Origin of the sequence: Marivirga arenosa (assembly GCF_030503895.2) — a bacterium.
Lineage (GTDB): Bacteria > Bacteroidota > Bacteroidia > Cytophagales > Cyclobacteriaceae > Marivirga > Marivirga arenosa.
Genome location: NZ_CP129970.2, coordinates 2,270,343 through 2,328,013, shown reverse-complemented (window position 1 = coordinate 2,328,013; position 57,671 = coordinate 2,270,343). Strand labels below are relative to the sequence as shown.

The 57,671-nt window shown below is 33.2% G+C and carries 50 protein-coding genes (1 of these 50 only partly in view); 13 read left to right on the top strand and 37 right to left on the bottom strand.

What is annotated here, in order from left to right; all coding sequences use genetic code 11:
* Positions 1-101: 101 nt before the first annotated feature.
* Positions 102-1,238: a serine hydrolase gene (locus QYS48_RS10225; protein WP_308355826.1), complete on the top strand. Its 1,137-nt coding sequence runs from the start codon at positions 102-104 to the stop codon at positions 1,236-1,238.
* The gene (locus tag QYS48_RS10220) at positions 1,235-1,840 is read left to right on the top strand and encodes a hypothetical protein (RefSeq protein ID WP_308355825.1); all 606 of its coding nucleotides are present in this window, start codon (positions 1,235-1,237) and stop codon (positions 1,838-1,840) included. Before QYS48_RS10225 ends, QYS48_RS10220 begins: the two co-directional genes overlap by 4 nt.
* A 7-nt stretch (positions 1,841-1,847) precedes the next feature.
* On the opposite strand, the gene QYS48_RS10215 is transcribed toward QYS48_RS10220, so the two are convergent.
* From QYS48_RS10215 to QYS48_RS10185, 7 genes are all read right to left on the bottom strand, one after another.
* Positions 1,848-2,855, bottom strand: coding sequence for a glycosyltransferase family 2 protein (locus tag QYS48_RS10215; RefSeq protein ID WP_308355824.1), 1,008 nt, complete (start codon positions 2,853-2,855; stop codon positions 1,848-1,850).
* Entirely contained in the window at positions 2,848-3,186 is a 339-nt protein-coding gene (locus tag QYS48_RS10210; protein WP_308355823.1) for a YbaB/EbfC family nucleoid-associated protein, read from the bottom strand. The genes QYS48_RS10215 and QYS48_RS10210 overlap by 8 nt, the downstream gene beginning before the upstream one ends.
* 2 nt (positions 3,187-3,188) lie before the next feature.
* Positions 3,189-5,114 (bottom strand): gliding motility-associated C-terminal domain-containing protein, encoded by a 1,926-nt coding sequence (locus QYS48_RS10205; RefSeq protein ID WP_308355822.1) that lies wholly within the window; start codon positions 5,112-5,114, stop codon positions 3,189-3,191.
* Positions 5,111-6,601 (bottom strand): histidine ammonia-lyase, encoded by a 1,491-nt coding sequence (gene hutH, locus QYS48_RS10200; protein ID WP_308355821.1) that lies wholly within the window; start codon positions 6,599-6,601, stop codon positions 5,111-5,113. The genes QYS48_RS10205 and hutH overlap by 4 nt, the downstream gene beginning before the upstream one ends.
* 4 nt (positions 6,602-6,605) lie before the next feature.
* Positions 6,606-7,982 (bottom strand): histidine--tRNA ligase, encoded by a 1,377-nt coding sequence (gene hisS, locus QYS48_RS10195; RefSeq protein WP_308355820.1) that lies wholly within the window; start codon positions 7,980-7,982, stop codon positions 6,606-6,608.
* A 155-nt stretch (positions 7,983-8,137) separates the two neighbouring features.
* Entirely contained in the window at positions 8,138-8,755 is a 618-nt protein-coding gene (locus tag QYS48_RS10190) for a rhomboid family intramembrane serine protease (protein ID WP_308355819.1), read from the bottom strand.
* Positions 8,755-9,735 carry a polyprenyl synthetase family protein gene (locus QYS48_RS10185; protein WP_308355818.1) on the bottom strand — a complete coding sequence of 327 codons (981 nt, stop codon included), beginning with the start codon at positions 9,733-9,735 and terminating at the stop codon, positions 8,755-8,757. Before QYS48_RS10185 ends, QYS48_RS10190 begins: the two co-directional genes overlap by 1 nt.
* Positions 9,736-10,092: 357 nt before the next feature.
* Here QYS48_RS10185 and QYS48_RS10180 point away from each other — a divergent pair, with 357 nt between their 5' ends.
* Entirely contained in the window at positions 10,093-10,728 is a 636-nt protein-coding gene (locus QYS48_RS10180) for a peroxiredoxin (RefSeq protein ID WP_308355817.1), read from the top strand.
* 79 nt (positions 10,729-10,807) lie between these two features.
* On the opposite strand, the gene QYS48_RS10175 is transcribed toward QYS48_RS10180, so the two are convergent.
* The 3 genes from QYS48_RS10175 to QYS48_RS10165 form a co-directional block, all read right to left on the bottom strand.
* Positions 10,808-11,350: a hypothetical protein gene (locus tag QYS48_RS10175; RefSeq protein ID WP_308355816.1), complete on the bottom strand. Its 543-nt coding sequence runs from the start codon at positions 11,348-11,350 to the stop codon at positions 10,808-10,810.
* 162 nt (positions 11,351-11,512) lie between these two features.
* Positions 11,513-13,222 carry a M3 family oligoendopeptidase gene (locus tag QYS48_RS10170; protein WP_308355815.1) on the bottom strand — a complete coding sequence of 570 codons (1,710 nt, stop codon included), beginning with the start codon at positions 13,220-13,222 and terminating at the stop codon, positions 11,513-11,515.
* A 72-nt stretch (positions 13,223-13,294) separates the two neighbouring features.
* The gene (locus tag QYS48_RS10165; protein WP_308355814.1) at positions 13,295-14,401 is read right to left on the bottom strand and encodes a ferredoxin--NADP reductase; all 1,107 of its coding nucleotides are present in this window, start codon (positions 14,399-14,401) and stop codon (positions 13,295-13,297) included.
* A gap of 165 nt (positions 14,402-14,566) precedes the next feature.
* On the opposite strand from QYS48_RS10165, the gene QYS48_RS10160 reads away from it, so the two are divergent.
* Positions 14,567-15,058 (top strand): hypothetical protein, encoded by a 492-nt coding sequence (locus QYS48_RS10160; RefSeq protein WP_308355813.1) that lies wholly within the window; start codon positions 14,567-14,569, stop codon positions 15,056-15,058.
* A 109-nt stretch (positions 15,059-15,167) separates the two neighbouring features.
* Here QYS48_RS10160 and trxA read toward each other — a convergent pair whose 3' ends face one another.
* The 18 genes from trxA to cmk form a co-directional block, all read right to left on the bottom strand.
* The gene (gene trxA, locus QYS48_RS10155) at positions 15,168-15,491 is read right to left on the bottom strand and encodes a thioredoxin (protein WP_308355812.1); all 324 of its coding nucleotides are present in this window, start codon (positions 15,489-15,491) and stop codon (positions 15,168-15,170) included.
* Positions 15,492-15,614: 123 nt separating this feature from the next.
* The gene (locus QYS48_RS10150) at positions 15,615-16,142 is read right to left on the bottom strand and encodes a DUF3347 domain-containing protein (protein WP_308355811.1); all 528 of its coding nucleotides are present in this window, start codon (positions 16,140-16,142) and stop codon (positions 15,615-15,617) included.
* 42 nt (positions 16,143-16,184) lie between these two features.
* Complete coding sequence (locus tag QYS48_RS10145) at positions 16,185-16,883, bottom strand: hypothetical protein (RefSeq protein ID WP_308355810.1); 699 nt, start codon at positions 16,881-16,883, stop codon at positions 16,185-16,187.
* 18 nt (positions 16,884-16,901) lie between these two features.
* Entirely contained in the window at positions 16,902-18,125 is a 1,224-nt protein-coding gene (locus QYS48_RS10140; protein WP_308355809.1) for a permease, read from the bottom strand.
* 53 nt (positions 18,126-18,178) lie between these two features.
* The gene (locus QYS48_RS10135; protein WP_308355808.1) at positions 18,179-19,888 is read right to left on the bottom strand and encodes an efflux RND transporter periplasmic adaptor subunit; all 1,710 of its coding nucleotides are present in this window, start codon (positions 19,886-19,888) and stop codon (positions 18,179-18,181) included.
* 31 nt (positions 19,889-19,919) lie between these two features.
* Positions 19,920-21,185, bottom strand: a complete 1,266-nt coding sequence (locus QYS48_RS10130; protein WP_308355807.1) for a TolC family protein — start codon at positions 21,183-21,185, stop codon at positions 19,920-19,922.
* A gap of 35 nt (positions 21,186-21,220) precedes the next feature.
* On the bottom strand, positions 21,221-25,141 hold the full coding sequence (locus QYS48_RS10125) for an efflux RND transporter permease subunit (RefSeq protein ID WP_308355806.1): 3,921 nt from the start codon (positions 25,139-25,141) through the stop codon (positions 21,221-21,223).
* Between the two features lie 79 nt (positions 25,142-25,220).
* Entirely contained in the window at positions 25,221-25,652 is a 432-nt protein-coding gene (locus QYS48_RS10120) for a hypothetical protein (RefSeq protein WP_308355805.1), read from the bottom strand.
* 255 nt (positions 25,653-25,907) lie between these two features.
* Positions 25,908-28,727 (bottom strand): PD-(D/E)XK nuclease family protein, encoded by a 2,820-nt coding sequence (locus QYS48_RS10115; RefSeq protein WP_308355804.1) that lies wholly within the window; start codon positions 28,725-28,727, stop codon positions 25,908-25,910.
* Positions 28,728-28,771: 44 nt separating this feature from the next.
* Entirely contained in the window at positions 28,772-32,020 is a 3,249-nt protein-coding gene (locus tag QYS48_RS10110; protein ID WP_308355803.1) for a UvrD-helicase domain-containing protein, read from the bottom strand.
* 345 nt (positions 32,021-32,365) lie between these two features.
* Positions 32,366-32,932, bottom strand: coding sequence for a DUF502 domain-containing protein (locus QYS48_RS10105; RefSeq protein ID WP_302123028.1), 567 nt, complete (start codon positions 32,930-32,932; stop codon positions 32,366-32,368).
* A 76-nt stretch (positions 32,933-33,008) separates the two neighbouring features.
* Complete coding sequence (nqrE, locus tag QYS48_RS10100; RefSeq protein ID WP_302102013.1) at positions 33,009-33,620, bottom strand: NADH:ubiquinone reductase (Na(+)-transporting) subunit E; 612 nt, start codon at positions 33,618-33,620, stop codon at positions 33,009-33,011.
* Between the two features lie 19 nt (positions 33,621-33,639).
* The gene (locus tag QYS48_RS10095) at positions 33,640-34,326 is read right to left on the bottom strand and encodes an NADH:ubiquinone reductase (Na(+)-transporting) subunit D (protein ID WP_308355802.1); all 687 of its coding nucleotides are present in this window, start codon (positions 34,324-34,326) and stop codon (positions 33,640-33,642) included.
* A gap of 17 nt (positions 34,327-34,343) precedes the next feature.
* Positions 34,344-35,090 carry an NADH:ubiquinone reductase (Na(+)-transporting) subunit C gene (gene nqrC, locus QYS48_RS10090; protein WP_308355801.1) on the bottom strand — a complete coding sequence of 249 codons (747 nt, stop codon included), beginning with the start codon at positions 35,088-35,090 and terminating at the stop codon, positions 34,344-34,346.
* The gene (locus tag QYS48_RS10085; protein ID WP_308355800.1) at positions 35,077-36,270 is read right to left on the bottom strand and encodes an NADH:ubiquinone reductase (Na(+)-transporting) subunit B; all 1,194 of its coding nucleotides are present in this window, start codon (positions 36,268-36,270) and stop codon (positions 35,077-35,079) included. Before QYS48_RS10085 ends, nqrC begins: the two co-directional genes overlap by 14 nt.
* Before the next feature lie 53 nt (positions 36,271-36,323).
* The gene (locus QYS48_RS10080) at positions 36,324-37,688 is read right to left on the bottom strand and encodes a Na(+)-translocating NADH-quinone reductase subunit A (RefSeq protein WP_308355799.1); all 1,365 of its coding nucleotides are present in this window, start codon (positions 37,686-37,688) and stop codon (positions 36,324-36,326) included.
* A 119-nt stretch (positions 37,689-37,807) separates the two neighbouring features.
* A complete protein-coding gene (locus tag QYS48_RS10075) occupies positions 37,808-38,728 on the bottom strand; it encodes a 4-hydroxy-3-methylbut-2-enyl diphosphate reductase (RefSeq protein ID WP_308355798.1) in 921 nt (306 codons plus the stop codon).
* The gene (gene cmk, locus QYS48_RS10070; RefSeq protein WP_308355797.1) at positions 38,718-39,407 is read right to left on the bottom strand and encodes a (d)CMP kinase; all 690 of its coding nucleotides are present in this window, start codon (positions 39,405-39,407) and stop codon (positions 38,718-38,720) included. The genes QYS48_RS10075 and cmk overlap by 11 nt, the downstream gene beginning before the upstream one ends.
* Before the next feature lie 314 nt (positions 39,408-39,721).
* On the opposite strand from cmk, the gene QYS48_RS10065 reads away from it, so the two are divergent.
* Both QYS48_RS10065 and QYS48_RS10060 read left to right on the top strand, forming a co-directional pair.
* Positions 39,722-40,204 (top strand): DUF4199 domain-containing protein, encoded by a 483-nt coding sequence (locus QYS48_RS10065; protein ID WP_302102015.1) that lies wholly within the window; start codon positions 39,722-39,724, stop codon positions 40,202-40,204.
* 75 nt (positions 40,205-40,279) lie between these two features.
* Complete coding sequence (locus QYS48_RS10060) at positions 40,280-40,558, top strand: hypothetical protein (protein ID WP_302102017.1); 279 nt, start codon at positions 40,280-40,282, stop codon at positions 40,556-40,558.
* On the opposite strand, the gene QYS48_RS10055 is transcribed toward QYS48_RS10060, so the two are convergent.
* A complete protein-coding gene (locus QYS48_RS10055) occupies positions 40,546-42,975 on the bottom strand; it encodes a BamA/TamA family outer membrane protein (protein ID WP_308355796.1) in 2,430 nt (809 codons plus the stop codon). The genes QYS48_RS10060 and QYS48_RS10055 overlap by 13 nt on opposite strands.
* A gap of 19 nt (positions 42,976-42,994) precedes the next feature.
* Between QYS48_RS10055 and QYS48_RS10050 the strand changes: the two genes are divergently transcribed.
* Positions 42,995-43,735, top strand: coding sequence for an RNA methyltransferase (locus tag QYS48_RS10050; protein ID WP_308355795.1), 741 nt, complete (start codon positions 42,995-42,997; stop codon positions 43,733-43,735).
* On the opposite strand, the gene QYS48_RS10045 is transcribed toward QYS48_RS10050, so the two are convergent.
* On the bottom strand, positions 43,729-44,346 hold the full coding sequence (locus QYS48_RS10045; protein ID WP_308355794.1) for a CatA-like O-acetyltransferase: 618 nt from the start codon (positions 44,344-44,346) through the stop codon (positions 43,729-43,731). The genes QYS48_RS10050 and QYS48_RS10045 overlap by 7 nt on opposite strands.
* A gap of 121 nt (positions 44,347-44,467) precedes the next feature.
* On the opposite strand from QYS48_RS10045, the gene QYS48_RS10040 reads away from it, so the two are divergent.
* From QYS48_RS10040 to QYS48_RS10030, 3 genes are read left to right on the top strand one after another with little or no spacing between them, the layout of a single operon-like run.
* Positions 44,468-46,837: a TonB-dependent receptor gene (locus QYS48_RS10040; RefSeq protein WP_308355793.1), complete on the top strand. Its 2,370-nt coding sequence runs from the start codon at positions 44,468-44,470 to the stop codon at positions 46,835-46,837.
* Entirely contained in the window at positions 46,827-47,762 is a 936-nt protein-coding gene (locus QYS48_RS10035; protein WP_308355792.1) for a DUF4249 domain-containing protein, read from the top strand. Before QYS48_RS10040 ends, QYS48_RS10035 begins: the two co-directional genes overlap by 11 nt.
* Positions 47,734-47,979 (top strand): DUF2905 domain-containing protein, encoded by a 246-nt coding sequence (locus QYS48_RS10030; RefSeq protein ID WP_308355791.1) that lies wholly within the window; start codon positions 47,734-47,736, stop codon positions 47,977-47,979. The genes QYS48_RS10035 and QYS48_RS10030 overlap by 29 nt, the downstream gene beginning before the upstream one ends.
* A gap of 56 nt (positions 47,980-48,035) precedes the next feature.
* Here the strand turns inward: QYS48_RS10030 and QYS48_RS10025 are convergent, their stop codons facing one another.
* Together QYS48_RS10025 and hemB are read right to left on the bottom strand one after the other, a co-directional pair.
* Entirely contained in the window at positions 48,036-49,754 is a 1,719-nt protein-coding gene (locus tag QYS48_RS10025) for an amidohydrolase (RefSeq protein WP_308355790.1), read from the bottom strand.
* Positions 49,755-49,848: 94 nt separating this feature from the next.
* A complete protein-coding gene (gene hemB, locus QYS48_RS10020; RefSeq protein ID WP_308355789.1) occupies positions 49,849-50,823 on the bottom strand; it encodes a porphobilinogen synthase in 975 nt (324 codons plus the stop codon).
* A 122-nt stretch (positions 50,824-50,945) separates the two neighbouring features.
* Here hemB and QYS48_RS10015 point away from each other — a divergent pair, with 122 nt between their 5' ends.
* Positions 50,946-51,770: a 5'-nucleotidase, lipoprotein e(P4) family gene (locus QYS48_RS10015; RefSeq protein WP_308355788.1), complete on the top strand. Its 825-nt coding sequence runs from the start codon at positions 50,946-50,948 to the stop codon at positions 51,768-51,770.
* 87 nt (positions 51,771-51,857) lie between these two features.
* Positions 51,858-53,678 carry an ATP-binding protein gene (locus QYS48_RS10010; RefSeq protein ID WP_308355787.1) on the top strand — a complete coding sequence of 607 codons (1,821 nt, stop codon included), beginning with the start codon at positions 51,858-51,860 and terminating at the stop codon, positions 53,676-53,678.
* Between the two features lie 7 nt (positions 53,679-53,685).
* Here QYS48_RS10010 and QYS48_RS10005 read toward each other — a convergent pair whose 3' ends face one another.
* The 5 genes from QYS48_RS10005 to QYS48_RS09985 form a co-directional block, all read right to left on the bottom strand.
* The gene (locus QYS48_RS10005) at positions 53,686-55,131 is read right to left on the bottom strand and encodes a GAF domain-containing protein (RefSeq protein WP_308355785.1); all 1,446 of its coding nucleotides are present in this window, start codon (positions 55,129-55,131) and stop codon (positions 53,686-53,688) included.
* Entirely contained in the window at positions 55,128-55,781 is a 654-nt protein-coding gene (locus QYS48_RS10000) for a redoxin domain-containing protein (protein WP_308355784.1), read from the bottom strand. Before QYS48_RS10000 ends, QYS48_RS10005 begins: the two co-directional genes overlap by 4 nt.
* Before the next feature lie 151 nt (positions 55,782-55,932).
* Positions 55,933-56,253: a ribosome-associated translation inhibitor RaiA gene (raiA, locus tag QYS48_RS09995; RefSeq protein WP_308355783.1), complete on the bottom strand. Its 321-nt coding sequence runs from the start codon at positions 56,251-56,253 to the stop codon at positions 55,933-55,935.
* Positions 56,253-56,603, bottom strand: coding sequence for a HepT-like ribonuclease domain-containing protein (locus tag QYS48_RS09990; RefSeq protein WP_308355782.1), 351 nt, complete (start codon positions 56,601-56,603; stop codon positions 56,253-56,255). Before QYS48_RS09990 ends, raiA begins: the two co-directional genes overlap by 1 nt.
* Before the next feature lie 92 nt (positions 56,604-56,695).
* The gene (locus tag QYS48_RS09985; RefSeq protein WP_308358431.1) at positions 56,696-57,196 is read right to left on the bottom strand and encodes a transcriptional repressor; all 501 of its coding nucleotides are present in this window, start codon (positions 57,194-57,196) and stop codon (positions 56,696-56,698) included.
* 251 nt (positions 57,197-57,447) lie between these two features.
* Between QYS48_RS09985 and QYS48_RS09980 the strand changes: the two genes are divergently transcribed.
* Positions 57,448-57,671, top strand: partial view of a heavy metal translocating P-type ATPase metal-binding domain-containing protein gene (locus QYS48_RS09980; RefSeq protein ID WP_308355781.1) — the 5' portion only. Its footprint extends 2,200 nt past the window's final position; 224 of the gene's 2,424 nt are visible here — the first part of the coding sequence; it begins with the start codon at positions 57,448-57,450; the stop codon falls past the right edge of the window.

Genomic DNA, 57,671 nt, shown 5'->3' with positions numbered 1-57,671 from the left:
TATTGAATAATTCCTATATATTGACTTATCAATTCAAGATAACAATAAACAAAATCATAGAATTTGATTTAAATTGTATTTCCAAACAACTCATCAGTACCATGAAGAAAACACTTTTAGTATTTATAGTATGCTCATTATTCTTTTCAGAATTATTCAGCCAGTATTATCCTGATCAAAATTGGGAAAGAAAATCTGCAAAAGAACTAAAGCTTAATCAAGCATTATTAGATAGCGCAGTATCTGTGGCTGAAAATAATGAAAACGCTGTTAATAAAGATTTAAGAATTGCCATCATGGAAGCCTTTTCACGTGAGCCTGATTTTGAAATACTGGGGGAAGTAAAAGAAAGAGGTGGACCTGCAGGCGTGATTATTAAAGATGGATATATAGTAGCTGAGTGGGGCGATATAAACCGAGTGGATATGACCTTCAGTGTAGCCAAAAGTTATTTATCTACCGTAGCTGGACTTGCACTAGACGAGAACTTAATTTCTGACATTAATGATAAAGCCTACCATTACGTTTGGGATGGCACTTTTTCAGGAGCTCACAATAAAAAAATCACTTGGGATCATTTATTAACGCAATCCTCTGATTGGTCGGGTCAACAGTTCGGATTGTATGATTGGGCCGACAGACCCCCTAGAGAAGGTGGAATTGATGATTGGAGAGCCAGAAAGCTTAATGAACCTGGTACTTTCTATAAATATAATGATGTTAGAGTTAATGTATTAGCCTATTCACTATTACAAGTTTGGAGAAAACCATTGCCAGTGGTTTTAAAAGAAAAGATCATGGATCCTATAGGCGCATCTACAACCTGGCGATGGTTAGGCTATGATAATTCTTATGTGAATGTTGATGGATTAAAAGTACAGTCCGTTAGCGGTGGTGGTCATTTTGGTGGCGGTATATTTATCAATTCATTAGATCATGCCAGATTTGGATTACTATTCTTAAGAAATGGTAAATGGGGCAATAAACAACTAATATCTGAAGACTGGGTGAAAAGTGTTCAAGAATCTTCAACCGCAAACCCAGACTATGGTTATTTATGGTGGAACAATAGCCAGGAAAAATGGGAGGGTGTATCCAAAGATGTTTATTATGCAGCTGGTTTTGGTGGAAACTATATTATCATCGATGAAAAAAATGATATGGTGGTAGTAAGCAGATGGATAGACAACTCGAAGATTGATGATGTGATGAGATTATTACAGGAGGCAGTGAAATGAAGTACTACTCATTATATCTTTTTGTTTCATGTTTATTGATTCAGCCAATATCCATTTCAGCACAATCTACTTTTCAGAATGGTTATGTTGTTACTAATGAAAACGACACTATATTCGGTCAAATAAAGGATCGAAGTGCAGAACCTTTCGGAGAAATATTCAAAAAGGTTAGAATGAAAAAAAAGTGGATTTTCTATAAAAAGTATAGCCCAAGAAGTATCAAAAGCTATAAGATTGGTGATAAAACCTATGAATCTATTTGGTACGATAGCTATACAGAACTTTTTTCCATATTTCACATAAGCAAAGCAAACCAAGGCGAAAAAACCTTTATGCGCCTAGCGGTAGATGGGGAACTGAAATTATACTGGAAAGAGTATAGAGATCACGCTAATAATGATGGCTATGAAATAGCCATCCCCTTTTTCAAAAAAACAAATTCTTATGAAATGGTAAGAGTAACCCAGGGTGTTTTAGGATTTAAGAAAAAGCTATTACGGAATTTCTTTTCAGACTGCCCATCAATAGTAGAGAAAATTGATAATGGTGACTTTGAAGTGCCAGAACAAATAGCTCTTTATTACAATTCAAGCTGCAACTAAAGGCTGATTACAATGTAAATTTCAACTTTGCAAAGCTTTTAAACCCTTTCAAAAAATAGGCTATAATTATAGAGCGTGAAAATACTTCAGGGTGAGTAAAACCTTCCTTTTCATTTTGGGAATACTTTTTACTCATTTTTCGGAAATCACGATGTGCTTTACTTATAGATTTAGCATTTGAATACTTCCCTACTACCGTAAGCTGAATAAAGGCTATATAATCAAGTATTGTTCTTTTGAATTTAATTTTTGCAAATTCTTTTTGGCTTAAATTCTTATAAAGCAATAACCAGTTATTTCTAAAATTAAGATAGGTTTTAAATGGACTTTCGGCATTTAAGGTTCCACCCCCAACATGATAAACCGTACTTTTTCCACAATAGTAAATCTGTTTTCCTCTGTTTTTAGCTCGCCAGCAAAAATCTATCTCTTCCATATGAGCGAAAAATTCAGCGTCAAGCTCGCCTAATTCATGAAAATCTTTTGCACGTACGAATAAACACGCCCCGGTAGCCCAAAAAACCGATCGATTATCATCATATTGGCCTTGATCCTTCTCTAAAGTAGAAAAGATACGGCCTCTACAAAAAGGATAACCTAAAAAATCTATATAGCCACCTGCAGCACCAGCATATTCAAAATATTTCTTATCATGAAAAGACCTAATTTTAGGTTGACAGGCTGCAATTTCTGTATTCTCATCCATGAGTTCAACCACAGGTTCAATCCATGATTTTGTAGTTTCAACATCAGAATTAAGCAACACATAATACTCTGCTTCTACATATTTAAGCGCATAGTTATACCCACCAGCATAACCTAAATTTTCAGGTATCTTAATAAGTTGAATTTCAGGAAACTGAGATTCTAAGAAGTGAACAGAATCATCAGTTGAGGCATTATCAGCCACAATCACCTGATAAGGGCTTGAGTTTTCTAATACATTAGGCAGAAATTGTTCAAGATAATTTCTGCCATTATAATTTAATATTACTACTGCTACTTTATTAGCCATTGAACATATTACCTAAGTCCATTCCAGGTATATTAGGCAATACCCCATCAGTAGCTTTTTTCATTTCTTCTTTAGCAAGACCATCTACCTCTTCCATAGCTTTATTTACAGCCGCTACAGTCAAATCTTGAATCATTTCCTTGTCTTTATCATTCATTAATGATTCATCAATCTCGATGCTGATCACTTGTTTTTTACCATTTACTGTTGCCTTCACCATTCCAGCACCTGCTTCACCATCTGCTGTAATGTGAACAAGGTTCTCCTGAGCTTGCTTTACTTTGCCCTGAACCTCTTTAATCTGTCCCATCATTTTCATCATATCAAACATAACTATCGAATTAAATTAAATACTCCACTTTTAAAATACTCTTCACCAAATTCGTCTACAACACGAATTGAATACGCATAGGTTCCCTCAGGAGCAGGGCGATTAGTTAAATATCCATCCCAGCCTATTTCTATATCATTACTTCTAAATACTAGTCCGCCCCATCTGTTATAGATACTAAATTCAACCTCATTTATAAATTTACCCCTTACTCGTATCACTTCATTTAATGCATCACCATTTGGCGTGAAAGCTGATGGAACAGAAAAAATGGAAGGTATCTTAAATCTCACAAGATTAGAAAATGAAGTTAGACCTGTCTCAGAAACTGCCTGAACCTGGTAAAAAACTAATTGATCATCCGTATCCGTTAAGTCCTCTTGAAAAGTAGTTTCTAAACCTATTTGCTCTCTTGAAATAAGATTCAAATCATTATCATATTTTGATAAGAAATAATTCGCGAGATTATTGGAATATCCTGTATATTCATTCCAGTTAAAATTTAGTATATTGTCGTTTTGATTTAGCGTCAATAATATGTTTGAAGCTATGGTAGTAACTGGAGATATTCCTCCACAATTATTGGTGTAAGAAACTGAATAATAAAATTCTCTTTCAAAAAAAGCGAAACCAATATCCGTAAAACTATTTTGCTCTATCTCTGCAATTCTGGTAAAGTCATCTTCAAGCCTTTGCTTTTTATACACTATGAAATTATTAGGATTTAGTCCTGCTGGTACTTCCCAGCTTATTTGTAGCTCTGTATCAGATATAACATTCAATGATATTTGATCGATAGGGATAGTAGGTGAGCCTGTAAATGAAGTTACAGGTTTTATCAATGAAGATATTTCTATTCCTGATTCACTTACAGCTACTATTTGATAATCATCGCTTTGTCCACACAATAAATTCTCATCTAAAAAGGTGGAACTGCCTGAAAATATCAGTTCACCATTTTTAAAAACTCTACTTTCTTGAAAAGATTCAGAATTCCAACTTAATAAATTCCCTCTTTCCTGTGCTTGAGCAGCAAACTGAATAGTACACAACTCCTCTGAGCTTAAAGTTTCTCCTGAACATAAGCTTGAAGTAACAATTCTAACGCAGTAGAAATTTCCATCAATATCTAAGTTCTCAAAAGTATAATTACCTGAAGTTTGCCCACTAATTAGTTGAACATTCTGATAATTATCTTTCCCGTTCTCACTTAATTGTAATTGATAAGTTTGGTTTGCGTTCAATGAGTAGGCAATCTCAAAACTTTCATCCGATAGTATTTCTAAACTATTAAGGCTTGCAGCAGATTCTTGTTGATCAATGGGTATAAAAGATTCAGATGAGGTATTATTTTGACAGTTATTATTTCCAGTTCCATCGAAAAAGGGAGTTATTGAGACGGTATATTCTATTTCAGGATCAGCGTAAGTATGACTTATTGGAAAATCACTGGACTGAACGCCTGTAAGATTAGAACCATCACCAAAATTTATATCATAACGGTCATAAATATCATTTTCTTGATTTAAATCAAAAATTGTATTGTCAGTACAATTCGATATTAACACCTCTACGGGTATTGATTCAAATATACTAACCGATATACTGTCATATACTTGATCATTTGGCAATTGCCTTAAAAATAATATATCGAAATTTCCTGCGTCATTATAGATAAAGCTAAAATCATCTGAAGACTGTGCTGGATTACCGAAGCATGAATTATTTGCTGCTAGATCTGATAAATCAGCATCAAAACAGATAAATACAGTACCTACGGTGTCTGTTGGAGTAAGAGTAATTCTTGTACCTTCACAACCTTTCAAATAATTTACTGTAAATAAACCATTTTCACTTTCAAAACTCCCTTGAGCTAAAAGTGCAAATGATAAAACAGTAAGAAATATAGATAATAATAGCTTTCTCAAATCTTGTAATTTTTAATAAAGTGTACTGCCTTCACTATGTCATCATGCAGTACTCGATCATCCTCAATCAACGAAACATCTTTTCTAAAATTACTAATTATTTTTTCTAATTGAGAACTTGTCCTCAATGGCCGTCTAAATTTAATAGCTTGAGAGGCATTTATCAACTCTATTGCTAATATCTGATATGTATTTTCTATGATTTTATACAATTTGGTTGCGGCATTTGCTCCCATACTTACATGGTCCTCTTGTCCATTTGATGAAACAATGCTATCTACGCAAGCAGGAGTACATAATTGTTTACTCTGACTCACTAAACTAGCAGCACTATATTGTGGTATCATTAAGCCCGAATTTAAACCTGGATTCATTACCAGAAAATCAGGTAATCCTCTGCTTCCAGAAATCAACTGATAAGTTCTTCTTTCTGATATATTACCCAGTTCAGCTAACGCTATAGCTAAAAAATCAAGTGCTAATGCAAGAGGCTGACCATGAAAATTCCCACCTGATATTATTTCACCTTCTTCAGGAAAAATATTGGGATTATCCGTTACTCCCGCTAACTCTTTTCCAACTATTGACTTAACATATTCTATGGCATCGTAACTTGCACCATGCACTTGTGGAATGCACCTAAAACTATAGGGATCCTGCACATGCACTTTTTCCTGCTTGATTATTTCGCTACCCTCTAGTAGTTCCAAAATCTCTTTTGCTACGATCTTCTGCCCATCCTGATTTCTGATCAGATGAATTTTTGAATCGAAAGGCTCAGGTCTTCCATCAAAAGCATCTAAAGAAAGAGCTCCAATATGGTTAGCCCAATTTATAATTTCCTCCGCAGCTAAAGCAGAATGCACTCCAAAAGCATTCATGAATTGAGTACCATTTAAAAGAGCAAGACCCTCCTTCGCTTTTAAATGGATCGGCTCCCAATTTTTCTCTTTTAATAATTGCTCACCACTAATTTTTTTGCCTTGAAAATAAACTTCACCTTTTCCAATTAACGGTAGCGATAAATGAGCTAATGGTGCTAAATCTCCTGAAGCCCCCAATGAACCTGATTCGTAAACAACTGGAAATATATCATCATTATAGAAATCTATGAGCCTATTAACGGTTGCTAATTGTACACCACTATGACCATAAGTTAAGGACTGAATTTTTAGCAATAGCATAATTTTAACTATGCGTTGATTAATTTCAGGACCAGTCCCACAAGCATGAGACATCACTAAATTAACTTGAAGTTGCTCTAAATCAGATTTTGAAATATTTCTATTGTATAAAGAACCAAATCCTGTATTAATTCCATAGACCGGATCCTCAGAGTTTTGTATATGATTATCTAAAAAATTTCTGCAGTTCTCTATAGCTTCAATGGCTTTATTAGCTAATTTGATTTTTAAATCATCAGCTAATATCCTCCTTATATTGGCAAGGCTTAGGTCGTGATTACCAAGCTCAAAAAAATTGCTCATAGTTTTAAAAATGTTTCAATATGCTATCCAAATTAAGGTTATCCTGAGTTCCATCCTGCATATTTTTAAAAGTAAGTTGGCCGGTTTTCACCTCTTCTGAACCAACCAAAATCACATATGGAATCTGTTTATCATTGGCGTACTTCATTTGCTTTTTTAGCTTTACTGGCTCAGGATACAGCTCCGCTTTAATGTTAGCATTTCTTAATCTTTGTAGAACCTTCAAACTATATTTCCAGCTTTCATCATCAAAGCTAACAATTAATACTTGAGTGCTACTCTCGGAATTTTCAGGGTATAATTCTAATTCATCCAATACATCATAAATTCGATCTACACCAAAAGAAATTCCTACGCCTGACACATCAGGCAAACCAAAAGTATCGGTTAAGCCATCATATCTACCGCCTCCACAGATGCTTCCCATTTTTACATTTTGTGGCTTTACTTCAAAAATAGCCCCTGTATAATAGGATAGCCCTCTTGCTAAGGTAACATCTAATTCAAGTTCTGGAACATTGGCCCCAAATGAATCTAATATATCAAAAACTTCATTTAACTCGGCTAACCCTTTTTGCCCTACCTCAGAGTTTGAAAGGAAATCCTTTAAAAATGCTAACTGATCTTTATTACTACCCGATAATGAAAATAAAGGACTTAAGGTATCAATAGCAGATTGTTCAAAACCTCGCTCAGTCAATTCTTCTTTTACCTTTTCTTCACCAATTTTATCAAGCTTATCAATTGCAACTGCAAAATCAGTTTCTTTCCCTGCAGCACCCATTACTTCAACTATACCCGAAAGAATTTTTCGATTATTGATTTTTATAGCATAATCTAAACTATCAGGCTTTTTAGTTTGCAGAAGCTTGAAAACTTCTTGAATCATCAAAACTATTTCCGCTTCACAAAGCATTGAATCTGTACCAATAGCATCTGCATCGCATTGATAAAACTCTCTATATCTTCCTTTTTGAGGTCGATCTGCTCTCCAAACCGGTTGAATTTGGTAACGCTTGAAAGGAAAACTCAAATTATGTTGATTCATTACCACATAGCGAGCAAAAGGAACAGTCAAATCATATCTCAACCCCTTTTCAGAAATTTTAGGTTGTAGTGTTTTAGAATCTTTTAGGTCTGATTCCTGAGTTTTTGAAAGAAAGTCTCCAGAGTTTAATATTTTAAAAAGTAATTGATCGCCTTCATCACCATATTTCCCCTGCAAAACACTTAAGTTTTCCATAGCAGGAGTTTCTATTGGAGCATATCCGTATTTTTGATACACCTTTTTGATGGTATCTAAAATGAAATGCCTTTTAGCCATTTCTGCTGGTCCAAAATCACGAGTTCCTTTAGGTATTGAAGGCTTTTGCTTACTCATTTCTTATTCTTTAATTTGGCGCAAATCTACGAATTTTGTTATAAAAATCTGCCTTTAACAAAAGTTTGACCCAAGTTTCACTCACTGCTCTTCTTTACTAGCCGTAATTAAAAAAGCAAAGCTTTAAAATGAATTAAAGCTTTTGAATGGATTAATTAGAAAAGACTGAACGTACTCAGCTGATCTATAAAATGAGGAATCACTCCAGGCCAAATCGCAACGGTAATCACTAAACCATATAAAGCACCAAATAAATGAGCATCATGATTAATATTTCCAGCTTGCCTTTTCCCTTGATAATAGGAATAAATAATATAAATAGCACCGAATATAAAGCCTGGCAAGCATAAAATCCCATATAAACATAAATCAGACATTGGATTGAAAAGAATACTGCTGAAAACAACAGCAGAAACTGCCCCTGAAGCACCTAAAGCATTGTAATTTGGGTTGTCCTTATGTTTTATTAAGGTTGGAATATCTGCTATTACGATAGCTGATAAATAAAATGCTACATAAAGTATAGTTCCATAGCTACTGATCTGATTAAAATAAAACTCTACTGCATCACCAAAAAAGTAGAGTGTTAGCATATTGAAAATCAGATGCACATAATCCGCATGTAGAAAGCCTGAAGTAATCAGTCTGTAAAACTGTTTTCTATGCACTACTTGATATGGATTAAACATCCACGAATACATTCTTGTATGATTATTAAATGCAGGAATACTGATAATACAGGTAACAATTATAATGATTAAAGTAGTACTCATTATTGCTCTCTATTTATTAAATAGGTGAAAAATTCTTTTATGATTTCTTTCTTTTCATCCACTGCTTCCAAATCAGATAAATTCTGAAACGCCTTCTCGAAATACTCATTCATCTTTCTTTCTGTTAGCTCTTTTATTTTTAGCTCATCATAAATCTTTCGAACTGCTAATACTTTCTCATTCTTATCAAACTCCTCCTTTTGTAGCCAATCATTAAGCTCTACTTTGTTTTCACCTTGTGCTAATTCTTTTGCTTTTATTAATAAATAAGTCTTTTTGTTTGCAATGATATCCCCTCCTACTTGCTTGCCAAATTTATCTTGATCAGCATATACATCTAATAAATCATCCATCAACTGAAACCCAATTCCCGCATTTACTCCCATTTGATAAAGCAAAGCTTGATCTGCTACATTATCCATTGCCAGTATACCTCCAAATTCTAAACTAAAACCAAGCAAAACTGCTGTTTTTAGCCGAATCATATTGATGTATTCCTTTTCTTGTACAATATCTTCCTCCTCAAAATTCATATCAATTTGTTGGCCTTCACAAACCTCTATTGCACATTGATTAAATTTCTCAAGAATTACCTTCAACTTATCAGCAGGGCAATATTCAATTAACTGTTGGTAGGCTTTCACCAACATTACATCACCAGACAAAATAGCAACAGGGCTATTCCACTTTTCATGAACTGTTTCTTTCCCTCTTCTTAAAGGAGCATTGTCCATGATATCATCATGCATCAAGGTGAAATTGTGAAAAACCTCAACCGATACAGCTGCAGGGATTATTTCCTTGGGTTCCGGATGATAAAGCTGATAAGCAAGCATAGTTAAAAGAGGTCGCATTCTTTTCCCTCCTAATGACATAATGTAGCGAATAGGCTCATATAATTCTTTGGGCTGTTCACCAAAATTTTCTTTTTCAATTGCTGAGTTAATTGATACTATATATTCTTTAATAGATGCGTTCATATTCAAATTTTAAAACCTAAATATAGCCTTAATTAAAAGCCAGAAAAATGAAAACTAGCTAAAACTAAAAAGGATTAAAGTTTTTGACTGAAATAGTGTAGAATAATTTGATCCTTCACTTTCTTCTCAAGACCAAATCTGATTTCAGTAAGAATTTTTGTTATAGATATTTTCTATTTTATTATCCAAAATATCAATCTATTCTTTTAGAGTAAGAATTGCTAAAAAATAATGATAGCCTTACCTTTGCAACTCAATTGGACGGGAGGTTTAGTAATCATTCGATTTTGACCTTCTGATGAATTGAATTAACAATTAGAAATTTAATTTTTTAAATCTAAAACTTAAAAGAATAGTATGTCTTTAGTAGGAAAAAAAGCCCCAGTATTTAAATCAGGAGCAGTAATTAACGGAGAAGAAATAGTAGAAGATTTCTCATTAGAGCAATACATCGGACAGAAGGATGTAATCTTCTTCTTCTACCCAAAAGATTTCACTTTCGTTTGCCCAACTGAGATATTGGCATTCCAAGAAAAATTAGCTGAGTTCGAAAAAAGAGGTGTTGCTGTTGTAGGTGCATCTACTGATACAGAAGAAACTCACTTAGCTTGGTTATTAACTCCACAGGAAAATGGTGGTATCGAAGGTGTTAATTACCCATTAGTAGCTGATGCTTCCAAAACTATTGCTAACAACTTTGGCGTTTTAGCTGGTGATTGGAATTATAATGAAGAAGGTGAATTAATTTTCGAAGGTGCTCCAGTAGCATTTAGAGGTACATTCTTCATCGATAAAAAAGGTATTGTTCGTCACGAAACTATCAATGATTTACCATTAGGTAGAAACATTGACGAAATGTTAAGAATTGTGGATGCATGGCAGCACGTTGAAAAATACGGTGAAGTTTGCCCTGCAAACTGGGAAGAAGGAAAAGAGGCTATGCAAGAATCGAGAGAATCTGTTTCTTCTTACTTAGCAAAAAACAAAAAATAATCGAATTGATTATTAAAAATAAAACCTGCTCTTTTTAAGAGCAGGTTTTTTTATGTTCATCGCCTAAAATGCCATTAGCTTAAAACCAAGAGATTTTATACTCATCGAATTCATCCCCGTCAGCTACTGATTTAACGTACTCTACTTTTGGACTCACTGCCTTGGTTTTTCTAATTAGCTCATCAATTAAACCAAATTGTAAAGTACTATTAAATGTTTGAGTTCTTCTCATGATGATATGCTTAGGAGCTGTTTCCAAAATTTCCCATCCTCTTCCTTCAGGATCTTTAATCATCATGGATGCTACTTTTGCTAAACCTTCCATCATTTCTTTTGGAGAAGCATCACTAGTAATTAAACCATTCGCTAACATTCCAGAATAAGCCGTTGCGCCAATCTTTCTTCCTAACCTTCTTGTATTAGCCTGACCTATTTGTGACTCAATCCAATTACACATTGAATTATAAGTCTCCATAGGTACAAATTTCATTGCGCTAGATAAGTCTAACCCATTTGCCATTCTTTTTAGCTCTCTTTGGTAAGAGTCTTTGCCTTCATAAAGATCTATAATGTCTTTTACGAAAGCTGATGATAACGTAACCCCCTCTGTTGAATTATTCATAACTTTATATTTTTTCTTCAAAAGTACAAATTGAATAATTACGACATAAGGGTTAAATCACTTAGAAATGTATAGGTAAAATTACTTATTTTTAATTTTTTGACTAATCCATCAACTTTTTAATGGTCTACTTTCAACTAAATTTCGAAGCTTTAATAATTGCTAAATATTTCCCATCTCTGATTTAACAAAATTCATCAATTGACTAATATTTTCTTTACTAAAATCAAACTTAATATTTGCTTTTTCATATACCTCTGGAATTGACTTTGTGTATCCAAGCTTTAATGCTTCCATATAAGATTCCAATCCTTTTTTAGGATTATCCTTAAAATTCTTCCATACTGCAATTGCGCCCAATTGAGCCATTCCGTATTCGATATAGTAAAAAGGTACTTCAAAAAGATGCAGTTGTTTATGCCATAAATAATCCTTTATCTCTTCTAAATCTGACCAATCTGTAAGGGAATCAGAAAAGGTGTCAAATATTTTATTCCAAGCTTTTTTTCTATCTTCTAAGGTATGATTAGGATTCTCATACACCCAATGTTGGAATTTGTCAATGGTAGCTACCCAAGGAAGCGTTTGAATAATCCCTTCTAAATGTTCTGTTTTGGCTCTTTTTAGTTCTTCTTCATTTTCAAAAAATACGTCCCAATGATCTAAAGTAATCAGTTCCATACTCATTGAAGCCAATTCCGCTATTTCAGAAGGCGGATTCTTAAATTCAGTCAGTTCTAAATCATTCATTAAAAAAGAATGCACAGCATGCCCACCTTCATGTAAAAGCGTTACCATATCTTGCAAAGTGGATGTAGCATTCATAAATATGAAAGGTACTCCTGTTTCCGATAATGGATAGTTATATCCGCCAGGTGCTTTCCCTTTTCTGGATTCTAAATCGAGATGTTTCATCTCAATCATTTTCAGCAAACAATCGCCTAAATAAGGATCGAGCTTATTAAAAACTTTAATGGTTTTAGCCGTTAAATCTTCAGCATCATTAAAAGGCTTTAATGATTCCTTACCAGAAGTATCAACCGCTTTATCCCAAGGCATTAAAGTGCTTAAATCTAATTTCTCTTTTCTTTCCTTTGCTATTTCATTCAATAAAGGAACCACTTCTTCTTTCACTGACTCATGAAAATCGAAGCAGTCTTGAGGTGTATAATCGAATCTACCCATTGATTTGAACTTATAATCACGGTAGTTCGCAAAACCAGCATTTTTAGCCACATCTGTTCTGAGTCTTATAAGCTCAGAAAATAATTCATCTAATTTTGATTTATCCTCTAATCTTCTGTTGGCTATTTTTTTATAAATGCTTTCTCTTAATTCTCTGTCCGTTGACTGAAGCTTAACTGCTGCCTGTTGAAGAGTTAATTGCTTACCTTCATATTCAATTTCCATTCCGCCCAATATGGCCCCATATTTCTGGGAAAGACTTGATATTTCGGTTTCTAAGGGAATATTTTCTTCTCTAAAAATTTCAACATCTTTCTCCATTTCTCTGATCATGATGTCAAAACCATCCTTCTCTTTTACAGCTGCAAGGAAAGGAGATGATAATGCCTTACGATTTAATTTATCATTGTATGGAGCTATATGTGGTTGAATATTTCTTACAAAATCTTCAAATGATTCAGCTAGCTTTTCATCTGAAGTATCACATGTCATTTTGATATATCGCCAGGCCATTTCTTCAGAAACAACCGCCTCTAATTCACTTAATTTATGAAACCAAGACTCTAATTCTTTTCCTGAATTAATTTCATCATTCAGCAAAGTCTCAAAATAAGGCTTTAGTGTTTCCCAGTCCTTTACTTTAAAATCTTTTGGTAAATATTTTCTTTCGGGTATCTGAAATTCCATAACTGATCTTTTGAAAATAAAAAAAGAGGACACTGTCCTCTTTCACTATTACTGATAATTTAGTATTATGTTTTATCCTATTTCGATTTTAACATCGCTTGAAGTAGGGTGTCCAACACAATTCAATACAAAGCCTTCCTCTTTTTCAGCTTCTGATAATCCTTCATCCTCTTCCATTTCTACAGTACCAGATAATAATTTCCCTCTACAGGCTGTACACAAACCACTCTGGCAAGAAAACGGCAAATCAATATCTAAGTCTAGGGCCGTTTCTAATATTGTTTTACCAGCAGGAACAGGGAATTTGTGTTCTTCACCATCAAACAGAATAGTCACTTCATATTCTTCTCCTCCTTTTGATTCAGGTGCTTTTTTCTCGGCTTTATCAATGGTGCCCTGAACAAAACTTTCCTTAAATACATTTGACTTATCTACACCGAAATTTTCCAGATAGATCTCAACATTTTTCATCATCCCTTCAGGACCACACATTAAATATTGAGTTTGATCATTGCCCCAGTTTGGAATTCTATCTAAAATCTTCTTTAGCATTTCCTCATTCAACAAGCCAGATTCACCTTGCCAGTTAATAGGCGCATCATCCAATATATGAATGACGTGCATTCTACCTTCATATTGATCTTCAAGCTCATCAAACTCTTTCTTGAAAATTACTGATTCAAGATTTCTGTTAGCATAAATTAATGAGATAATGCTATCAGGTTCAGCATGAAGTATTGATTTTGAGATTCCCATCATTGGAGTAATACCACTTCCTCCGGCAAACATAATCAAATGACGTTTTTTGCTAGCGTCTACAGTAGTGGTGAAATTACCCATTGGCTCTAATACCTGCAGCTTATCACCTTCTTTTAGGTTGTCATTCAAATGGTTTGACATTTTACCATTCTGAACTCTTTTTACTGTTACCGCGGGATAATCATCAACCAAGGGTGAAGTACATAAGGAATAAGCCCTTCTTACACTTTCTCCATCTATATCTGTTATAAGTGTTAGAAATTGACCAGCCGTATAGGTCATTTCCCATTCAGGCTTCTCAAATTCTATGATGATAGAATCTGCTGTTGCATTAATCACCTTACGAACAGTTAGTTCTTTATATCTGCTTGATTTCTTAGTTTCTTTATCTTCTTTCTTTTTGAAAAAATTAAATGCCATTCCTTTTAAGTTTTATTTGAGTTAACTCAATGTTTCCATAATAGTTAGACAAAATTAATAAGCTTTATCAATTAATGCTCATTAATTACAAAAATGCTCATAAAATCAATAATTTTAGTAAACTTTCCTTTTCATTAGTTAGTTAAAAAATAAAAAATTGAGATTATGGCAAGACCGAATATAAAATTAATCAACGCGATTAGGACTGCAGCCAAAAGAATTAATGATGGTACGCATTATCAATGGGGGCATATGGGAGGTTGTAATTGTGGACATTTAGCCCAGGAACTAACCCCATATTCTAAAAGAGAAATTCATGAATATGCAATGCGTAAATCAGGTGATTGGACTGATCAAGTTCAAGATTACTGTGGCACCAGTGCTATGCCTATGGATGAAATCATTTCAAGCATGATGGAATCTGGCTTGAAAAGAAAGGATATGATCGATTTAGAAAGATTGAAAAATCAGGAAGTAAGAAGATATATGGGAGACAGAGGTGTTAAGCTTTATCATAACAATAAACAAGATGTAGTTGATTATATGATAGCTTGGGCTGATTTGCTAGAAGAACAGCTTTTATCTGATATTCAATTACCTGAAAATATTCAAAAAGAAGAGCATATCTCTGTTGAAGAGTTAAGTCCTGTTGAATAATATTTCACTTTTTTAAATATACTAAGCCTGATGATTTCAGGCTTTTTTATGCTGCTATAAAAAAAAGGGATGTGAAAACATCCCTTCATTTATAGTATATCATAAAATATTATGCTATTTGAGCATCAATTTTGTCAGCCAATACTTGTTTAGGCACTGCACCGATTTGTTTGTCAACTACTTCACCGCCTTTAAAAACTAATAATGTCGGTATACTTCTAATACCAAACTTAGCAGATACATTTGGGTTTTCATCTACATTCACTTTACCGATGACAGCTTTACCATCATAATCTCCGGCTAATTCTTCAACTAACGGACCGATCATTTTACATGGTCCACACCACTCAGCCCAAAAGTCAACCAAAACTGGTTGATCAGATTTCAATATTTCTTCAAAATTGCTGTCAGTTATTTCTACAGTACTTGCCATTTTCTTTTTATGTTTAATTCTGATTTTCGAAACGTAAAGATAGAAAAATTTGTTGCTACATGTATTTCAATTTCAGTAACAAATGTCACATGAGCGACTTTTATTGTTATATAACAAGAAATATTATAGCTTCTCTTCTACTTTACCACATTTTAACATTTTATCTCCAAAATATGGATTTCTAATTTCTTCCTCATCACTTAACCAAAAAGCACCCTTATTGTTGAATGCCATTGGGCAGAATTGCTTATACACAGTTTGCTCTTTATTATCAGAGTTTTCTTTCACTAAAGAGTAAACTTCCTTACTTAAGTCTTCAAATCCTTTTCTTATTTCTTCAACATCTTCTTTTTCATGCATGCTTTCAGAAATAGATTTAATTTGTTCCATTTCAGAACTTACAGATTCCAATAATTTAGCTAGTGAAGATTTCGCTTCTTTCGCATCAGTATTTACTAAAGCATCTTTAACACTGAAGTATGAAGACAATATACTTTTTAATTGCTCAGAACTAACTTCTGCTCCTGCTTTTAATACTACTTCTTTTTTAGTCTCCTTCTCTTCTAAAGTCTGGTTTTCAGATTTCTTTTCTTGATTACATGCAGATATCGCAACTGTTAATGCGATAATGGATAAAAATACCTTTTTCATTTTATTAAGATTTATAATAGTTACAAAATTAGTTTATAATGTTTACTTATTAAGTTTTTTATGACTCCATTTGGTACTTACAAAAAACAGTAAAAAGCCTGAGCATACGGTAAATAAACCAAAGAGTGAAAAAACACGAATTAACAAATTATTGAAATCATCTCTTCCTTCATAATCCATTGTATGGGACATCCATAGAAAATCAAACCATCGCCAATCTCTATGCCTAAGGGTTTTAAAATCACCCGTTTTTACATCCACATAAGCTGCAATGGATTCATTTCCTTTAAAATTAACTTGCCAAACAGGCAACTCTCTTCCTCTATACTCATGATGAGGCCCAGTGCTTTCTAAAAACTCTACAGTCTCAATTTCATATTCTTCTTTTACTCTTGACCTCACTATTTTTTTAGCTTCGCTTTCAGAGATTTCAGATTTTACCTCACCAGTTTTAGCATGAATTAATTTCGAATCATTAACCCATAGATAGGGTTCCGAATTGATAAACTTCAATTCCATAGACGAGACAACTGATGAATCTATACTTAATCCCAATTCCTTTGAATCGATAGAATTTACAATATCTGTTTCTTTAATAAAATGATCACCGTGAATCTCATCTATATCAGTCCAAGTAAAATAAAGGCCACTTATCGTCCAGAACAGGAACTGGATTCCAATAATCACACCTAAATAACGATGTGTTTTTCTTATATAATATTTATTGTTTTTCCTTCTCATTGCATAAAACTAAAGAGATTAATTGATATAAAAGAAATTTAAAATTACTCCTACAGTAAGCCATGCATACGCTAGGAAAGCAATATATTTCAAAGTCTTCTCTAAGGCAGGACTTTTAGGCGCCATTTCTTTATGATACATCACATCCTTACCCTTTACAAAACCAAAATATATCAAAATAGCTGAAATGAATAGAAAGCCTAAATTCATATAGAATGTATAATTGAACTTAAAAAATTCTTGTTCAGCAATAGAAACTGAATCAAAAGAAGGTAAAACATCCAACCACTGAAATCCATAGTGTAAACCTAAAGAGGCCACAATCAATGAAGTGAATAGTAAGAACAAAATGAAAAAACTCATTTTCCAGCCATAATATTTGGCATTAATTCTTAATACCGGAAATACGACCAAATCGCTAAAAATAAAAGCCATAACGCCCGCAAAACTCACTCCCTTACCAAAAAGTAAAGCTGCTAAAGGAATATTCCCCATTGATCCGATAAAAGTTAAAAAAGCTGCAAAAGGACCAATTAAAACATGTTCTAATAATGTGAAAAAGCTAAATGAAGCTGTTTTAGTATCGGTATTGATGAACAAGGTTTGAAAAAAACTATCCGGAACAAAAGCTGCTACAATTCCTGCAATCGTAAAACCTATAGTAACGTCTTTCCATACCATTTTCCATTCCATGAAATATTGTTTCCCTACTTTTGACCACTCCTTTTGAGATTTTATTTTCTCACTGAATGATTTATCATCACTGTGATCATGTTCATCAGAACCTAAATTTTCTTTTGCCTTCTTTATTAATTTTTGAGGTTTTATAATTTTAATCAACAACCAACTCACTAAGATCAAAATTATACCCCCAACATATTCCCCAACTACAAATTGCCATCCTAAGAATATAGAGATAACTATCCCTAGTTCAATTACTAGATTGGTTGACGAAAGTAAAAAAGCGATGGAGGAAACAAAGCTCGCACCTTTTTGAAAAAGTGATTTAGCAGAAGCAAGTGCCGAAAAGCTACAGGAACTGCTTATAAAACCAAAAAAGGTGCCTAAGAAAACAGGTTTGGCTCCTTCACCACCCATGGTTTTCTGCATTTTTTCTTCTGTAATAAAAACTTGAATGAAACTACTAATGGCATAACCTATGATAAAAGCCCAAAGTGCCATCCAAAAAAATCCAATTGTTGTAGAGGCGGCATCCGCCCAGTTCATTAAAAAATCATTCATAATAATTAGTTTAAATTTTAACTATTTATTCATGTTCAAAAAAAGTCTTAATGTCACTTCAATACTTCTGTTACTTCACCGCAACTGAGCATACTTGAACCAAAGTAGGGATTTACTATAGGTTCTTCTCTACTCAACCAATCGGCTCCTTTGTTATTATCTGCCATTGGGCAATGTTGCAAGTAAAGCGTTTCATCATGTGGTTTGAATGATTTGGTTAACTGAATCATCCAATCTGATAAAGCTATGAAGTTTTTTCTCAGCCCTTCTATATCTTCATGATGATGTATATGTTCCAGTATTTTATCCATTTTCTTATGATATCCCATCCATATTTCATGAGAATCATTCTTAAAAGCTTTCATATTAACATTTTGAAAAGCTGCCTTTAATTCTTTTGATTTAGTAATTGCAGTCGAAAAATCATCTTGTGTTAAGGCATCTTTTAATTCAAAATAAGAATCAAAAAGTGGCTTAAGTTCAAGCTTAGCTTCCTTAGTAAGTTCAACTGACTCCATATTTTCAGCACTCATCATGCTAGGCTTTCCGGCTAGTTGTGCTGCGGCATCAATGCTAAAAGTACCGGCAACTGCAATTTCTTCTCCCACATTCAATCCTGATTCTATTACAAAGCTATCGTTCAGAGCTAGTCCTAATTCTACTTCTCGCATGGTGAAGCTAATACCTGCTTGAGTCTCTTCCTTCACATATACAACCGATCTTTTACCCGTCCACATTACAGCTGACTTTGGCACTACAATAGCCGAACTGTCATATTGTTTGAATTCAATATTTGCTGAAACCAACATTTCGGGTTTAAGTAGTCCGTTTGCATTTTGAATTGTAGCTCTTGCTTTTACTGTTCTACTTTTGGCATCCACTATAGGCGAAATAAAATCAATTTTTGTAGTGAACTCTTTAGAAGGGAAAGGACGAGCATGAAATTGTACCTCACTTCCCATTTTCACAAATTGAAGATCTTGTTCATAAACATCTACATAAACCCACAAGCTAGATAAATTATCCAGTTCGTATAAAGACTGCCCTTGCTTAACATATTCTCCCTCAGTAACATTGATCTTCGATATATAACCTGAAAAATCAGAAATGATATTGAATTTTTCTTTTACCGTTTCAGCCTCAATAATGCTTTGAATTTGCTGATCTGATAATTTCCAATTTTTAAGTTTTTGTTTTGCCGCTTCAAAATAGGTTGGGTTATTTTCTCGTTGCTTATAGGCAAGTAATAATTCCTCTTGGGCTGTAAGAAGCTCTGGAGAATATAACTTTCCTATTAATTGGCCCTTTCTAACAAACTCGCCTTCATAATTAACATTGAGTTCTTCTACCCTGCCTGAGAAATGCGCTGATTGAGTAAAATCCATATTTTCATTTTCTTGCAACTTCCCTGTAACTGAAATTTCCTTTTCAATCATAGCTTTTTCAACTACTGCAGTTTCTACACTTGCTAATTTCATAGCAGTTGAAGACATACTCACGGCATTTGCACTAAATCCGTCTTGATTATCCGATTCTGAAAGCGGTATTAAATCCATTCCACAAATTGGGCAATCCCCTGGTTCATTTTGTCTTACGGAAGGATGCATAGAACAAGTCCAAATTTGACTTTCTGCTTCCATATTTTCTGAATTACCGGCTTGCTCATGTTGATGATCAGAGGAACCATTTAGGAAATAGCCTATTATAGTTCCTACTACAACACTTACTAAAATGATGATGATATTTATTTTATTTAATTTCATGATCTTCATGATTTAATTCTTCTTAATATTATTAAAGCTGTCTTTTTGAAGTCAAGTAATTATACTTTTCAATTAAAGTGGCTTGTTTTGCTTTTGCTAAAGTTTCTAGCTTTTGATATTTCAATAATTGTTGTCTGCTTCTTAATAACTCTTCAAATTCTACCCCAGAAGCCGCATAAGTTTTTTCCAATATTGACAGCGTATTATTTACTTTCTCAATCTGGCGCTGGTAAAGCGAAATGTATTCTGCCTGCTTATTAATCTCATAAACTGTAGAGGAATACTCTGTACTCAAATCATTAATCACATTTTGCTTTTTTAACTGGTATTGCTCCTGTATTAATTCTGCTTCCTTGACCTGAGCTTTATACTTTTTCCTAAAAATGGGTAAGCTTATACTTACCATAGGCATTAAAACATCCTGTCCATTATCACTTAAAGTGACATCATTTCTTTCACCTACCACCACATAATCTAGCCCAACTCCAATTTTGGGCAGTGATTGCTTTCTGATCGATTCAATTCTTTCCTGTGAAGATTCTCTTTTATAATCAATAAACTGAACTAAAGGATGACTTTGTAAAGCTGTATCCACAGACATTTCTGGCTCAAAGCCTTTTACATCTGGAATTGAATTAAACTCAGGCTCTGTTTCCGAATTTAAAATATTCTGAAAAGCAGTCAATAATGGTTGATACTTATCTTCAAGAAGAGATAATTCGGTTTCAGCATCATCAATCATGATGTCCACACGAAGAACATCCACCATACTAGCTTTAGAACTACTCAGTTTTCGTTCTGATAAAGCTTTATATTCATGGAGAATTTCAATATTCTCTTTTTCAAGTTTTTGCAGTTCCTGATTTTCAAGAATATCATAATAGGATTGAGCTACTTTCCAATACAGTTTATTTCTGCTATCCAAAAAATTCTGAAAGTATGCTTCCGCTTCTAAAGCGGCTACATTTTCATTGGCTTTTAAGGTACCAAACCATGGGAACATTTGACTCAAACTAAACTTTGCCAGTTGGGGCCCTACTCTAGTTTCTACTGGTGAAATAAAATATCCAATTGAAAAATTTGGATCTGCCAATGTTGAAACTTGAGGTAATTTTTGAAGAGCAGCTTCATATGCTTTATAATCCGATTGTAAACCAGGATTATTTTCAACTGCAATTTCAAAATATTCTTGAACCTTCATTTGACTTTCCTGAGCATACGAACTGTGTGAAAGCAACAGTAATGAAATCATGCTCAAGAAAAATTTATAATATGTATTTTTTATTGATGTATCCATTTTCATCTATTTAATCATCTAACGATTAGATTTAATTAGTCATCTTTTCTCTTTTTCAGCTTACTTTCTTCTTTAATCGCATACAAAACGGGTATAAGGAAATAAGTAATAGATGCAATTAACATCCCTCCAAAGGCTGGTATAGCCATTGGCACCATAATATCAGAACCCTTACCAGTGGAAGTTAAAATCGGAAGTAAGGCAATAATGGTCGTAGTTGATGTCATTACAGCTGGCTTAATTCTTTTTTGCCCTGCTGCAATTACCGCTTGCTTAACATCCTTTAAAGTATCTGATTTTCTTTTAGCAAAACTCTGATCAAGATAGGTAGCCATTACTACACCATCATCTGTAGCAATACCAAACAAGGCTATAAATCCAACCCAAACAGCCACACTCAAATTGATAGTTTGAATCTGAAATAAGGATCTGAAATTAATACCGAACCAGTCTATATTTAAAAACCAGCTTTGATCATATAACCATAACATGATGAAGCCTCCACTGAATGCTAAAGCAATTCCTGTGAATACCATGATACTGGTTAAAACTGATTTAAACTGAAAATACAGTATTAAGAAGATTACTAAAAGCACTACCGGAACAATGAAGCTTAATCTTTTCTCTGCTCGAATTTGATTTTCATAACTTCCTGAGAATTTAAAATTAACTCCTGCTGGCACCTCTATCTCACCAGCCTCTATCTTTTGCTGAATCAATTTTTTGGAATCTTCCACTGCCGTAACCTCTGCAAAGCCATCCTTTTTATCAAATAATACATAGCCAACTAAGAAGGTATTTTCACTTTTAATAGCTTGAGGTCCTCTCTCATATCTTATATCTAAAATTTGTCCTAAAGGTATTTGAGGACCAGTGGGTGTACTGATTAGCATTTTCGATAAATTCTCAGGATTATCTCGCAGCTCTCTAGGATATCGAACTCTAACAGGAAAGCGTTCCCTACCTTCAACTGTATTGCTAATCACCATTCCGCCTATGGCAGTTTCAATAAACTGTTGAACATTTTCAACACTTAATCCATATCGGGCAATCTCTTGTCGATCAATATCCAATAACATATATGGTTTACCCACTATACGATCTGCAAAAACCGCTTCAGATTTTACAGAGTTTACCTCTTTCAACACATCCTCTAATTCCAAGGAGAATTTCTCAATTGAACGCAAATCAGGACCAAATACTTTAATCCCCATTGGGGCTCTCATTCCTGTTTGAAGCATAACCAATCGTGTTTCAATAGGCTGTAGTTTTGGAGCTGAAGTAACACCTGGGATTTTGGTAGCTTTGGCAATCTCATTCCATATATCATCCGGAGTTTTAATATGATCTCTCCAGTTTCTAAAATAAAGGCCATCCTCATCTGGAATCAGGAATTGTTTATAATTACCATTTACTAGTTGTTCAATTTCAGTTTGAATTGTTTCTTCTAACTTCTCTCCTTCCGAATTAAGGAATTTCCTATTATTTGTAGAAAAATAAAGCTCATCAGAAACACCTTTTACTGATTTCAAACGCTCTGACTTAATAGCATAATTACCATCAGAATTAACTTCAAACCTCTGTCTTTCTCCTTTTTCATTTAGAATAAATTCCGGCCTGTAGTTAATGACATTTTCGAACATGGAAACCGGTGCTGGATCTAAGGCAGATTGCACACGACCTAATTTACCCACTGTAAGTTCAACCTCTGGTATATTCGTTAAGATCATATCCAACTGACCTAAAACTTTGCGATTGTAAGCAACACCCGAATGCGGCATTGAAGTTGGCATTAATAGGAAGCTTCCTTCATTTAAAGATGGCATAAATTCCTCTCCAATTCCAGGAAAGGTATTGGAAATGGCAGTCCATGGTTTTGATTTTTCAATATCCCAACCCAATGCATTAAAACCATTTGCTATAAATCCGAATACTGTATTAAACCCTAACCAAATCACAAGACCTAGCATAATTAGAGCCACTGGGATTGATAGAAATGTCTTTTTATACTCTAAGCATAAATTTAGAATTGATTTGTAATAGGCTTCAATTAAAATAAAGACTACTAAAATCAACCCAACTATTAGTCCAACAAAAATAAAATTAGAAAGAATTGATTTGGCAGGCCCAAGTGGTAGCCAATATTCAGCCAATAACCATAAAACAGCAAATAAAGTGATAATAATATCTGCTTTATCTATAATCCACTTTATTATGAAATGAAGAGTTAAACCTCTTTTTACCACAAGACCTTTTATAAAGCCCATGATCCCAAAAAGCAATAAAACCACAGCTGCCCAATTGTGGCCAAAAATCAATAATAAAATACCTGCAACTGTTAACGCTGGATTGACTAGTCTACTTACCCATTTATTTTTTGGTTTCAATCCAAAAAACAAATGGGCTAATGCAGGAAGAATTAATAAACTCACCAAAAGTGCAGCTACTAAAGCAAAAGTCTTCGTAAATGCTAAAGGACTAAAAAGCTTTCCTTCCGCAGCCTGTAGAGAAAAAACAGGTGTAAAACTGACAATAGTTGTTGATACTGCAGTTAAGATTGCACCTGAAACTTCAGAAGCTCCTCTGTAAATAATATCAATTAATGAATCCCCTTCATTAGCATCATCTAAGTGCTTAAGAATATTTTCTGTTAGGATAATACCTAAATCGACCATAGTACCAATAGCAATGGCTATACCTGAAAGGGCCACTATATTGGCTGTAACCCCCACATAGCGCATGGCTATAAATACAATTAGTATGGCTATAGGTAATAAAGAAGAAATTAAAAGTGAGGCTCTGATCCTGTAAACCATTATAGTAATGACCAATATTGAAATCAGAATTTGCAGGCTAAGTGCATCTTCAAGCGTATTAAGCGTTTCATATATTAAATCTGACCGATCATAGAAAGGTACAATGGTCAGCTTACTTTCAGTTCCATCTGCTAAAATTTTAGAAGGTAGGCCTGGTGCTATCTCATTTATTTTTGCCTTAACATTATTGATAACTTGCAATGGATTTGCTCCATATCTTGCCACTACTACTCCCCCAACTACCTCAGCACCATCTTTATCTAATACTCCTCTCCTAGTTGCTGGCCCTAAGCTTACACTTGCTACATCTTTTATTCGAATAGGTGTATTATTCTCAACTGCTACTACAGCCGATTCTATATCTTCTTTATTCTTAATATACCCTAAGCCACGAACTAAATATTCAGCTTGGTTTATCTCTATAGTTTTAGCGCCAACATCTCTATTAGAATTTTTAACAGCGGAAAGAACTTTTTCAAGAGATATATTATAGATTTTTAAAGCATCTGGATTTACATCAATCTGATATTCTTTTACAAAACCTCCAATTGATGCTACTTCAGATACATTTTCAGCTGCATTTAATCCATATTTCACATAATAATCCTGAACAGATCTGATTTCATCCAAATTCCAGCCTCCAGTGGGATTTCCATCTTTGTCTCGGCCTTCAATAGTGTACCAATAAACTTGTCCTAAAGCAGTGGCATCAGGCCCTAAAGTAGGCTGAACTCCTTCAGGCAATAGACCTTGTGGAATAGAATTCAGTTTTTCCAATATTCGTGAACGGGTCCAGTAGAATTCATTTTCTTCATTAAAAATGATATAGATACTCGAAAAGCCGAAAATTGAAGAACTTCTGACAGTTTTTACACCTGAAATACCTAGTAAATAGGTGGTTAACGGATAAGAAATTTGATCTTCAATATCTTGGGGAGAACGCCCCTTCCATTCTGTGAAAACTATTTGCTGATTTTCACCATAATTAGGAATAGCATCAACTGGAACCGGATCTGATGGCAAGAAGTTAATATTCCAGCCAAAAGGAGCTACTGCAATTCCCCAGGCCACAAGACCTATCAATAAAATAAAGGTGACTAACTTATTATATAAGAAAAATTTTATAATTCGATTTAACATACAATTACCATTGATTTAAACATAGATATTTTATCAAAGGAGCATTTGCTCTCTTCGCTTGTTTAAAGCAATGGTAGTATTAAATCAAAAAGCTTTGGTAAAGTACTTCTAAAGAGGCTTTATATAGTGGGGGGCCGTCAAAATATACGAAACTAATTCTTGCCTGATTGTCTAGTGGACTAGAAAACAAATAATTAACCAATACATAAATTACCGAAACAAAAGAAGATCCAGACTTAAGAATTGAATTACTTTCTTTCTCTTGCTGAATATCGTCAACTGCAATTTTTTGAGTTTCGGTTTTACAGCATCCTTCTTTATCAGCTTCATGCTTATGGCATGCTGGCATTTTTTTATCATCCTGATGATGTGTGCAGTGTTGGTCACTTTCCGACAAAGCCACATCTTGCAGATTATCACCACAGTAGTGCTTATACATCACCGCACCTAAGCTTGTACTCAATACAAGAAAGGATAAAAATAGTGCTAGTATAGTTTTCTGCTTTGGCATGAATTTCAATTACGAATGTAAATGTAAAAGGTTTTAAATGAACATAAAAATATTACACTATCCAGATGATTTTAATAGAGCAATAATATTCATCTAGGTTAAGAAATAATAAACTTTTAAAAAGTTCTTATATAAAGCCCTGAATTTGAAAACTATTTATTCTCAATCAGGTTTATAGAAAAGTTATTTCAGATAACAATTTAGTTTTCATGTTCAATTAGGTTTGGCGACACGTTTAGTTCACGTGTCGCTTTTTTATTTATTGCAAATTGTTCTATAAGGACAATACGTACAATTCTCTATTTTACTGGTTTGATCGAATTCTTGATCGCTATTAAATAATTCAGTTAAGATCTTTTTCAATCCTTCTTCAAATTCCTCCATCAATAAAACTGCATTATTTATTTGCTTAGAATTCATCTTTAGTTTTTCTGAAAAATCATTTTGAAATAGCCCTTTCCCATTGTATAAACCAGGCATAACATTCTTTTCTCCATCATAATCAGGAGATTTTATATATAAAAATGAATACATCAGAGTTTGCATAGCAGCACCATTTCTGTCTTTATGGTCTCGATCAAATAAGCTTTCAACATCTGGGAATTTTACTTCATCCCCACCAGATTTATAATCAATAACTCGGATGGTATTTTCCTTTTCATCCAAACGATCGATAGAACCTTTCATTCTGATGTTACGACCATTATCCAATGATATTTTGTGTTCAAATTCACCCTCCACAGCTTTTACAGTAAAAGGAGCAATTTTGACATCATAATCAAGAATTTGGGCTATCATTCTTTTCACCACATCTCTAATGATGATATTTCTTCCTTCAAATTTATACTCTTTTACATCTTTCCCTTTTCCGTATAAATCAGCAAATTCTTTACGAACTATTTTATCTATATCATTTTTTAATAAAATGATTTTATTCTGATCCAGCGGTTCTCCTAAAACGCTACCATAAAGCTCCTCCATGGTATGATGTAAGATATTACCAAAGTCAGCTGCATCTAAATCCTCACTTACCTCTTCCCTTTCTTTTAAACCCGCTATGTATTTAAAATAAAACTGAAGCCTACAGTTTAGGTAAGTTTTAAGTGCTGAAGCAGATAAGTATCTTTCATTTGAATATTGATCAAGGATTGAGCGAATCTCTTCATTTTTTTCAATACTGATAGGGTATGATTCTGCTGCTTGAGGATCTTGATTTAAATTTTGAAGTTTTATTTTATCAGACTGAAGACCTAATTCATATTGTAATTGTAAAAGATAACGACTAGGTTCTCCTCCTTTTCCACCAGTATTATCACTATTATACATTAAATTAATATCCTTAGATCGCTGAAGAAGTCTGTAAAATAAATACGCATAAATAGCATCTCTTTGCTCTAAAGTAGGAAGGCCGTAGGCTTTACGAATATTATAAGGGATGAAAGATTGATTATTAGCACCGCCAGGAAAATTGTCCTCACTAATACTTAAAAAATAAATGTGATCAAAATCCAGATTCCTAGATTCAAGTACACCCATAATCTGAATCCCCTCAAGCGGCTCTCCTGAAAAGGGCACTCTTATAGATTGTATAATTCTATTAAACAATCGTATAAAGGCATTGATATCGAGTGATAGATCAAAATCACTAATTATTTGTTCTAACTGACTTATTTGTTTGTATATCTCAGCAATAAACTCTTGTTCAGTAGTTTCTATTTCCTCAGAATGAACAAATTGCAATATATTCTTTAAGTAGAGAAAATAATTTTCTGATCCATCTTTGAATAAAATCTTTATCAGCTCATTGTGTTGTTGAGTTTCAAGGAATAAATCCTCTAATTTCAATCGAATTAAATTATTGCTTTCAATATGTTGGATGAGTGATTTCGCTTCTTCCTCTAATAAGTTCCCTACAAATGGATGCTTCAATACTTTTAACACATCTCTGTGATTGAAGGAAATTTCGTCTTTTTCAGTCCTACTATTTTTCTGTAAATGTAGACAAGTATTCATTAATTGATAGATGGAAGCAAAACGTAATGGATAGCCCATGGTAACATTTACCTTTTTGATATTTTCAGGTAATGCATACAAAACGGGGAATAGTAGACTTTCATCCCCTAAAATTATTACAGTTTTCTCAGGAGATTCTAAATTTTGCTTCAACAATAATTGCCCTAAAAATTTTGTCTGTGCAATATTTCCTTTTATCTCCGTAATATTTATTTGAGGTGTATTCTCTAAGATTTTATTAGGCAAGTCAGAAGGCATAGTCATTCCTAAAATACTATGGTTTGCATATTCCCTGAAAAAATTTCCTGCCTCTTGATTAATATTTTCTTTTGAAGCATAATAGGCATCTAAATCCCAAAACACTTCTGCTCCATTTTTAACCGCTTCAGAAATAATGGCTTCTTCGGTTTTGGTTAAGGCGTTAAATCCAGCAAAAATTAATTTATCAGATATCCTTTCTTTACCTGAAAGTAATTTATCAGCATAAATCCTATACAATAAGCCATTGTAAGCCTGTTTATGTTGTAATAATTTATTTCTGAAATCTTCATAAACAGGGTATAAGATATTCCAATTACGTGTAAATTTCTCTTGGGCTTCTTTGGGTTTTGCTTCAAAACTTCTCCAAAATTTCTCTATCAATAGAAGTTGTTCTTTTGTTAAGAAATCTGTGTCTGATAATTTTTTCCATTCGAATAAATTAGCAAATAATGGCTTAGCATCAGCCATATAATGATCCACATCATTAAAGTCTTTTACCAACATATCCCCCCAGAAATAGAACTGCTCAAAATCTTCCTTAAAAGGAGCATGTTTTTGAAAAACTTCATGTAAAGTAAACACTAAACTGAGTTGATCAGGAACAGCATATTCACTTTGCTGTTTCACAAAATCCTCTATCGAAATCGATTCTGGAGCCCAAATGGGCTTATTTATCAATTTCCTTAAGGCAGTATTAAAAAATAAACTAGCTCTTCTATTGGGAAAAATGATAGTATAGTCGGAAATATTTTCTCCGTATTTATGGTAAATATTTTGAGCTACTTCTTCTAAAAATGTCATTTTGATATCAATTATTTTTGATATTTATAAGGTTATTTATTTTACTAAACTTCTAAAATTTCAAGAGGATCCAGATAAGCCAAATGAGCCGTTACTTTTTGATAGTCCATTTTTTTCAATGTCTTCTTATAAAAGTTTAATTGCTTTTTGTCTGCTTCAGATTTTTTACCTGTTTTGAAGTCTAAAATTCTGGCTTCATTTTCTTTTATTAAAACACGATCCAATCGGATCAATGATCCATCTGGAAGTAAAATCGGAACCTCGGTTTTAACCTGCCAATCCGTTTCGAACCATTTAAGCAAATCACTTCCTTTCTCCAGATTTGAACTGACAATTTCCTGAATATCATTAAAATCACTTTCGGACAATGATTTCTCTGTCTTATACTTATCAAGCAGTACAGGTAGCTCTTGAATATCATTTAACTTTGATAAAATATCATGCACATAAATTCCAAAATCTGTTCTAGATATTCCTGAATCATCCTCTATAAGTGCATTAGATTCTTTTATTTGAAGCTTTTTATGCCAGTTATGACTTTCGTAATAGGTCAAATTTATAGACTCATTAGTAGCATCATCTTTATTTCGATTAACCTCTTTTGCAATTGAAACTAATTCTTCATCACTACCTATTTGCAGTCTGAATTCTTCTATATTCCAATCAGAATGTTCAGAAGCAAACTCTTGAATAAGTTTTGATATATAACCTATTTTACTTTTAGCATTTGAATTCACAATCAAAGCATCTCCTGCTCTAGTCATGGCAACATATAACACATTCAAATTATCTAAATAGCTTTTTACTTCTTCCTGCCAATACGCATTTTCAAAAACTGAATTGATTAAAGAAGAACCATGTTTTACTGGCAAATATGAAATTTTATCAAAAGGGGTTCCGTTTGTATTCACCCAAAGTGTTGGGGCCATTAATCCGTTCGGACTCAGTTGCCAATCCAATAATGGAATCATACATACTGTAAATTCCAAGCCTTTTGATTTATGAATAGTCATTAATCTAGCTGCATTTTCATCGGATTGTAATTTTATCGCATAGGAACTATTATTCTGCTCCCACCATTCCATAAAATCAGGTATGCCGCCTTTATTCCCAAACTCTAATAAAACATCTTGAAAAGCTGACAAATAAGCCTTTTCCTGCTGAATCTTTTTCAATTCGAAAATTTGAATTAATTGCTCGCTCATCTCTAGCAAGCTCAAACTCATTAATTGCTTTTGAGAGGATAAGAATTGTTCTGGGATCAAATCATCAGTTGAGTTCTTTTTAACCAATTGATGAGTTGCCTGATTTTCATTCAGAATGATTTGATGGTAATAAAATTTAATCTGTGCTAAGGCTATATCATCTTCGGTGTAGAGATAATTAAAACAGTTTAAAAGAAAATTCACAATGTGAGCACTTGAAAGTAGGAGAGTTTCATCTGAAATAATATTATAATGATAACGCTTCAGTTTTTCAGGATTCTCTTTTTTGTAGGCCTCAATATAGTCTTGAATCTCAATCCCCTCAGATTTTTTTCTAACTAAAACTCCAACTTCTTTTAAATTAATACCCGCATCCTGAAGTTTTTCTAAATCTGAAATGAATTTTGAAATCGCTTTAGCTTTCCAGCTAATTTTATCTCCATTTTCTAATACTTCCTCTTCAAAAAACTGCAGGTCCACATATCCATCGAATGGATACTTATCTTTCTTTTGTTGAACTACCTCATGATAAGCAGCGGGTAAATCTTGAAGTAAATGTTCGACATCCTCTGAAAATTGATTGGTCTTCTTACTGGTCGCTTGGTTAATAATTAATTCTGGAAGACTAGTAAATAGATCATTATTAAAATCTATAACATTAGGCTTACTTCGAAAATTATGAGTTAATTCTTTCTCTTGATAAAATGCAGTTGGTATGTCATCCTTAAGGCCCTTTAGTAGAAGTCTCCAATCACCACCTCTCCATCTATAAATAGATTGTTTTACATCTCCTACCACTAAATTTTCATTACCTTCGGCTAATGAGTTCTCAATTAAGGGTTTAAAATTTTGCCATTGTAAAGTTGAAGTATCCTGAAATTCATCAATTAGAAAGTTATCATAAAAACTTCCCATTTTTTCATACACAAAAGGACTTTCTGTAGGATCAGTACCTATGATTTCATTTAAAAACTGAGTGGTGTCTGATAAAAATTGTATTCCTTCTTCTTGTTTATAATTCGCAAGTCTTTGATTAAAGTGTCGAGTTAATCCTATTAAATAAATATTCTTATGGATATTTACAGCTGTTCTATAATCGCTACCTTTTTTCTTAATAAACTCAATCGCTTCATTAAAATAATCTAACAATCCCTCTTTAGCAGTTTGAATAATTAGCTCTTTATGAGTAGAAGTTTTTGCTGCTAAAGTTTCACCTTCAGAATCTAAAGCTTTTTTAACAGTACTATTTACAAGGTTTGCTAAATCATAATTTTTAGTAGTCTTATTGATCTTATTAAAAAAGTTTGGTGCAGATCTTCCTTTACCACTAAAATCATCTAGGCTTAATCCCTTCGTTTCTATTAGTTTTAAAGCCTTCTTACTAATTCCATCTAACGTATTTTCAAAACTGGCAATTATTTCCTGAATATACTTTTTAAATGCGTCAAGCTTTTTATAATCACTCAAGTCATAATTTAAAGCCTCTTCTATAACTTTAAAATCATCTTTTAATAGTTCTTCAGTAAATGATAGTATATCATTTCTCACATCCCATCTTCCTTTATCTTCTAACTTATTGATAGAAAAATCAATTACCCAGTTCTTTAAAGATACATTATTGGGATCACTAATATCTTCTAACAATAAATCCAAAACTGATTGACGAACTTCATCAGTATTCAATAACAGCTCACCATCACCCTGAATACTTAGTTCTCTGGCAAAGGAACGGGTTACATTTTGAAAAAAAGTATCGATTGTTTGAACTGAAAATCTACTATAATTATGTAGAATGGCGCTCAAAAGATCTTTTGATTTCTGCTTTACTTGGCTATCGTTAATATTCAGATATGCTTTTAGCTGTTGAGCCATAACTGAATCCGTAGAGCATGTAAATTCAAATAAATTTTGAATAATACGCTCCTTCATTTCTTGAGTAGCCTTATTTGTGAAGGTTACAGCTAATATTTTTTTGAAATGATCAGGAAACCGGAGAGCGAGTTTTAAATATTCTTTTGTAAGTGTGAAGGTCTTCCCACTTCCTGCAGATGATTTATATACTTTAAACAATTTATCTTCCTCTTGCATAAAGGAAAATTAATTGAAGTAGAAAGAAATAAAAAGCAGTTAGTTTAATATATTAACAAGTATTACAGCAGAAGCTATAATACACTCAATACTAATTACTATTGCTGAGATAATATCTCCTGTGGAACTAGCATCGATAAACGATTTATATTTAACTTTTACATTCAAAACTTCTCCCCTATTATAAATATCTTGTTAAGATAACAAATATAATAACACACACAGAGAGAAAGAAACTTACAAATAGATTAATTGATAAAATATACGTTTTACTATATTTTTTAGATTTATTATTATATTTTTAGGTGTTTTAACTATATTAACAGGTGTTTTTTCAATCAAACATTACATCTCTTCCATACCGCTTACACCTCCAGAAACAATAAATTTCATTGCATCAGTACTATTAATATTCCATGGATGAACTAATTCATTTTTCACAATAATAATGTTACCAGAGAAATTATAAGAGTGAGGCATATAAATGGATGAAAACCCATCAAGGCTTAGCTTACTTAAATCATTTTGAGTAATAAAACCAGGTTTAAAAATTTTAGCATTCTCATCAAACTGAACCATAACTGGTTGATTGAATTTTTTCTTGTCTCCTACAAAAGCACCGATTAAATCTTTTATTGAATTATAGATTAAACTTAAAAAAGGGATTCGTTTAATAAATGTCTCAAATACCTCAAATACAGGCTTCATAAAATAAGTGGTACCTAAATAGCCAATTCCTATGATAGCAGTAAATAATATCAGTATTCCTAAACCTGGAATTTCAACAGGTAGCAAATCATCAAGCCAATTAAAAACTGCTTGAATAACTAATATTGTAAAGGCAATGGGCGCAACAAAAAGTAGTCCTCTGAAAAAATAACTTCCTATTTTACTTAAAATCTTCTGTTTCATAATGCAATAAAAAAGTTAAAACGAAAAAAGCCTTGATGATATTCACCAAGGCTTGATAATATTTTATTTGGATACCTTAAATTGAGATTCCCATGAATGACATGAAAGCAATTCCCATTAATCCAGTGATTAACATTGTAATTCCTAATCCTTTTAATCCATCAGGAACATTTGAATATTTTAATCTTTCTCTAATTGCAGCTAAAGCAATAATAGCCAAGAACCATCCAATACCTGATGAAAATCCATAAACTGCAGATTCAGATAGGCTGTAGTCTCTTTGAGCCATAAATAAAGAAGACCCTAAGATTGCACAGTTTACAGCAATCAATGGTAAGAAAATACCCAATGAACCATATAATGATGGAGAAGTTTTTTCAATAACCATTTCCACTAACTGAACCATAGAAGCAATTACTGCAATATACATGATAAAGCTTAGGAAGCTTAAATCTACAGTTGCAAAATCCTTACTGATCCAAGCTAAGGCTCCTTCATTTAAGATATATTCACTTAGTAACCAGTTTGTAGGAACAGTAATTGTTAATACAAAAACTACTGCTAATCCTAATCCAAATGCAGTACTTACCTTTTTAGAAACCGCCAAAAATGAACACATTCCTAGAAAATAGGCAAATACCATATTTTCTATAAAAATTGATTTTATTCCTAAATTAATTAAATCCATTGTATAAAAATTTTAGCGATTAATGTTCTACGTAACCAGTCTTGTTTCTTTGTACCCAAATTATTAATCCGAGTATGAAGAAGGCACCCACAGGTGTTACCATAATACCATTGGCTTGATAATCAACTCCCATCCATCCCTCTTTAGAGAAACCAATTGCTTCGAATACCTCGAAACCAAATACAGCACCAGAGCCAAATAATTCTCTAAAAAAAGCGACCGCTAAGATTATCCAAGCATAGCCAAGACCACTGCCTAAACCATCCAAAACCGAATCATAAGGTTTATTACCTAAAGCGAAGGCTTCAAGACGACCCATAATGATACAGTTTGTGATAATCAAACCTACAAATACACTTAATTCTTTGTACATATCATAAGCAAAAGCTTTTAGCACCTCATTTACCAAAGTTACCAAAGTAGCTATTACTGCTAATTGCACTATGATTCTAACACGGTTAGGGATTGCCTTTCTAATTAAAGATATAGAAAGGTTAGAAAACACAATTACGAAAATAACCGCAATCGACATTACCATTGTTGGTTTCATTTGAGTGGTAACCGCTAATGCTGAACATATACCTAATACCTGAATGGTAATCGGGTTATCATCATTTAATGGATCAGAAACAATTTTTTTTCTTCTTTTGGAAAGAAGAGCCTCTGATTCTTGTTTTACTGGTTTATCTACAGTTTCTGTACTCATATCTTTGTCTCTTTAAATTATAAAGATGCTGTTGCTCCTTTTTTATTGAAATATGACTTATAATGACTGAAGTAATTCTCAAGCATGGCATTTAAACCATTCCCTGTAATAGTAGCTCCAGACATTCCATCAACATGGTGCGCATCAAGCTTACTTGGAGGATTGTTTTCCCCTTTTAACATTTTAACCGATACTAATTCACCTTGATCGTTATATAGCTCTTTACCTTCAAATCTTTTCTGAACCTCACTTTCAGTAATTCTTGCCCCTAAACCAGGAGTTTCACCAGCATGTGCAAAAACAGCTCCTTTGATTGTTTTACCCTGAGTATCAAGTGCTACATATCCCCAGATGTTATCCCATAGACCATTACCATAAACAGGTAGGATATAAGATTCGATTTCTTCACCTCCATTTTTACCAAAAAATTTAAAAACAGGATAAAGTCTATCTTCTGGAGCTTTTTCAAACTCTTTTTCAACATTTACATCCTCTGCAACTATTTCATTGCCTTCACTATTTTCAGTAACAATGTTTCCTTGATAATCAACTACTTCAGATTGAATAACTTTCTCATAGGTAGCCAATACATCCATATCGGAATCTACATCCATTACTGCACCAAGAATTTGTTTCTTTGTATCCAACTCTACTGATTTTTGTTGGATTGGCCCTAATCCTACTGATGTAGCCGCTAACAATCCGCCTAATACTACAGTAAGAATGACGGAGAATATGATAATATAAGAATTAGACTGTTGCACGTTTTAACCTCCTCTTTTTATTTGATTCAACAACATAATGATCGATTAATGGAGCGAATACATTCATCAATAAAATGGCTAACATGATTCCCTCCGGATAAGCTGGATTTACTACTCTAATTATTACAGTAAGAACGCCAATTAATAATCCATAAATCCATTTACCAGTTTCGGTATGAGAAGCAGACACTGGATCCGTAGCCATAAAAACTGCTCCAAATGCTAAACCTCCAATTACTAAATGGTAATGAGCTGGCATATCCATAAATGCATTTACACCAATAGCATTAAATCCTAATCCCATTAACCAAGCACCTGCAAAAACACTCACTATGATTTTCCAGCTACCTACTCCTGTTATAATTAATATTAGAGCACCCACTAATGCTAGCAAAGTTGAAGTTTCTCCAATTGAACCTGGGATAGCTCCTAAGAACATATTTGAAAATGAATACATACCTTCTGCCCAATAATTTCCAAAAGCAGAAACAACAGATCCTGTACCATTCAATGCAGTATCGTATGCTACACCTAAAGCAGTTGCACCAGAATAACCATCAACAACTGCTGCATCACCTAAGTATGTCCAAACCTCACCTGAAATATCAGTTGGATAAGCGAAGTAGAGGAATGCTCTAGCAGTTAATGCTACGTTAAGTACATTCATCCCAGTACCACCGAATACCTCTTTAGCAATAACAACTGCAAAAACAGTAGCTAAAGCAACTTGCCATAATGGAATACTTGGCGGCATAATTAAAGCAATAAGCATACCCGTTACAAGGTAGCCTTCATTTACAGGGTGATTTCTTATCACACATATAGTAAATTCTGTACCTAAACCTACTGCGTAGGATACGATTACAATTGGAAGAGCTTGCATAGCTCCTATTCCAATTTTTTGTAAAAACGTAGCTGTTTCACCTATAGCTAAAAAATGCTGATGACCTATGTTCCAAATTCCAAATAATAAACAGGGAATCATGGCGATCACAACAGTGATCATGGTTCTCTTTAAATCATTTGCATCTCTAACCTGAACACCTTTTTTACCCGTTACTAATTTAGGCCTAAAAAGGATTGTACGGTGACCTTCGTACAATGTGTAGTACTTCTCGTATTTCCCCCCTTTCTCAAAAAGAGGTTCAATTTTATCGAAGAATTTTTGTATTGGATTCATATTGTATAGTATGATTATTTTTATTGATGTTAACCATAAAGATTAACTATCTATTATCCATTTATCATTAAGTTGATTCCTTTTCTTAAAAGGATCTGTAATTCATGTTTTGAAACATCAATGAATTCACATAGCGCAACATCTTCTTCCACAAGCTCGAATATACCTAAGGCTTCCATTTCATCAAAATCTTCAGCCATTATAGCTTTGAATAAATAATTAGGAAGAATATCCATTGGTAAAACTTTCTCGAATTCACCTGTCATCACAAATGCTCTTTCTTCTCCGTTAGTATTGGTATTCAATACATATTCTTTCTTTTTATTTAAGAAAGATAGAAGACCAATAGCTCTATGGAAGCTTAATTTTGAAGTAGTTGGTTTAATCCATCCTAATAATTCTTCAAAATCACCTTCCGGTACGACTGTGATTTGCTCGTCATAAAAGCCAAGATAACCATCAGCATCAATTCGCTCACCTGTAAGTACGTTTCCTGAAACATATCTTACGTGATCACTTTTAATATTGTCTTTAGTGATATTTTTGATAGATGCTCCTGCATAAGTATCATAATACTGAGGTTCTTTAACTTCAGATCCTGTTAATGCTACTTTTCTAGAGGCATCGTATTTTCCATTTAAGAATAATTTACCTATTTGAATTACTCCAAGAGGCTTAATCGTCCATGCTACTTCTCCTTTATTAATAGGATCGATGTGATGGATTTGAACGCCAACATTTCCTGAAGGATGTTTTCCTGAGAATCTGTTAATTTGAACACCTTCTGCTTGGCTGAACATTTTCAACATTTCTCTATCTTCCGAAATATTGACATGAACCTTTCCATCAGTAAATTTCTTAATTATTTCTAAACCTGCCGCAAAAGCTTCCTCTTCTTCTTTAAAAGTGAAGTTATAGTCAGGAGCTAAAGGATGGGTATCAAAAGCTGAAATGAAAATTGCTTTTGGTTTATCTTCAGGATTAGCTACAATACCATAAGGTCTTTGAACCAAATTAGGCCAAACACCACTTTTTAGCATCAATTCTTTTGCCTTTTCAACATCTAAAGAATTAATATCTGATTTTGAATGAGATCCGAAATCTTCAAATTCAACCTCTTTATCCGCTAAAATCCTAATTTCTAGTAATTTACGCTTTTCACCTCTTCTAATTTCTGCAACTTCACCGCTCACTGGAGAGCAATACATTACATTTTCAGCCATTTTATCATAGATAAGAGGTGTTCCAGCTTTAACTGAATCTCCTTCCTCTACTAATAACTTAGGCCTAGTGATAGCTGGGAAATCCGTTGGTTTTATAGCAAACGTTTCCGGTTTAGGTGCTTTTGATATACTTTTTTCAGCTTTTCCAGCTAAATTAATATCAAATCCTTTTTTAAGTTTAATGGTATGAGACATGTCTTTATTTAACAATGAACCCTTATTTGAAATTGAGGCAAAATTAAGAATTATTTTGCTAAAAAAAATCTTTTATTATAATAATGCTACACGAAATCCAATCTACACAAAACTTTTACTTAACAGCTAAGAAGGCTTTCCTGTTTAATATTTTCTACAAATTTTTTCACTTCCTTCATTAGCCACATTGGAGTTGAAGTTGCACCGCATATTCCAACAGTTTTTTTACCCTCAAACCAAGCAGTATTTATTTCTTTTTCATTCTCTATAAAGTAGCTATTCTCGTTCTGATTTTTACAAACTTGATAGAGCGCTTTGCCATTTGAACTTTTCTTACCACTTACAAATAGGATAACATCGTGTTCATTGGCAAAAACTTTCAATTTTGGCTCGCGATTGGATACTTGTCTACAAATACTATCATTTGCATTTAAAGTAGCCATCTCCCCTTCTCTTAAGTCTGCTTGAGAGTTTTCTAATCTCTTTTCTATTTTCTCTTTTATATCGTAAAAGCCTTTGGTACTTTTTGTAGTTTGACTAAATAATGTAACAGGTCTTGTATAATCAATTTTATCAAGATCATCATCATCCATAATTATGATCGCATTACCATTTGTCTGACCATTTAGACCTGTAACCTCGGCATGACCTTTCTTACCATAAATCACTACTTGACCCTTATCAGCACACATTTTATCATGCGCATTTTTAACTCTATTCTGTAGTTTAAGTACAACTGGACAGCTTGCATCAATCAACTCAATATTATTATCCAATGCAAGCTTATAAGTTTCAGGAGGCTCACCATGTGCACGAATTAATACTTTACAGTCTTTAAGTTCTTTCAACTCTTCGTGAGAAATCACTCGTAGCCCTTTGTTATAGAGCCTTTTGACCTCCATATCATTATGGACAATATCACCAAGACAGTATAATTTCTCTGTATCCTGCATCGCATCTTCTGCCATTCTTATAGCATATTCAACGCCAAAACAGTAGCCAGAATCTTGATCTATCGTAACTTGTAATTTATCCATCATTTTCAATCATTTTCTCAGTAGCCAATTGTAATACAAATTCCACTTGCTCTGGAAAAGTAAGCTCACTTGTATCTAAGATGTAAGCATCTTCAGGTATAATTAATGGATTCTCTTTTCTTTCAGAATCCATTTTATCTCTTGCCAATAAATTTTCCTCAATTTCTGGTAAAGGAACAAGCTGATCTTTTTCTAACAATTCTTTTTGTCTTCGTTCAGCTCTAACAGTTAAGTCTGCCTTCATAAAAACTTTTAGTTCAGCATTAGGAAAAACATTAGAGCCTATATCTCTTCCATCCATCACAACCCCTTTTTTCTTTCCTAACTTACGCTGTTGATTTACCATATCTTTTCTCACCTCAGGAATAGCACTTATTTTACTTACCTGATTCGAGATGTACATTTTTCGAATTTCCTCTTCAACATTTAAGCCATTCAAATAAGTTTCGCTAAAAGCCATTCTTTCATTAAAATTAAACGAAATGTCTATATTTTCTAATGCTTTCGAAACTTCTTTAGGATTATCACTTGTGATATAATGCTCATGAAAATATAAGGTAACTGCCCTATACATGGCTCCTGAATCGATATAATTATATCCTAATTGATTGGCAACTTCTTTTGCTGTACTGCTCTTTCCACAAGCAGAAAATCCATCTATTGCAATAACTATTTTCCTCATTTTAGCAATCTTTTACAGGGCATGGTAAAGGCTTCTTTTTTGGCATTGATTTTCTAGCTCCATTATTTATACATGAAGAAGCTATAAAAGCTGTCAGCATGAATATGACATATATTGTTTTCCTTTTTGAATTTAGCATGATTTGACTACCCTGCATAATGTTTGCAAATATAAAGCATAGTAAAGGAAAACCATTGGTTTTTAATCGAAATACTAATCTTCTATTACATCTATACAAAAAAATACAAATATGAGAGATTCGTAACAATAGTAAATATTGACTGTTGATATGATGAACCAATATATGTTTACCTATGAAAAAAGATTCAATTGAATACAATGGTATTGTTGGAGGAATTGGTGTTTTATTAGGACTAATTGCTCTGTTTATAATAATGAAGCTTACTGGTCTTGAACATAATTTAGAATTAAGAGCACTCAATATCTTTATTATGGGGGCAGGTGTATTATACTCTATAAAATCGATTAAAAAGCATAATTCTGAATTCAATTATTTTAAAGGAATAGGAACAGGAATGCTTACAGCAGCGATTTCATCCATAGCTTTTGCCACATTTATTTTCATTTACTTAATGGGGAATCCTGATTTTTTAATGGAAATTAAAAATGTAGAACCATTTGGGAATTATCTGAATGCATTTACCATTTCATTCATCATAATATTAGAGGGGGCTGGATCAGGTTTTTTCTTAAGTTTTGGAGTTATGCAATGGTATAAAAAAAGGCATTCTGATGATTTCTTAAAAAGCCAGCAAGAAAATAGAAAAACTAATTAAGTTATTAATCAGATGCTGATAGAGAAATTGATAATTGATTTTATTAAATTTGATTACTACATAATTTAATAGGACATGGAATACACTAGTGGTAAAGCCGAAGAATTCTTCAGAAAGGCTGGAAGAAGAATAGATGAATTACTTCAAGAAGTAAGCAGCAGCAATATTTCTGAAAAGCTAGAATTAAAAGAAAGGCTTGCTGAGTTGAAAAGGAATAAAGAATCTTTAGAAAAAGATTTCGATAAATTTACAGAAGACAATAAAGAAGTATTGCGCGATATATCAAAAAGCTTTGAAGAATCTATAGAAGATATTAAAAATGTCTTTCGCAATAAGAAAAATCAGAATGGATAACCTATTCCAATATTAAGGGCAGGGCCATAGTTCTGCCTTGTTCCTAAATTCCATTCTGAAATAGTCCATCTTTCTCCTGGCTCTCTAGCAGGATCGTATAATTTAAATCCTAAGTCAAATCGGAGAATAAGGAATGAAAAGTCAATACGTAAACCAAAACCTGTTCCAATCGCAATTTCTTTGTAAAACTCATTAAGCTTGAATTGACTCCCAGGGTTTTCTGCATCATCAGCAAATGTCCAAACATTTCCTGCATCTAGGAATAAAGCCCCATCTAAGAAATTGATCAGATTTCTTCTTACTTCAAAGCTTGTTTCCAATATTATTTCTCCCGGTTGCTCAAAATTATAGATGAAATTACCTTCATCATCGGTCTCAACAAAGCTACCTGGACCTAAACGTCTTGGAGCCCAAGCGCGAATACTATTACTACCCCCTGCAAAATAATATTTCTCATAAGGAAGAATATCCTCGGAAAAACGTCCATAAGGTCTCGCTACTCCAACATTAAAACGATAAGCAAAAGTACTTTCTTTACCATAAGGAATATAGGTTCTGTAATCAATTGAAGCTTTCAAAAATTGAAAATATTGTAATGAATCTTGATTTAAGCTTTCATTGATTGCATTAATATTTAGTAAATTCCCACCTGTTTCCGCAAATAACCTTAGATAGCTCGCTCTACTTTTCGCCTGACCATAATTATTAAAATTCTTGGAGACTGTAATTGAACTACTAGAAACAAATGAGGGAAGGAAAGATCTACTTAGCTGGCCTCCAAAGCGGCTTTCTCTTTCAAGCAACTGTTGAAAAGTACTATCGAGGGCGGATTCAATAAAGTTAACATCAGTTACAGTAAGATCATATATCCATCTCTTCTTATTTTGCCAAGAATAACCAAAACTCCCATTCAAATTACTTCTCTCATATTCAGGTCTCTGCGTAAAATTAAACCCGACACTTGTTTTAGTTTTAGGGTTTAATAAAGCAAATTTTGACTTAACGGTTGTTCCTAATGGAAAAAGAAAATGAGGAAATGTAAACCCTAAATTAGCTCTTGCTTCAGTAGCTGTTGTTACATTAGTTTGATCCGATAGAGTTGCCACTGCTTCATATCCAATCCTTCCAGATAATTCCATTATCTCTACGCCACCAAATGGATTTCGATTCTTCAGCGACACATTATAAAAAGGCCCGGGTAAACCAAAGGTTACATTTACATTAACCCCTACCTCATTACTCAGCTGAAATTTCTCTAATGGACTTGTGAAAATATTAGCAATAAAATCACCACCCGCTGTATCATATTTTATGTTTACGAAACGGAACATATCTAAATTTGCAAGCTGTCGCTGAGTATTAAGCGTATTTTCTAAACTATAATATTCTCCTGGTCTAATGAATACTCTTTGGTCTAATACTTTTTTTCGGTATGAATAATTATAATAGGAATAGTCAATTCCATTAAACTTTTCTGATGTTCTTTTAAGTCCACCTATCAGAGTATTAACATCAGTAGTGAAATTAACTTTATCTAAAGCGTATCTTTTGTGCTTACTTAAACCTTGTGGTTTATTTATAAGAATTTCTAAACCGAGAGCTGTAGTATCAGGATTTCTGAAAACATTATATTCTACATATTGTCTGGAAAAGGTATAATACCCATTATCCTTCATAATATTTTCTATTCGCTCCCTTTCTGATGTGAGTTTACTTTGCTCATAAACATCACCTACTTTAATTAGGCTATTTCTTTTGGAGCCAATCAATACGCTCATTATCGTCTTATCATCCCCTGCATCATAAAATATAGTATCTATTCTATAGGCTGAATTCTCTTTTACATGATAAGTAACTATTGCATGTTTTTTAGTAACCCCTCTAAAATCAACAGTATAATCTACTTCTGAATCAAAATACCCTTTTGATTCCAGATATAATTCCATTTGATTTTTAGTATCCTCTATTCTTGATGAATCATATACTGCAAGTGGTTCTCCCCAACGCATAAAAAGATTACCGTCTTCAAGTTTTGTATTGAATTTTTGATTTTTCTTGTTCAGTTTTCTTTCTAAACGAGTAGCTTTATTAAATTTATCATTATTTCTAGCTTGCTCAATTTTTGACGATAATTTGGCTTGAGTATTCTCCTTTTCTTTTTGAATTTCCTCTGCATCATACTCCGCTTTTCCTAATTCATAAATTGCAACAAATGGTGAAAAAGGAAGAAGTAATATACGTCTGTTGGCCTTCTGTCTATATAGGTCTTCTAAGCGATCAGAAGATATATTTTCATTACCTTTGATTTTTTGCTTGTATAGAAGCTTTTCATCTTTTTGTAGGTAACTTGTACCCACACAAGAACTAAAAAAGACTATACTTAACAGTAAAAAGGTTTTTATTAATTTTATAATCAATTTGAGCGCTATCGATTAAATGCTTACTAAGAATAATACAAAGTTCATCAAATCTCTTCAATTAAAGAAATTCCGACAGAAAGAAGGGCTTTTTCTAGTTGAAGGTGCCAAAAACACCCTTGAACTGATCCATTCTTCCTACAAAATTAAAAACTTATTGGTTACGGATTCATTTTTATCTCAAAATCAAAATGTAATAAATTCAAATAATATTGAGGTCGAAATTTTAAAAGAGAAAGAACTTAGCAGCATCAGTACATTTAAAAGTAATGCTGATGCGCTAGCAGTAGTCTATGAAAAAACTCCGCCAACATATAACGCTGCTGGATTTGATTTAGTTTTAGATGATATCAGAGACCCAGGAAATTTAGGAACTATTATCAGGTTAGCAGATTGGTATGGAATCAAAAATATTATTTGCTCCTCCACAACAGCTGAATTTTACAACCCTAAAGTTATAAGCGCTTCTATGGGGTCTATTTTCAGAGTTAATTTATATAGAGAAAATTTATCTGAATTTTTAAAAAAGCAAAAGGATAGGGAAATCTATGGCGCATTATTAAAAGGAGAGAATGTGCACAAAACAGACTTTAAGCAAAACGGATTATTAATTATAGGGAATGAATCACGTGGCATTAATCCTGAGTTAATTCCAATGATTTCTAATCACATTACTATCCCAAGAATAGGGGAAGCAGAATCATTAAATGCTGCTATGGCTACTGCTATTATTTGTGATAATGTGTTTAGAAATCAATAAATCAAGCTTTCCAACTTTTGAATGAACTGACCTAAATGATAACCATCCACAAATGCATGATTTACATGAACTGAAAATGGCATAAAAGTCTCTCCATTATCATTAAATATCTTTCCAACTGATATTTTCGGCATGCTATCAGTAAACTTAAAATTTCTGGCATGTGATATTGAAGTGAATTTCATCCATGGTACAGCTGTGAAATGAATAACATCTACCATCCCTCCCATCAAATCAAGGCCTTTTTCATTTTCGATTCTGTCAATCTCACTTTGAACATTTTTTGAAAATTCATCAAAGGAATCTGAATAGAGCATACGAGAATAACCAAAGGTTTTATCGGACCTTAAAACTGTAGCAGAAATATGAACAGTTTCAACATCATATACATCACCCTCAATTAATCTATAACGCATTTCGGGCACGCTATTGACAGCTATTATAATTTTATGGAGATAATATTTATAAAATGATATTTTATTTTCCTTGCAGTAGTTATAAGCTTCACTACACTTTAGATTTATATTTACACCATAAAATGGCTCATCAAATGAATTGAAAAAATTAAAATGATCTGATCTGGGATGATTATTAAAATCTATTTTTTTCACAGCTCTATAATTTGAAGCATCAAAGGTAAATAATATTATTTCTTTTAATCTTCTATAATACCACCAATTAACTTACGTTTGTATTTAGTTACAAAATCAAACTATCAACCACTGGTATTACATGAAACATTCTTTACTCCTTATACTATTCTTTAGTATTAGCTATCACTCTTTTGCCCAAAATAGAATTAGTGGCTATATTAAAGATGCAGAAACAGGTGAAAACCTTATTGGTGCCAACATTTGGCAACCCGCTACCAAACAAGGGACATCCGCCAATAATTATGGTTTTTACAGTCTGAATTTATCTGCTGATACGGCAACTTTAGAAGTATCTTATGTTGGATATTCTACTGTCAAAAAATTCATAAAATTAGATGGAGATACTACTATTAATTTTGAGCTCTCCATATCCGATGAGCTCTCCGAAGTAGTCGTAAAAGGAACCAGACCTGAGCTGGAACTCACAAAAATGAGTAGCATTACAATAACTTCTCAAAATATTAAAGCCATACCCGCATTATTAGGAGAGGTTGATGTTTTGAAAACGATTCAATTGATGCCTGGAGTTCAAAGTGGCTCCGAAGGAAGCAGTGGAATTTACGTAAGAGGCGGTGGACCAGATCAAAACCTTATTTTATTAGACGGAGTACCTGTTTATAATGCCTCTCACCTCTTCGGGTTTTTCTCTGTTTTTAATGCTGATGCTATTAGTAATGTGGAAGTCGTAAAAGGAGGATTTCCCGCCCGATATGGGGGTAGGCTTTCTTCAGTGATCGACATTAACATGAAAGATGGTAATATGAAAAACTGGCAAGCTGATGGTGGGATTGGCTTAATATCCTCACGACTATCAGTTGAAGGTCCATTAATTAAGGATAAAGCTTCTATTATTTTATCCGGCAGAAGAACTTATATAGATGTATTGGCTAGGCCAATTATCAGAGCCAGTACTGACGATGTTGATCTAGGTTATTTCTTCCATGATTTCAATGGTAAAATCAATTATAAGTTCTCTGATAAGGACCGAGTATATTTAAGCGCTTACACTGGGAAAGATAAGTTTTACGCCAGAGATGAATACGAGTTTGAGGATGCAATATCTGTAAATGAATATAAAGATGAATCAGGAATCCAATGGGGTAATTGGACTACTGCTGCAAGATGGAATCACCTTTTTTCTAATCAGTTATTTTTGAATACAACCGCAACCTATAGTCAATATGACTTTGATTTATTCAATGAAAGTTATTACCGATACGCTACTCCAGATGATGAAACAGTAGAGAACTTTTATGCGGAATATAATTCAGGAATTACAGATTACGGTCTGAAAACTGAATTTGATTATTATTTGAATAATGGTCATTCATTAAAGTTTGGTACTAATTATATCTATCATATTTTTCGACCTGAGGCTTTCAACTTTGAGGCCGACTTTCAAGAAGATATTAATATCCCAGATACAAAACCTATTTATGGAAATGAATTTTCTGTTTATGTAGAGGATGAATTTGAGCCTTTACCAAAACTTAAAATAAATGCAGGTATTCATGCATCTGCTTTTAAAGTAAATGATGAATTCTACACTTCATTCCAACCCAGAATCAGTACTCGGTACTTAATCAATCAAAACTTATCTCTTAAAGCATCTTATTCGGAGATGGCCCAGTTTTTACACTTGTTAACTAATTCAGGTATAGGTTTGCCTACTGATTTATGGGTTCCTGTTACAGAAAATATTAAGCCACAATATTCGCAGCAAACTGCTGTTGGAATCTCTTCTTTACTAGCAGATGGGAAATATGATATGTCGGTTGAGGGGTATTACAAAAATATGAATAACCTTATTGAATATAAAGAAGGCTCCAACTTCCTAAACCTTACAGAAAGCTGGGAAGATAAAATAGCTATAGGTAATGGCTGGAGTTACGGTGCGGAATTCCTTTTTAGAAAAAAAGAAGGAGATTTTAACGGATGGATTGGTTATACCTTATCCTATAACAACCGCCAATTTGATGAGCTTAATTTCGGCAGAGTATTTCCTTATAAATATGATAGAAGACATGATATCAGTATTGTAACTAATTATCGCCTTAGTGAAAAATGGGAAATAAGTGGAACTTGGGTATATGGCACTGGAAATTCAATAACGCTTCCTATTGCAAAAATCCCACCACTATCAGAACAGCCTAGATTTTCTGACGGTTATTTTTACGGAAGCAATGAAGTATACCAATATAGTAATCGAAATGCTTACAGAATGCCCTCATACCACAGAGCTGATTTTGGTATAACCCGACATAAAGAAAAAGACTGGGGCAGTTCAAGCTGGACTATAAGTGTTTATAATTTATACAATAGGCAAAATCCATTTTTTATAAACACTACTACCAATAGCATAGGAGAAACATCTTTTAACCAAATAAGTCTTTTTCAATTAATTCCTTCTTTTACTTATAACTTTAAATTCAGGCCAAATGAAAAATAATCTAAAGTTTATCATATTTTCATTAATTCTGCTCTCAGCATGTCAAAAAGAAGTGGATTTGAAAATCGATGAAAATGAATCCAAAATAGTATTAAATGCCTGGTTTAAAACTGAACAACACCCTGTTGTAGAAGTAAATCGATCAACTTTTATTTTTGACAAAAGAGGAACTGACATCATTCAAAATGCAGAAGTAATCTTGTTTGAAAATAACGAGGAAATTGGCTTTTTGGAGCACTTTGGTTCAGGTTTTTATCAGAATGAAAACATTAAAATTAAACCCGATACAGAATACAAGATCGTTGCGAAAGTTGATGGTTTTGAAGATGTTACAGCAATCGAAAAATCATTAATGAAATTTAATGATAGTGAATATGAATTTGAATATGAATCGTTTTCAAACCCTGCTGGAAGTAATTATCAATCGCTATCAGATATTAAAATAACCCTGAAAGATAATAGCTCATCAGAAGACATCTACCTTTTCTTGGTAAAAGACACCAATAAAAGTTGGAGTAATGAGAATCCATACGACACGCTCTACAATGAATTTATTACCTATCTAAACTCATCCGATACTCAAATCGAGTATATCTATTCACCAGGTTTAGGGCAAATGCAAATTCTAAGAGATGAATTGTTTAATGGGAATGATTACACCATAAATTTCAGAACAAACGATTTAAGAAAATATGAATACAGTGATGAAGAACGCAGCTATATTTCTCAAAATGTAATTGAAATTCATAAAATTAGTAAATCCTTTTATTTGTATTTAAAAAGCATTGAAAATAATCAATATCCCGACCCCTTTACCGAGCCATCTCAAATTTACACGAATGTTGAAAATGGATATGGTATTTTGGCTACTTCTACAGTAAGTAGAATAGAAGTTGATGAATTTACAGAAGAACTCAATGAATAATAATCTTGGTAAATATTTAATAATAATAGGCGGACTCATCATATTAGTCGGAATTGTCATCTACTTTTTCTATGATAAACTTCAATGGTTAGGAAACCTACCTGGAGATATTAGAATTGAAAGGGAAAATTTCAGATTTTACTTTCCTTTGACCACCATGTTACTCGCCAGTTTAGTGATTTCAATTTTAATACGCTTATATAGATATTTCTTCTAATGAAAAAGGCTCAGTAGTGATTTACTGAGCCTTCTTATTTTTAAATATTGTTGATTCTATTTTTGATATACTACTTTGCCATCGAAAATAGTTATAGCTACATTCGTTTTCAAAATTTCATTCTCCTCAACTGTCATGATATCTTTATCGAAAACCGTGAAATCAGCAAGTTTGCCTATTTCTATTGATCCTTTTATATCTTCTTCAAAGGCACCGTATGCAGCATCTAAAGTGTAAGATCTTAAAGCCTGTTCTCTTGTCATTTTTTGTTCTGGCTCATATCCTCCTTCTGGTTTTCCCTTTAGAGTTTTTCGCGTAACACTTGCATAAAAAGATGCTAAGGGATCAATCGGTTCAACTGGAACATCTGTACCATTCACAATAGGCACTCCTGATTCTAGTAAAGCCTGCCACATATAAGCTCCTTCTTTTATTCTTTTTTCACCTAATCGATCAATCGCCCAAGGTCTGTCTGATGACATGTGAACTGCTTGCATAGCAGGAATTACACCTAACTCTGCAAATCTTGGGATATCATCTGGATGCAAATGCTGTGCATGCTCAATTCTAAACCTATGATCTTCTGTTTTTCCAGGCTGTTCTTGCATTGCCTTTTCGTATCGATCCAAAATTTCACGATTGGCTCTATCCCCAATCGCATGAGAACAAACTTGAAAACCATTTTCTAAAGCTTTTTGTGAAGTGGTGTAAACAAAACTCATCGGTAAAGTTTCATGTCCAAAGTGGCCTGGCTGATCTGTATATTCTTTTAATAACCATGCTCCTCTTGAACCTAAAGCACCATCACAATTTAATTTGATAGACCTAATCGTCAGCAAATGGGAAGAATCTACTTCAATGCCTTTCTCATACCATTCTTCTAGAAGCTCAGGATCCCAGCCGGTTAACATTGCATACATGCGAACATTTAACTTGCCTTCTTCCTTCATTTTTCTGTATAAGGCAATGTTTTCTTTACCAATTCCTGCATCATGGAAACTTGTAATTCCATTTCTATGACTGGCTTTAACCGCTAATTCGAATGCTTTTCGGTCTTTTTCAGGAGTGCTCTCTGGAATATGCTTAGTAATCAGAGTCATGGCCCTTTCATTAAAAACACCTGTCGGGTTACCCTGCTCATCTCTGAAAATTTCACCCCCTTCTACATCTAAATTAGCCATGCTTTCTTTAGATAATGGTAAAACACCAGCTATTTGCATCGCTTTTTCATTTGCCATACCCGCATGTCCACTTGCATGTCTTAAATACACTGGATTATTTGGAGAAACTTCACTAATAGCATGATGCAAAGGGAATCCATTTATAGTATTTTCAGGTAATTCATTCCATTTGCTTTGATGCCAGCCTCTTCCAGTAATCCATTGACCAGGTTCAGCAGCATCCACGGCTTCCTTAACTTTCTGGATAACTTCATCAAAACTTTTGGTTTGCAATAAATCAACATTCAATTCATTATAACCTAAGCCCATAAAGTGCCCATGGCCTTCAATGAAGCCAGGGGTCATGGTTTTTCCTTGCAGATCTATGACTTTCGTATCATCATTTTTATACTGATCTATTTGAGTGGCTGCTCCTGCAAAAATGATTTTATTATTCTTAACTGCTACCGCCTCAACTGTAGGCATATTTTCATTTACAGTATATATGGTACCTCCTGAAATGATTAAATCGGCCTTTTCTTGTTCATTTTGATTTTGACAACTCGCTAATACTAAAATAAATAGCATTGCGAATATGGTTCTTATTTTTCTCATACTTTTATAAAATTTGATTGAAAGTAATCTTAAAAAGCAAGAAATACAATAAGGATTATTTGAATGGAAGCAGCCCATAAGAGGCTGCCTATTTTTAAAACCTTAAAATTTGAGCAGCCTCTTTTGCAAAATAGCTTAGAATCACATCTGCTCCCGCTCTTTTTATGCTTAATAAACTTTCCATCATGGTAGCTTCACCATCCAACCAGCCCTTTTCTGCAGCTGCTTTAATTAAGCTATATTCACCACTAACATTATAAGCAGCAATCGGTAATTCATTATTTTCTTTCAAAAGGTGAATAACATCAAGGTAAGCCAAGGCTGGTTTCACCATTAAAAAATCAGCTCCTTCCTGTGCATCAAGTTCAGCCTCTATCATGGCTTCATGTTTATTTGCAGGATTCATCTGGTAAGTTTTTTTATCTCCTGACTTAGGTGCGGAATCCAAAGCATCTCTAAACGGGCCGTAAAATGCAGAAGCATATTTAGCACAATAACTCATGATAGAAGTGTTTTCAAAACCATTTTCATCTAATGCATCTCTTATGTATTCCACTCTACCATCCATCATATCAGATGGACCTATGATGTCAATTCCTGTTTCTGCTTGCGCTAAGGCCATATCGGCTAATACATCCAGTGTTTCATCATTTAAGATATTTCCATTTTCATCCACAATTCCATCATGACCATCACTGCTATAAGGATCCATAGCGACATCAGTCATAATACAAGCTTCGGGAAATTTAGATTTTATTTCTTTTAAGGCCTTTATGTAGAAGAAATTCGGATCAGCACTTTTGGTAGCCATTTTATCTTTGTACTTCTCATCTACGACTGGAAAAACATCAAAAGCTTTTATTCCCATATTTAGGCATTCCTCAATTTCCTTTAACATTAAGTCTAATGTAAAGCGGTAAATGCCTGGCATGCTATCAACTTCCACCTTCTTATTGGTACCTTCTAATAAGAATAGAGGGAAAATAAAGTCTTTAGTAGTAAGCGTGGTTTCTTCTACCATTTCACGAATGGCGGCTGATTTTCTATTTCTTCTAGGACGAATAAGCATATTTCTAAATTTTTCTTTCTCAAAGTTAAGGTTAATCTAACGCATAAGAGATTAGATTCTAAAAAAACTCAAATGCTTCACAAATTTATATATAAGATCAAAAATAGCCTCTATTTTTGTGGATGGAAAAAACAACCGTTATGCGATTACTAATCATATTCATTTTTTCAATAGGAATTACAGCTTGCAATCAAAGTCCAAAAAATAAAACTATGAGTGCTGATGAAAAGCTCTCCTTGCAATTAGGAAATGCTACCATATGGTTTCAGCAGTCTGCTGAAATGGAAGCTCTTTATCTGCAAGCTTATGATAGAGCTAAAATGCTGTTGAAATTGAAAATGGATACCTTATCAAAAAGTGATTTAGCACCAGCCGTTGTTTTAGATTTGGACGAAACTGTACTAGACAATAGTCCTTTTGAAGCAAGATTATTCTTAGCTGGTGAAAACTACAGCCCGAGTAGTTGGGAGAAATGGTGCAAAGAAGCTAAAGCTGAATTATTGCCAGGAGCAGCGGATTTTCTCGAATTTGGCGACTCACTAGGGGTTCATATTTTTTATATCTCAAATAGAAAAAATGAAGTATTTGATGAAACTCTTAAAAACCTCCAAAATTTAAATCTTCCTCAATCAAATGCTAATCATTTACTTTTAAGAACTACTACGAGCGATAAAACTGAGAGAAGAGATTCCGTAAAAGCTGGTCATCAAATCTTATTATATATAGGGGATAATCTGACAGATTACAGTCAAATATTTGCCGACCGAGATTCAAGTTTGGGTAAAGATCTAGTGCATAAGAATAAAAAAGAGCTGCTTCATAATTTCATTATGTTAGCTAACCCTATGTATGGTGAGTGGGAATCAGCTGTTTATAAAAACGATTACGGTAAATCAGCTTCTGAAAAAATTGAATTAAGAAAAAATATTTTAGACCCCTCGTATTGATGGTTTGCTAAAATAAAGAAAGATAGAATATAATTTATTTTATATTTTTCATTAATCTTCATATTTTGTGGAACTGTTTACAATTATATGAAGATTAATAGATCGTTTTACCTTTTCCTTCTTTCTTTTTTTACTTTAAACTTAAGTTCTTATTCTCAAGAAGATATAAGTTGGGCTGAAGCTAAAGAAAAGAAAAGTGCCTCATTAGATCTTCATTGGTATATTTCCAAGCCATTCATTTATCTTAATTCTCATCAAAATCTCGAAGGTTTAGAAGTTGAAATAATTGAATCCTTCAAAACTTATGTAAAAGAGGAATATGAAGTTGATCTTCAATTAAACTGGAAGGAATCGAAAAGTTTTTATGATATAATTAAAAACACATCCAATACGAACAAACCCAATTCTTTTGGCGTCTCTGCTTTTTCGATTACCAATAAGAGAAAGGAGATCGTAAAATTCAGTTCTTCCTACCTTCCTGATGTAGCCGTTTTAGTATCAAGTAAAGGAACTCCTATCGTAAGGACTTTAGACGGGATCAATAAGATGATGAAGGAAATGACAGCCGTTACTATCAAAGGGACTACTTATGAACAGTTATTAATTGACATAAAAAGGCAGCTTAATTTAGATTTTAATACACTTTATATTAAATCAGATAAAAATATCTTAGAAGAAATAAGTAAAGCTGATGATAGATTTGGCTTCATAGACCTTCCAATATATTTAATGCTAATAAAACAGGGCGAAAGTCTTACCAGGCAAAATTTCTTTACGATTAAAGGTGACGGCTATGGTTTTATAATGCCAAAAAATAGTGATTGGAGCATCATTTTTGATGAGTTCATTCAAAATCCCAAAACCACCACTCAGTTAGCTAGAATAACCTCGAAATATTTGGGGCCTGAGCTCTATAATTTTATTGATGGTTTATATAATGAAGAAAATATAAGTGCCTCTATACTTACAAAAGAAAAAGAATTACAACTTGAACAATTAAAAACTGCTAATCTTTTAATTCAACAAGAAAAAAACAATCAATTCACATACATAGCATTAGCTATATCCTCTTCAATTTTAGTAGCCATAACACTCACTTTATTTTACAGAGAGCAAAAATCATCTAAAGCATTAAGTAAAAAAAATGCGCAAATCGAAAAACAGCAATTAAGTATAAAAAGTAAAAATGAACAGCTTTCAAATAGAAACCTTCAGCTTACTAATTTAAATGAAGAGAAAAACAATTTAGTTAAAATACTAGCACATGACTTACGATCACCAATAAATCAAATTACCGGTCTATTAGAAATCTTAAAATTAAGTGAAGAAAACATCAGTAATAACGGTAAAATTACAATAAATCAAGCACAGGATTCAGTTGCTCGCATTAGCCAGATGATCAGTAAAATATTAGATTTTGATGCTTTAGAGGGTAATCGGATGAAAGTAATGCTGGAAGATATTAATGTAAGTGAGTTACTTCATGCAATTGAAAAAGAATTAGAGGTGCTTGCTGATAAAAAAAGTATTGAAATTGATTATAAAACTAATGAGGTTATATCAATTACATCTGACCACCTATTTTTAACTCAGATATTGGAGAACATTATTGTAAATGCTATAAAATTTTCAAATAAAAATACATCAATAGAGGTTCTGGCTTTCCAAAAAGATAATAAAACCATCTTTTCCGTTAAAGATGAAGGCCCTGGCTTTACAGATGAAGATAAGTCTATGCTTTTCAAAAAGTTTCAAAAATTAAGTTCTAAGCCCACCAATGGTGAAAATTCAACAGGTTTAGGCTTATCGATTGTAAAAAAATATGTGGATTTATTGGATGGTGAAGTGTGGGTAGAATCAGAAAAAGGAAAAGGAAGCACATTCTATGTAGCGCTTCCTAGTGTTTAATAATTTTTTATTTCTCAGCTAACTTCTTTTTCAACTCTTCATTTTCTTTTTGAGTTTCAGCAAGTTTAATCTCATAATCTTTTTGTGTCCTCTGCATTTCTTCCTGAGTTGCAGAAAGCTCCTCCATATTCTGACGCATTTCCTCCTCTTGAGCTCTCATCTCTTCAGTTTGTTGCTGTGATTGCTCATAAAGCTCCGTAGTTCGTTGTGTTACTTTTGCTGTATTTAGTGCCACTGCAATACTTTCACCTGCCTTCTCTAAGAAGTCTTTTTCATACTCTTTCAATACTCTAAAACTTGCTAATTCAATTACACCTTCAATGGTTTCATCCCTTTTAACAGGCGTAATAATTATAGATCTTGGATTAGCATCTCCTAAACCTGATTTTATGTTAATATAATCATCAGGCACTTCTGTCAAATAAATGCTATCCTTTTCCTGATAAGATTGTCCTACTAAGCCTTCTCCTGGCATTAATTGCTTTTTAATTTTCTTCCTTCTATCGTAAGCATAAGCTCCCTGAAGTTCAAGTACAGTTTCTCCTTTTTCATCTTCGGTTACAATAAAGAATCCTCCTTGATTTAGTTTCATATATTTCACTAGGAATTCAATCACCTCATAAGTTAAATCTTTAAGGTTTGTACCATTATCGCGGATGATATTTGATAACTCTGCAAGCCCTTTATTCGTAAAGCGTTCCTGCTCTTCTCTTAATGAACTTTTCTTGAGACTATCGCGCATATCAATTAGCGCTGCACTAAGCGGATTATCTTCGTCTACATCAAATTCCTTATCGTAATTATTATTGGCAATTTCTTTTGCAAATTCAATATTTACTTTGGTTGCTTTTTCTCTATCTTCACTTTCTATCAACTTTTCAAATAGAACAAAAGACCTTTCCTTACTATTAATTGAATATATTGATGCAATTATTACGGCCACAACTACTAAACCTACATGAAATACGAAGGTTTGTAAATCCATATAATCTAGTTGAGTAAAATAGATAGATTGATAAGCTTCATTTCCTTCAATAAACCCTAAATATTGAATATATGCAAAAGATGCATGATGAATCGCTATAAATAAGGTAGCTGGAATAAATACCCTATAATCCTGATAAGCCATTAAAACTATAATAGCAACAAATGCAGTAAAGTGCATTTCAAAAAGGCCATGCATTTGATAAATGAATTGAGCCATGAATATACCCACTACCAAACTTCCTATATATTGGTGAGCCCTCTTACCTCTCAATAAAAATTTAACACCGAAATACAATATTAAACTCAAGGAGCCAACTCCTAAACCGACCAACCATGTATCATAAAAGAAGGCTAAAAATATACCAAATATGTAATAACCTAATAATGTCCTTTCTATTAACCTATCCGCTCTACAATTGATTTCATTCATAAAGGGTTTAAAGCGGTCTACAGAAATTTTGCTCATTTTTCTAAAAAATTAAAAAACTTATCAATTCTAGTTAAATCATTACCATTAGCTGGTAATTCACATCCATACGCTATAGTTGCTAACTCTGGAAATACGGGTGCTTCTTTTCCAGTGGTCATAGCCTGTAATGCTATGGAAGCAAATTTCGTATTTTGGGTTGTACAAAATCTTGCTTTATTGTAATTACCACTGAAATATATAACATTATTTTTAATTAAAACTGCTTGCGGAGTACTATAAATACCTAACTGATTTGCAATCTCGCCTGAGGTATCTAAATGCAATCGAATACCTAAATCATATTTTTCTCTGAATTCTTTAATTTCTTTAGGTGATTTATCAACGGATTCTAGAACCGCAACAAACTTAACCTTATCTCTATATTTTATTGTCAGATCTTTGAATTCTTTAATATTAAATCTGGAACAAGGGCAATCATAATTGTAGAAGTGAACAAATACATTCTCTTCATTTTGAACTCCTAAGGCCTTTAATACTGAAGCTGAAACAGAATCTCCTGACTCTATTTCTATTAGGTTTTCTGGTTTTGGAGTAGGCTTAGAAAATTTCCATTCCTGATTCCAAAATATAAACCCGATTGTAGTTAGAATCGATAATATAAATATTATCGCAATTGTAATTCTCATAAATTCTCCCCTATATATCAGCAAGTTAGAAATATTAATATATTTTGAAAGTAGATACGAAATATAATCTACAAATAGATTTAATTTACGGATGTATATAAGAAAATTGAGGACAAAAAAAGAAGTAGTAAAAACTACTTCTTTCAATTAATCATTTATCAGGTCTATTTTGATGTCGATCTTTTACCTTCTCTTTTATTCTGCTGAGATTACTCTTTGCAGTATCGTAGCAATCTTGTGCTGCTTTAACAAAACTATCTCCCTTTCCAGTTACAAAAAGATCGTTTCCTGGCAAAAAGAACTTTGCCTCAACTGTTTTTTCTCGATCATCATTTTGAGCGTTTGATTTTAAGTAAAGATCAATTCCTACGATTTGGTCATTATACTTACTTAGTTTATTAAACATGTCTCTAACATGATCATTCAGTTCCTGACTAATATTAAAATCTACTGGTTCTAGTGTAATATCCATTATGATAAGTTGTTTTGGTATAAATCTGATTGTTCAATAGTTTCTGCTACATTCCTTAAATCCGCTAAAACATTAAATACTTGTTGATGAGCAGTTTCAGCCTCTTGATTGTACCGAGCATTCCTAAATGCCACTAAGGGCTCAAGATTAATTTCTGCTGGCAGTTTTTGATTTTCTGACAACTCTCTCGCGGCCTGACCAATTTCCTGAAGATATTCATAAACTGTTTCTTTTACAGTTTCGTTTTTACGGAAATCTTCATAAGTCATGCCATCTGTTTGAGCATTAATTTGAGCTATATTATCTACTATCCTATTTAAATGTTGAACGGTTTCTTGTAATTGCATCATACTATAGAAAGCGTTTAAATCAGGATTTTGTTACGATTAATTCAGATTTACTGTAAGATAAGTAATTAAAAAAGCGCCTAATAATCTAGTAATTAATCCTTTGCTACTTCTTTTCTTTTTAAGTTCTCACAATTTTCAATAGTGCAATCTCCATAAAAAACTAAAGAATGATTTTTGATATCTGAACTTAGTGATTTCCCTATTCTCTTTTTAATTCCCTCTATGCTAGGGTCTAAAAACTCCTTTATTTTTAAGCAGTTGTTGCACACTAAATGGTCGTGGTGCTCATAAGTTAATGCTGGCTCATATAGTGCATTCTTATCTTTAAAATTATGTTTTACTACTAAACCGCATTCCACTAATAAGTCAATAGAATTATAAACTGTAGCTCTTGAAATAGTATACTCCTTATTCCTCATTCTTAGGAATAAAGTCTCAACATCAATATGTTCATCCTGAGGGAGATAATATATTTCTTCTAATACAGAATAGCGTTCTGAAGTTTTTCTTAAATTTTGATCATTCAGATACTCATCTAATATGTTTTTTGCGCGCTGCAAAATTTCCTTCATCACTGGTTTAGAGATCGACATTATTAGCTTATTTTCTTTTTCAATCACTAAAGTTAAGTTTTGATTACGAAGTACAAAATAGCATAGGATTAATTTATTGAAGTTTAAAGCCATTCTAAACTAATTTTTTTTAGTTACTTCTATCTCCTTTACATATGTTATTATTTTTTGTAGATTGAAGGATGTGATTAATCTCAAGCCAAATCATGACAAATGTCATGTTTTTAGAACTATACTGCTGCTAGTTTTGAATCTAGAAAATTTAGCTATTAATGAGTTTAAAAACAGCACAAAATAAAGCCTTAAAATGTACCCATTGCGGAGAGCCTTGTGTGGATGAATTAATCCAAAGCCAAGGAGAAAACTTTTGCTGCGAAGGTTGTAAAATGGTTTATGAAATCCTGCTGGAAAATGACTTAGATAACTTTTACTGTGTAGCAGATTCACCAGGAGTTAATAAAAAGAAAAATAATAGTTTCGAATATTTAAAAGAAGA

Excerpts from the sequence above, each read along its gene's own strand:
- QYS48_RS10225 (WP_308355826.1), top strand. The coding sequence starts at position 102 with ATGAAGAAAACACTTTTAGTATTTATAGTATGCTCATTATTCTTTTCA.
- QYS48_RS10220 (WP_308355825.1), top strand. The coding sequence starts at position 1,235 with ATGAAGTACTACTCATTATATCTTTTTGTTTCATGTTTATTGATTCAG.
- QYS48_RS10215 (WP_308355824.1), bottom strand. The coding sequence starts at position 2,855 with ATGGCTAATAAAGTAGCAGTAGTAATATTAAATTATAATGGCAGAAAT.
- QYS48_RS10210 (WP_308355823.1), bottom strand. The coding sequence starts at position 3,186 with ATGTTTGATATGATGAAAATGATGGGACAGATTAAAGAGGTTCAGGGC.
- hutH (WP_308355821.1), bottom strand. The coding sequence starts at position 6,601 with ATGAGCAATTTTTTTGAGCTTGGTAATCACGACCTAAGCCTTGCCAAT.
- hisS (WP_308355820.1), bottom strand. The coding sequence starts at position 7,982 with ATGAGTAAGCAAAAGCCTTCAATACCTAAAGGAACTCGTGATTTTGGA.
- QYS48_RS10190 (WP_308355819.1), bottom strand. The coding sequence starts at position 8,755 with ATGAGTACTACTTTAATCATTATAATTGTTACCTGTATTATCAGTATT.
- QYS48_RS10185 (WP_308355818.1), bottom strand. The coding sequence starts at position 9,735 with ATGAACGCATCTATTAAAGAATATATAGTATCAATTAACTCAGCAATT.
- QYS48_RS10180 (WP_308355817.1), top strand. The coding sequence starts at position 10,093 with ATGTCTTTAGTAGGAAAAAAAGCCCCAGTATTTAAATCAGGAGCAGTA.
- QYS48_RS10175 (WP_308355816.1), bottom strand. The coding sequence starts at position 11,350 with ATGAATAATTCAACAGAGGGGGTTACGTTATCATCAGCTTTCGTAAAA.
- QYS48_RS10170 (WP_308355815.1), bottom strand. The coding sequence starts at position 13,222 with ATGGAATTTCAGATACCCGAAAGAAAATATTTACCAAAAGATTTTAAA.
- QYS48_RS10165 (WP_308355814.1), bottom strand. The coding sequence starts at position 14,401 with ATGGCATTTAATTTTTTCAAAAAGAAAGAAGATAAAGAAACTAAGAAA.
- QYS48_RS10160 (WP_308355813.1), top strand. The coding sequence starts at position 14,567 with ATGGCAAGACCGAATATAAAATTAATCAACGCGATTAGGACTGCAGCC.
- trxA (WP_308355812.1), bottom strand. The coding sequence starts at position 15,491 with ATGGCAAGTACTGTAGAAATAACTGACAGCAATTTTGAAGAAATATTG.
- QYS48_RS10150 (WP_308355811.1), bottom strand. The coding sequence starts at position 16,142 with ATGAAAAAGGTATTTTTATCCATTATCGCATTAACAGTTGCGATATCT.
- QYS48_RS10145 (WP_308355810.1), bottom strand. The coding sequence starts at position 16,883 with ATGAGAAGGAAAAACAATAAATATTATATAAGAAAAACACATCGTTAT.
- QYS48_RS10140 (WP_308355809.1), bottom strand. The coding sequence starts at position 18,125 with ATGAATGATTTTTTAATGAACTGGGCGGATGCCGCCTCTACAACAATT.
- QYS48_RS10135 (WP_308355808.1), bottom strand. The coding sequence starts at position 19,888 with ATGAAATTAAATAAAATAAATATCATCATCATTTTAGTAAGTGTTGTA.
- QYS48_RS10130 (WP_308355807.1), bottom strand. The coding sequence starts at position 21,185 with ATGGATACATCAATAAAAAATACATATTATAAATTTTTCTTGAGCATG.
- QYS48_RS10125 (WP_308355806.1), bottom strand. The coding sequence starts at position 25,141 with ATGTTAAATCGAATTATAAAATTTTTCTTATATAATAAGTTAGTCACC.
- QYS48_RS10120 (WP_308355805.1), bottom strand. The coding sequence starts at position 25,652 with ATGCCAAAGCAGAAAACTATACTAGCACTATTTTTATCCTTTCTTGTA.
- QYS48_RS10115 (WP_308355804.1), bottom strand. The coding sequence starts at position 28,727 with ATGACATTTTTAGAAGAAGTAGCTCAAAATATTTACCATAAATACGGA.
- QYS48_RS10110 (WP_308355803.1), bottom strand. The coding sequence starts at position 32,020 with ATGCAAGAGGAAGATAAATTGTTTAAAGTATATAAATCATCTGCAGGA.
- QYS48_RS10105 (WP_302123028.1), bottom strand. The coding sequence starts at position 32,932 with ATGAAACAGAAGATTTTAAGTAAAATAGGAAGTTATTTTTTCAGAGGA.
- nqrE (WP_302102013.1), bottom strand. The coding sequence starts at position 33,620 with ATGGATTTAATTAATTTAGGAATAAAATCAATTTTTATAGAAAATATG.
- QYS48_RS10095 (WP_308355802.1), bottom strand. The coding sequence starts at position 34,326 with ATGAGTACAGAAACTGTAGATAAACCAGTAAAACAAGAATCAGAGGCT.
- QYS48_RS10085 (WP_308355800.1), bottom strand. The coding sequence starts at position 36,270 with ATGAATCCAATACAAAAATTCTTCGATAAAATTGAACCTCTTTTTGAG.
- QYS48_RS10080 (WP_308355799.1), bottom strand. The coding sequence starts at position 37,688 with ATGTCTCATACCATTAAACTTAAAAAAGGATTTGATATTAATTTAGCT.
- QYS48_RS10075 (WP_308355798.1), bottom strand. The coding sequence starts at position 38,728 with ATGATGGATAAATTACAAGTTACGATAGATCAAGATTCTGGCTACTGT.
- cmk (WP_308355797.1), bottom strand. The coding sequence starts at position 39,407 with ATGAGGAAAATAGTTATTGCAATAGATGGATTTTCTGCTTGTGGAAAG.
- QYS48_RS10065 (WP_302102015.1), top strand. The coding sequence starts at position 39,722 with ATGAAAAAAGATTCAATTGAATACAATGGTATTGTTGGAGGAATTGGT.
- QYS48_RS10060 (WP_302102017.1), top strand. The coding sequence starts at position 40,280 with ATGGAATACACTAGTGGTAAAGCCGAAGAATTCTTCAGAAAGGCTGGA.
- QYS48_RS10050 (WP_308355795.1), top strand. The coding sequence starts at position 42,995 with ATGCTTACTAAGAATAATACAAAGTTCATCAAATCTCTTCAATTAAAG.
- QYS48_RS10040 (WP_308355793.1), top strand. The coding sequence starts at position 44,468 with ATGAAACATTCTTTACTCCTTATACTATTCTTTAGTATTAGCTATCAC.
- QYS48_RS10035 (WP_308355792.1), top strand. The coding sequence starts at position 46,827 with ATGAAAAATAATCTAAAGTTTATCATATTTTCATTAATTCTGCTCTCA.
- QYS48_RS10030 (WP_308355791.1), top strand. The coding sequence starts at position 47,734 with ATGAATTTACAGAAGAACTCAATGAATAATAATCTTGGTAAATATTTA.
- QYS48_RS10025 (WP_308355790.1), bottom strand. The coding sequence starts at position 49,754 with ATGAGAAAAATAAGAACCATATTCGCAATGCTATTTATTTTAGTATTA.
- hemB (WP_308355789.1), bottom strand. The coding sequence starts at position 50,823 with ATGCTTATTCGTCCTAGAAGAAATAGAAAATCAGCCGCCATTCGTGAA.
- QYS48_RS10015 (WP_308355788.1), top strand. The coding sequence starts at position 50,946 with ATGGAAAAAACAACCGTTATGCGATTACTAATCATATTCATTTTTTCA.
- QYS48_RS10010 (WP_308355787.1), top strand. The coding sequence starts at position 51,858 with ATGAAGATTAATAGATCGTTTTACCTTTTCCTTCTTTCTTTTTTTACT.
- QYS48_RS10005 (WP_308355785.1), bottom strand. The coding sequence starts at position 55,131 with ATGAGCAAAATTTCTGTAGACCGCTTTAAACCCTTTATGAATGAAATC.
- QYS48_RS10000 (WP_308355784.1), bottom strand. The coding sequence starts at position 55,781 with ATGAGAATTACAATTGCGATAATATTTATATTATCGATTCTAACTACA.
- raiA (WP_308355783.1), bottom strand. The coding sequence starts at position 56,253 with ATGGATATTACACTAGAACCAGTAGATTTTAATATTAGTCAGGAACTG.
- QYS48_RS09990 (WP_308355782.1), bottom strand. The coding sequence starts at position 56,603 with ATGATGCAATTACAAGAAACCGTTCAACATTTAAATAGGATAGTAGAT.
- QYS48_RS09985 (WP_308358431.1), bottom strand. The coding sequence starts at position 57,196 with ATGTCGATCTCTAAACCAGTGATGAAGGAAATTTTGCAGCGCGCAAAA.